Origin of the sequence: Yoonia maritima (assembly GCF_003003285.1) — a bacterium.
Lineage (GTDB): Bacteria > Pseudomonadota > Alphaproteobacteria > Rhodobacterales > Rhodobacteraceae > Yoonia > Yoonia maritima.
In genome coordinates this window covers 112,510-168,055 of record NZ_PVTP01000006.1, presented here as the reverse complement: position 1 = coordinate 168,055, position 55,546 = coordinate 112,510, and the positions used below count along the sequence as shown (strand labels likewise).

The window sequence follows — 55,546 nt, the reverse complement described above, 5'->3', positions numbered from 1 at the left end:
ATGACCACATGGAAATCTACGGTGAAAACGGTTCGATTTTCCTTCCTGATCCAAACTTCTTTGGCGGTGACGTCGAAATCAGTGGCGAAGACAAAGAAATCAGCACCGTTGAGCCGTGGGAACATCCATTCAGCGTGGCCAACCAAGACGAACGCGCAAACTATCGCTGTGCGGGGCTGGCGGATATGGCGACTGCGATTGCAGAAGGGCGTGAACATCGCTGCAATATTGACGTCGCTGTGCATGCGGTGGACGTGATGACCAGCATCCTTAAGGCAGGTGAAGAACGTAGGTTTGTCGAAATGACAACGACGTGTGAACGCCCGGCGGCACTATCGCCGGATGAAGCGCGCGCCTTGCTTGCATAAAGTTATGCCCGCCATTCGAAAACGAATGGCGGGCATATTGATTAGATAGCGTGTGTCATTGCCTGATGCGCAGGTTGTGCACGTATCGGCATCCGCAGCGACCTATTCGTTAGCGCGGATGCGCGTTGTTTCAGATCATTGCGCACAGCGTCCCGGACAAGGCTGGCAATCGCAACCTCATCACGGCCTGCCACATGTTCAAGCGCATCAAGAAGTTCGGGCGGTAAATCGAGCATAATATGTTTCATGCGTTATGCTTAATGAAACACGATGAATATCTCGTTAAAGCCCGGTCTCTTGTGCGATTTGTGCACGACTTTTTCGTTGGCGTTCGGTCGCTGACTTTAGCTGACCGCATGCTGCCATGATGTCTTCGCCGCGTGGTTTACGCACTGGCGATGAATATCCAGCGTTATAAACGATATCAGCAAACGCACGAATACGGTTGTTCGACGAACGTTTATAGGGTGCACCGGGCCATTCGTTGAATGGGATGAGGTTGATTTTTGCTGGGATGCCTTCGATCAGTTTAACCAAGCGCCGCGCGTCTTCGTCAGAATCGTTCACGCCATCCAGCATCACATATTCAAACGTGATCCGTTCGGAATTTGATGCCTTAGGGTAAACGCGTAGCGCATCGAGTAGATCGGCGATGGGCCAGCGTTTGTTAATTGGGACCAGCTTGTCGCGGACTTCGTCTGTTGTCGCGTGGAATGATACCGCCAACTGACAGCCGATTTCTTCGGCAGTGCGGGCGATTTCAGGAACGACACCAGATGTCGACAGCGTAATGCGACGACGGGACAGCGCGATGCCTTCGGGATCAAGCGCGATCTTCATCGCGTCACGCACGTTTTCAAAGTTATAAAGCGGTTCGCCCATGCCCATCAGAACGATGTTCGACAGCAGGCGGGGGGCAGCAGTGTTGCGCGCACCTTGCTCTGGCCATTCACCCAAATCATCGCGGGCCAACATGACTTGGCCGATGATTTCACCGGGGGTCAGGTTGCGCACCAGTTTTTGCGTGCCCGTGTGGCAGAATGAACAAGTGAGCGTACAGCCAACTTGGCTAGAGATGCAAAGCGTCCCGCGATCAGTTTCCGGGATATAAACGACCTCTACCTCGTGGCCACCTGCGATGCGGACCAGATATTTGCGGGTACCATCATCCGATATCTGGCGGGTCACGACCTCTGGTAGGGAAATCACGAATGTTTCAGCCAGCATCGCGCGATAGTCTTTTGACAGATTGGTCATCTGATCAAAATCGCGGACACCCCAATGGTAGAGCCATTGCCAAATCTGACCGGCACGCATCTTGGCTTGCTTCTCCTTTGTGCCCGCGGCGATCAACGCGTCGCGCAGGGCAGGGCGGGTCAGGCCAACAATGTTTTGTGGACCATCCGGCAGCTTGCGCGGGATCGTCAGGACGTCCTGGGTGATGGGGGCCTTGGGGTCCATTGGGTGCTCCAAATCGGGTTTAAGCGTTGCATATAAGAGCAACGGGCCGCTTTCACAAGAAAAGCAGCCCGTTTCTTAAGAACATATTTATCCCTGCCATAGGCACGGATTTTAATGCAATGGGTTTAGCCAGCGCACTGGGATGCTGCCTCTTCCACGGCGGCAGTGAAACCTAGCAGGCTAAAAGTATCTTGTGTCTGCGTGCCACGGCCAGAGCGGCCAGTCACAACAGCATCGGCACCGCGCTTCATTGCAGCAACAAATTTTGCGTCATCTTCGGCGCTTGCAGGCCATGCAAATTCACCTTCGGTGAACATCTCAAGTGTCGTATCGCCGACCTTCATTGAAACGGTTGACCCACTTGCGAAGGGATAACCACCTGCGAACATCACCTGGCCGCTGACTTCGCCAGATGGGCGATAAAACACGATAAGCTGAATTTCACCGCGGCGCACGGTGACGGGTTGACCGTCACGGGTGTTGGTGGTGTTCACCGGCGCAGAAACAGCCCAGCACTCTTTTGGGTCGCTTTCGACATAAACGGCCCAGTCTGTATTTGCAGCCACGCGGTTTTCGCTCGACTCCTGTGCCGTTGCCGTGTTCGCACAAACCAGTGCCGCTACAACGCCAAACGTGCGCGCAATATTCAAAATCATCTCGCAGCCTCCAAGCTGTCTTTGCCTCTTAATGGTCCAATCGCTACCTCGGTACACTCGCGGTACCTTTGGACTGGCAGGACCTTTATTAACCCGATAACCTAAGCTCTATCAAAAAAACGTGCCAAGGGGAAAGCCCCCAAAACTTTGATGGGCGCGCTATCGCAATGACACTTACAATCCAAAAAGGCAAAAGAATGGCAAATCCTGTTGATCTAGTAGAAGTTTGGCGTGGGGAGCTGCTTGAATGCGTGCATCAAGGGCACGCTGTTATTTGCGATGACACTGGCGAAATTGTGAACGCGTGGGGCGACCCGTCTGCAGTTATTTTTCCCCGTTCGTCATGCAAAATGATCCAAGCATTGCCATTGCTGGAAAGCGGCGCAGGGGCGCATCTATCGCAAGAGCAGTTGGCGTTGTCATGCGCATCGCACCAAGGTGCAGCCATTCACACCGATCGCGTTGGTGTATGGCTCAAAGATCTGGGGATGACGGATGCGGATTTTCGCTGCGGTCCACAGGTGCCCGGCGACAAACCCGCACGCGATGCGTTGATCCGCGCGAATGAACAGCCATGCCAAATTCACAATAACTGTTCGGGTAAACATGCTGGATTTCTGACCTTGAACAAGCATCTGGGCGGCGGTGCCGATTACGAAAAAATCGACCATCCCGTTCAGCAGGCAGGCAAAGCCGCATTCGAGGAAACAACACAAGAAACAAGCCCGACCTATGGTATTGATGGCTGTTCTGCACCGAACCATGCCAGCACGGTACATGGGCTTGCACGCGCAATGGCGTTTTTCGCAAGCGCCCATGATCGGTCTGATCTGCGCAGTACGTCAGCAGTAAAACTGCGCGACGCGATGATGGCCTATCCAGAGCTGGTCGCAGGCGAAACACGTGCCTGCACTGATCTGATGCGGGCGATGGATGGGCGTGTCGCGATCAAGACAGGCGCAGACGGTGTGTTTGTCGCGATCATCCCGGAAAAGCGTCTTGGCGTCGCGCTGAAAATCCGTGATGGGGCGACCCGTGCGAGCGAATGCGCGATTGCAACGATTTTGGTAAACTTGGGTGTGCTGGACGTGAAACACCCTGCTGCGATTGCGCGGATGTCTCCGGTACTTAAAAACTGGCGCGGCTTTGAAGTGGGGCAGGTCCGCCCCGCCGCTGCACTCGCGTAAGCGTGCAGGGGCGCTGGTCAACCCAACGCCCCGACGTTTAGTTTTACTGCGCGATTTCTGACAGCAGGTCAGTGTTCACAACAAGGTTACGCACGCCGTGTGCGTGATCTTCTTCAAAGACGTTGCCTTCGAACCATGTGCCAACTGTGTTGATGTCAACGCGAGCGACGTTCGGGCGAACGTTCCAAGTCACTTGGAAAGGTGAACCGTCTTCGTTGTAGCCCGGACCAGTTGTCGAACCGGCGTAGGTTACGGCTGTTCCAGTATCGCTCGGGATGTTTGGTGCCTGATACAGACCGTCGACGGTTTCGACCTTTGCAAGATCGTTAAAGTCCAATGCCTCTGCGTCGTTCACAAGCACAAACACCTGTGCCTCTACGCGCAGTTGTGGGTTGTTGATCGCGTCGGACAGGCAGGTGCCCAATGTTGGGCCAGGCTGCGCTTGGGCAGTCGAGAAAACATAGTGGACTTCGATTGTATCGCCGGGCTGCAGGTCGCCATGTTCAGTCGCGCCAATCGGGCTGTCGATTGGGGCCAGTTCGGCGTCTGACAGTTCACCAGTGTATTTGTAGCCTGTTCCATAACCGTGGCCGTCCCCATTGCCAGCATATTCGGTGAATTCGCCGCCGCGGTGTTCAGCGTTTTCATGAAAGTGAATGTCGCAAAGGTTCATCTCTGTGAAAGCAGGAGCGGCCTGAAACGCGCGTGTGTTGGCTCCAGAAACTTCGCTGATGTCGCGTGGGGACTGCGGACCAAACCCTGCACCCTCGGTGCTAGTAGCAAGCGCCGCACGTTGGTCAGCAATGACGTCGTCGCCAACGTTTGTTTCCGCAGCGAATGCTGCGTTATGAAATGCAATTAGAGACGTCACAGCGACGACCATGGCTGATTTGTTTCTCATGAGGGTGTTCCTTACTTTTGTCTTGGATCGGCTTATTATGGCTAGAGGTTATAAGGGCTTATGTAATCTTCGGGAACCCAACTCCGAAACCGTCCCAAAGTACAATCACGTAAGCGTGCCTTGATAATTGATCCGATTTTTCGGATTTTGTTAAGAAAACAAGCTAATGCTTGAACATAATTGCGCTGAGGTGCACACATAGCGGGCGAATGTGCGGCTGCACGCGGAACGTCAACGAAAGAGCGGAACCCTATGCCTTTTACCCTTGCTACGTGGAATATTAACTCGGTTCGACTGCGTGAAAATATCGTCGCAAAGCTCATGAGCGAAGAAGTGCCTGATGTGCTGTGTTTGCAAGAATGCAAAAGCCCAGTCGACAAAATTCCTCTCGAGCAGTTCCAGTCGTTGGGGTACACGCACATGGTTGCGCGTGGCCAAAAAGGTTACAATGGCGTTGCGATTTTTTCGAAAATTCCGATGGTCGAAGCCGCAGCCGAAGATTATGCCGCACTTGGCCATGCGCGTCATATCGCGGGGCGTCTGGAAAACGGCGTCACGATTCACAACCACTATGTTCCTGCTGGTGGCGATGTCGCTGATCGCGAAGTGAACGAAAAATTCGGTCAAAAGCTGGATTACCTGACCGACATGCGCGACGCATACCATGCCGCCAAGCCAGAGAAATCTATTCTTGTTGGCGACCTGAATATCGCGCCGCGTGAAGATGATGTTTGGGACCACAAAAAGCTGCTTAAGGTCGTTAGCCACACCCCGATCGAGGTCGAACATTTCGCTGATGTCATGGCCGCTGGCGATTGGGCCGATGTGACCCGCAATGATGTTCCAGAAGGTAAGCTGTACAGCTGGTGGTCCTATCGTGCCAAAGACTGGGACGCCGCCGACAAAGGCCGCCGTTTGGATCACATCTGGGCAACCTCGGATATCAAGAACGCAGGGCATTCAAGCCGGGTTCTGCGTGACGCACGCGGTTGGGAAAAGCCAAGCGACCACGCCCCCGTATTCGCAACCTTTGATTTGTAATGAACGACCTAGAAACTACACGAGGGCTATGTATTCGTGCGCTTATTTAATCTTGGCCTGCCTAAATCTGGAACGACCACGCTACATACTGCACTGGTTAAATCTGGTTTGAATTCCGCCCATTGGAAATTCCGTTCTGCCGATCAGGGAACGAAAAAAATTACGCGCCGTTTCGTGGGCGAGGCGATTTATTCTAGCTACTTGACTGGTGGCGATCCACTTGCTGAACTGACCCAGTTTGACGCAATTACTCAGCCAGATGTGATCATGCCTCCGTTAAGTTTATGGCCGCAAATGGATGTCTCGGTCCTATCACAGGTCAGAGAGCATCATCCGACTTGCCTCTTTTTGATGTTAACTCGGTCTCCAGAAAAAGTGGCGGACAGCATGCTGCGGTGGTCAGACCTTCATGAACGCCTTAAAAAGCGAAGAGCACCCGGTCTATCGAATTGGCATGTGTCGTCTCGAGAGGGTTTAGTGGCTTGGATATCTAGCCACTATGATAATATGAGGGATACGTTTGGAAGCGATAAAAGGTTTCTTGAGGTGGACATCGCTGATCACGATGCGTCCGAGAAGCTTAGTCACGCGCTTGGTGTTGAAATCAAGTGGTGGGGAAAAGCGAACGTTAACACGATCTAAAGTGACCTTTTCTCGTCGTTACATCAATAAAGGCCCTGCCTGACGGCAAGGCCTTTATTGTTCCTCGGGCTTAGCGTTTATGCGTGCGCTCGGCGTATTCTTTGTAGTCATCTAGTAGGTGGTCTAGCTCGGCAAGTTCGACTTCGAGATCATGAAAAACTTCGGTCTTTTGGTCGTTGGTCAGTTCACCACCATCGATCAGGATTTGTTCGTTCGCTTTGATGGTGTCCCAACGCGCCAGCAGATGATCCAAATCGTCACGGATTTTATCTGTCGGAGCTTCTTGAAGGCCCGCTTCGGGCATGCCAAAGCGGAGAGCTTTCAGTGAAGTTTCGAAAACAGTGACTGTCGCAGCTAAATCTTCGCGCGCTTCTTCGGCGTGATAACCTGCCCAAACTTCGCATGCGTCCTTTGCCATTTTTTGTGTCAACATGCGTTGGCGACCTGCGATTTCGATCATCATCGCATCGGCGGCTGTGATTTCATAGGGGTGCGCATATTGGCCGGTAATGTCGGCCGCCAATGCCGTGGTGAGCTCAAGTAGCGGCATGTTTTGGTCATCAATGGCAAGTGCGCTTTGCGTGTCATGCGCATCGGCTAGGATCGCATCAACTGCGTCATGCATATTGAGCCATTCGTCATAAACATGCGATATATCTTCAAGCGTACGTCGGCGGGTTTCAGGGTTCAGAATGTGAAGCGCATCATCGCCGTCACGTAGGGCATAGATATAACGATCAAACTGTTCAGTCGCATGGGTTAAAACTTCGTGCGCTTCGTCGGTATCTATATCGGACGACAACGCGCAAGACGCGGCGGCTACCTGCTGTGTTAATGTGCGCAGCTGTCCAGCGACACGAATGCGGTCTGCACCATCAGATTCGATATCGTATTGGGCTTCGATCAGCGCGGTTTCGGCCGGTATTTCGTCCGCATGTATCGCCGTTGCGGCAGTGTAAAGAAGAAGAGCGAGCGCCGTGCCGTTGTGAATATGGCGTAGCATGTCGGTTTCCTTTCGGGGAAATATCATGGATTTTTGGAACAAACAGAACGCTTAATGGGCGCGCTCTGCGTACTCTTTGTAATCAAGAAGTAGTTGATCAAGCTCGGCCAGCTCGACTTCTAGATCGTGAAAGACTTCAGTCTTTTGATCATCGGTCAGTGTGCCGCCATCTACCAGTATCTGTTCGTTCACTTTGATGATTTCCCAGCGCTCCAACAGATGATCCAAATCGGCGCGGATCGTGTCGTTTGGTGCTTCTTGCAGCCCCGCTTCGGGCATACCGAACCGCAATGCACGGAGCGAGGTTTCAAAGATAGTCATTGTTTGCGCAAGATCTTCTTTGGCTTCTTCAGCGTGATAGCCCGTCCAAATTTCACAGGCATCCTTGGCCATCTTTTGCGTAAGCATGCGTTGGCGGCCCGCGATTTCGATCATCATTGCGTCGGCTGCGCTAATCTCAAAGGGGTGCGTGTATTGGCTGGTGATATCGGACGAAAGGATCGATGTGAGCTCAAGCAGTTTTAGGTTGTGATCGTCGATGATATGGGCGCTTTCGACATCGTGGCCATCCACCAAAATGGATTCGATTGCACCGTGGATTAGCTCCCACTCTTCGCGAACATGGTCGATATCGGCGATGGTCAGGCGACGGGTTTCTGGGTGCAAAATGTGCAGGCCTTCGTCGCCGTCTTTCAGTGCTACGATATAGCGATCAAACTGAGCAGTCGCATGCTCCAAAACATCATGCGCTTCTTCGACTGCAATATCAGAAGTGAGCGCGCAGGATGCGGCAGCGACCTGTTGGGTCAGTGTGCGAAGCTGTCCAGCAATACGAATGCGATCAGCACCATCAGATTCGATATCGTATTGCGCTTCGATAATTTCGGCTTGATCGGTGTTTTCTTGTGCGGCGCTTGTCGTTGCCGAAAGTACGGCCATAGAGATAAGCGTAAACAACGCGTGACGGGTACGAGACATGAAGATGGTCCAGTTATTTTGAGATGAATAATAAGGAATTTCGTGGCGTAACTTTGCGTGAAAAATAAGACCGAAACATGATATATTTTTCACAATTGCAGTGAGTTATGCGTCAAGCGCAAAGCGGCTTTTATTTGGGTGCAGGCCAAGATCCCCACTGGTTGTGGCTTGTTATTTGGTCGCCTAGGATTTCTGGCTTTGAAAAACGTGAAACTGACGTGATAAGCAGGGCGGTGGGTACTGTTTCCGCCATTTGCCGCATAAAAATAGGGTGTTCTTGCCTGTTTTGGCGCTTTCAGCCATTGCATGCCCCGCGCGAATCCGCGACATGGGCGTCTGTCTTTCGTAGTTTTGTTGAAAAATGCGTGGGGCGTTGCTAGTTTTATAGCATGCCCGGCGCCGGGGCCATGACGGCGTATATTAAGGAGGACAATGTTCTGTCTCTTTCTACATCGGCAGCCGATGCTGCCAACGCAGGGGCCAAAGCGATGAGCGCCCCAAAAACTGCGACCAGCGATGCGCTTTTGGCTGCTGTTCTCAAGTCACTTGACGACGACAAAGGTGAAGACATCGTGCAGATCAATCTGCGCGGTAAATCAGAGATGGGTGATTATATGGTTATCGCCTCTGGCCGTTCATCCCGTCAGGTGAACGCTATGGCCGAGAAATTGGCAGAGCGTCTAAAGCAGGAATTCGGTACCTTTTCAAAGATCGAAGGTAAAGAAACTGGCGATTGGGTTCTGATCGATACGGGCGATATCATCGTTCACATCTTCCGTCCCGAAGTGCGCGAATTCTATCAGCTTGAAAAGATGTGGCAGCCCGGGTCCGCAACGGCAAGCTGATGCGTGTTCAAATTTGTGCAGTGGGCCGGCTTCGGCAGGGCCCAGAGCGCGACCTTTATGACGACTACCTGACCCGGTTTGACCGGACGGGCCGGGCGCTTGCACTTGGCCCTGCACAACTGATCGAGGTCGAAGATAAAAAGGGCGGCGGTATGCCCGCCGAGGCCCAGTTGCTGCAAAAAGCCATCCCCACCGGATCGTTAATCTGCACGATGGATGAACGCGGCAAGGTGATGTCATCCCCTGATTTTGCGAAAATGCTGGCTGGTTGGCGTGACCAGGGTCGCCAAGACGTGTCCTTTGTGATTGGTGGCGCCGACGGCATCGACCCCAGCCTGCGCGCCCAAGCGGATGCATCGCTTAGTTTTGGCAAAATGGTTTGGCCGCACATGCTCGTCCGCGTGATGTTGGCCGAGCAGCTGTATCGTGCCGTATCCATACTATCCGGCGGCCCTTACCACCGGGCGTAGTTCCGCCTTCGGCGAGAGTATTTTGATCAAAGCGAGGATGTGGCGTTTTGTTTGTCATCGACCTGCGCTAGACCTGCCCTAAAGCTTTTACGGAGATTGTCTGATGTCTGCACCGAAACCTGTTGTCTTGTGTATTCTTGATGGTTGGGGCCTGCGTGAAGACGCCACGGGCAACGCGCCGAAACTTGCGAATACCCCGAATTTTGATGCGGTCATGCAAGGACCGCACGCGCAGCTTTTGACCCATGGCCGCGATGCGGGGTTGCCGGGCGGCCAGATGGGCAACTCTGAGGTCGGGCATACCAATATCGGTGCAGGCCGCGTTGTCGCGATGGATCTGGGACAGATCGAACTGGCAATCGAAGACGGCACTTTTGCAACCGCAGAACCTTTGCAGGCATTTATTGCCACGATGAAAACCAGCGGCGGGCGTGCACACCTGATGGGCGTTGTGTCTGATGGTGGCGTGCATGGTCACGTCCACCACATCATTGCCGCAGCACATGGGTTGGCGGATGCGGGCGTTCCTGTTGTGATCCACGCCATTACCGATGGCCGTGATGTCGCACCATCGTCTGCAAAAGAATTCATGCAAGAGCTAGAGGACGGCCTGCCAGCAACTGCGCAGATCGTGACCGTGATTGGCCGCTATTACGCCATGGACCGTGATAACCGCTGGGAACGGGTTCAGACTGCCTATGATGCGATGGCAACCGGGCAGGGTGGCAAAGCCGCGACCCCGCAAGACGCCATTGCCGCTGCTTATGCTGACGGCAAGACGGATGAATTCATTCCTGCGACTGTAATCGGTGATTATACCGGGTTTGCCAAAGGCGACGGCTATTTCTGCCTGAACTTTCGGTCTGACCGCGCGCGTGAAATCCTCGCGGCGATTGCTGACCCTGATTTTGACGGCTTTGAACGCCAGCAGCCACATATGGCTGCCCTTCTGGGTATGGTCAGCTATTCGGACCGCCATGATGTCTGGTTTGAAACGGTGTTCCCCAAACGCGATATCCAAAACACTTTGGGTGCGTGGGTTGCAAAACATGGTCTTCGCCAGTTCCGCCTGGCCGAAACCGAGAAATATCCGCATGTGACGTTCTTTTTGAACGGGGGCATCGAAGAACCCGCGCCGGGCGAAGACCGCTTTATGCCAAAATCGCCAAAGGTCGCGACCTATGATCTTCAGCCAGAAATGTCGGCGGGCGAAGTAACCGAAGCTTTCGTAAAGGCGATTGGTGATGGATATGATCTGATCGTTACGAACTACGCGAACCCCGACATGGTTGGGCACACTGGCGATCTGAACGCTGGGATCAAAGCCTGCGAAGCCGTGGACCAAGGTTTGGGGCAGGTGCTGTCGGCGCTTAAGGCTGCAGGTGGCGCGATGATCGTGACTGCAGACCACGGCAATTGTGAAACTATGATTGATCCAGAAACAGGCGGACCGCACACAGCACATACGCTGAACCCCGTGCCTGTTGCGCTTGTCGGTGGGCCAGAGGGCGTGACGCTGCGCGACGGCCGTCTTGCTGATCTGGCGCCGACTGTGCTTGATCTGATGGGGCTAGAGCTGCCACCCGAAATGACCGGTCGCAGCCTGATCGAGAAATGAGACTCGCGGCGTTTTTGATCTGTCTGGCTCTGCCAGCTTTTGGTCAAACTGCTGGCGAAGCTGCGCGTGACGCGATGGCACAGCTACAAGGTGCACAGGACAGGCTTCAATCAGCGGGCGGTGCGCGTGATCAAATCAAGGCGTTGACCGAAACAGTTCAATCTTATGAGGCTGGATTGGCCGCAGTACGATCTGGGCTGCGGCAGGTTGCGGCGCAAGAGGCCGAATTGTCTGCTGATCTATCTGCGCGTAGGTCTGAGTTGGGGCATCTGATCGGTGCGTTATCAACAATCTCGAACACGCCAGAGCCGGTTGCCCGTAGTAACGCGCAGCGCCCGATAGATGCGGTGCGTGCCGGTATGTTGGTTGCAGACGTAACTGAAGGCCTGCAAACCAAGGCAGAAGCGCTACGCAGTCAGCTTTCGCAAATTCAGGGTTTGCGTGACGTGCAGGCGGCTGCAACCGAAAATTTGGAAGACGGGTTAACCGGCGCGCAGGATGCACGTGCAGCATTGGCGCATGCAATATCTGAACGCAGCGATTTACCGACGCGGTTTGAAGAGGACACGGTCCAGATTGCTTTGTTGATGGCGAGTTCTGACTCTTTGGGTGCCTTCGCAGATGCGCTTGCGAATGATTTGCCTGATCCGGATGCGGTTCTTGCGCGGCAGGGGAACCTTCCGCTTCCGGTGAGGGGTATCGTTCAGTCGTCGGGCCGCGCGGCAGAGGGGGTGTATATTGCTGCTGTACCGCAGGCGTTAGTAACATCGCCGGTCGCAGCTACTTTACTGTATCGTGGGCCGCTGCTTGGCGATGTGAATGTAGTCATCCTTGAACCTGCACCTGACGTGTTGTTCATCTTTGCCGGGTTGGAAACGCTGTATGGTGACGTGGGGCAAATCATCCCTGCTGGCACTCCGCTTGGGTTGATGGGGGGCGATGCGACAAAAGTTAACGGTATTTTGACCGAAAACGAGACATCTGGCACAGATGAAGCAGCGCAACCCCTTTATCTTGAGGTCAGGGAAGGGCAAGGTCCGGTAAACCCGGATGCTTGGTTTGCGCTGGAATAGACATAGGACGTGGAATGAAAAAGCTGATTTTTGCCGCTGTTGGTGGTGCCGCACTTGGCCTTGTTACAACAATTCAAGTTGCTGGGCCCTTGGTTGCCCAAGATGTCCAAGACTCAGGTAGCGTGTATGAACAGCTCGATTTGTTTGGTGACATCTTTGAACGCATCCGCACCGACTATGTGCAAGATGTGAATGATAAAGAACTGATCGAAGCTGCGATCAACGGAATGCTAACATCACTTGATCCGCACTCCAGCTATATGTCCGCCGAAGATGCCGCCGCAATGCGAGTCAGCACGCGCGGTGAATTTGGCGGTCTTGGCATCGAAGTCACCCAAGAAGAGGGTTGGGTAAAAGTCGTGTCACCTATGGATGGCACGCCCGCTGATGCCGCCGGTATCTTGGCCGGTGATTATATCACTGCCGTCGATGGCGAAAGCGTCATGGGGCTAACTCTCGACGAGGCAGTTACCCTGATGCGAGGGCCCGTTGGTGCCGAAATCATTATAACTGTTGTGCGCGAAGGCGAAGTGGAACCGTTTGATGTGTCGATTATTCGCGACACTATCAAATTGACTGCGGTGCGCAGCCGGACAGAAGGGAACGCCGTTGTCTTGCGTGTGACAACCTTTAACGAACAGACCTTCCCGAACCTAAGCGAAGGCATCGATGAACAGGTCGAAGCGGCGGGCGGCATTGATAACGTAGATGGTTTTATCCTTGACCTGCGCAACAACCCGGGCGGTTTGTTGAACCAGGCTGTGTTTGTTTCTGACGCATTCCTTGATGCAGGTGAAATCGTGTCCACCCGTGGTCGTGACGCGGCCGACGGTGACCGCTTTAACGCCACAGTCGGCGATTTGGCGCAGGGAAAACCGATTGTTGTGCTTATCAACGGTGGTTCTGCTTCTGCGTCTGAAATCGTTGCGGGTGCATTGCAAGATCACCGCCGCGCGATTGTGGTTGGGACGAATTCATTCGGGAAAGGCTCCGTGCAAACGGTTATTCCGCTCAGCAGCGATGGCGCGATGCGCCTGACCACAGCCCGTTATTACACGCCTTCGGGTCGCTCTATTCAGGCGCTTGGTATTTCACCTGACATTATCGTTGAACAGCCGCGCCGCCAGCCAGCGGATGAAGACGAAGAAGAAAGCGTCGGCAACCCGCGGACAGAAGCGTCGCTGCGTGGTGCGCTGGACAATGATAGTCTGACCGAAGATGAAATTCGTCAAATCGAAGAAGACCGTGCGCGTGCTGTCGCCGCCGCGGAACTTCGCGAGGATGATTACCAGCTGGCTTACGCGATTGATATCCTAAAGGGTCTGAATGCTCTTGGGCCAGTCACGCATAGCAACGAATAAAGCATTAGGCGTCCGTTCATTTACTTGAGCGGGCGTATCTAATTTTAGGTCAGCATTGTTGACTTAGTATTTGGTTCTGCCATGATGATGCTCTACGTAGCCTCATGGAGATTCGGCAGATGTGGGATCAGATATTTTCGTCACGCATGTCACGTATGACCGCTTCGGAAATCCGAGAGCTTTTGAAACTGCTCGACCAGCCCGATATCATTTCATTCGCTGGCGGCATTCCTGACCCCAAATTGTTTCCGATTGCCGCGTTCCAAGACGCATTTGCTGAGACGCTTGGCCCCGATACCCAAAACGAAGCGCTCCAATACTCCGCAAGCGAAGGCTATCCGCCGCTGCGTGATTGGATTGCGGCCCAGATGGAAAAGCTGGGAATACCCTGCACGCGCGACAATATCCTGATCACGTCAGGGTCGCAGCAGGCACTGGATTATCTGGGCAAGCTTTTCCTTTCGCCAAATGACACAGCGTTGGTTTCATGGCCGACCTATCTGGGCGCGCTTGGTGCATTCAACGCCTATGAACCGCATTACGACCGCCTGATGCCCCACGCAAACCGGACGCCTGCGGATTATGCTGCACGCGCTGCTGACAAGGGCGGCAAGGTTAAATTTGCCTACGCGTCAGTTGATTTTGCGAACCCAACTGGCGAAACCATCGACCGGGCTGGACGCGAGTCCTTGCTGGACTTGGCTGACGATCTGAACATCGCAGTAATCGAAGACGCGGCATATCAGTCACTGCGGTATGACGGCGACGCGATCCCGCCCGTGCTAGCGTTGGAAATCGCCCGCAAAGGCAGCATCGAAGACTGCCGTACGATCTATTGCGGAAGTTTTTCGAAAACACTGTCGCCGGGCCTGCGGGTCGGGTGGGTTTGCGCCGCAAAGCCTGTGATCTCTCGATTGGTATTGATGAAGCAAGCCGCCGATCTGCATTCAGCGACGATCAACCAGATTGCGATCACAAAGGTAGCAAAAGCCTGCTTTGATGATCATGTCTCAAACTTACGGGACGCCTATAAAAAGCGCCGAGATTACATGCTAGACGCGCTTTTAAAGCATATGCCTGACGGCGTGACCTGGACCCAGCCCGAAGGAGGTATGTTCATCTGGCTTACGCTTCCTGAATATATGGACGGGGCGACAATGCTGGCCAAGTCGCTTGAAACGCAGCGTGTGGCGTTTGTACCGGGCCGTGCGTTCCACGCTGACGGATCATGTGGCAACACAATCCGGCTGAATTTCTCATTACCCGATGAAGCAACGATTGAAGAGGGCATCAAACGTTTGGGCGCGTTGCTGCGCGGTTAAACTTTTGTACGCTCACCTTTGGGATCGTAGAATGGGCGCAGCTGGGCCTCTGCCTTGACCCGCGTGCCCATCACGTCGATCTCATAGGTGCTACCTAGCATGTCGGCGACGGTTTCGTCCTTGCAAGGAACATATCCCATCCCAACAGCCGCGCCTAAGTGATGGCCATATCCACCCGACGACAAGTATCCGACGGTGTTACCATCCCTGATGATCGGCTCATTGTGATAAAGCAGGGGGTCGGGATCAGTGAGTTTGAACTGCACCAAACGTTTTTCCAGCCCAGCCTCGCGTTTGCGCAGAACCGCATCGCGGCCGATGAAAGCGGGCTTGTCGCTTTTGACGGCAAAGCCCAACCCGGCTTCTAGCACATGGTCTTCGCAGGTGATGTCGTGCCCGAAGTGGCGGAAACCTTTTTCCAGACGGGCCGCGTCCATCATGTGCATGCCACACAGCTTTAGCCCAATGTCCTGTCCTGCTGTGTGCAGCGTTTCAAACACATGGGCGGCCATGTCGGTCGATACGTAGACCTCCCACCCCAGTTCGCCAACGTAGGTGACGCGGTGCGCTCGGGCGAGGCCCATGCCGATCTCGATCTCTTGCGCAGTGCCGAACGGATTTATCCCGTTCGTAAAGTCATTGGGCGACACCGCTTGCAGCAGCTTGCGACTGTTCGGTCCCATCACGGCTAGAACGGCTTCGGAGGCGGTCATGTCAGTGATCACCACATTGAATTCGCCAACGTTTCGCTGCATCCAGGTTTGATCTGCCAGACGCGTCGCAGCCGGCGTCACAACCAGATAGGCCGTTTCAGATAAACGTGTGACGGTAATGTCGGCTTCGATCCCGCCATGTTGGTTAAGGAATTGTGAATAAACGATCTTCCCTGCGGGGACGTCCATTTCACCGCCGCAGATATTGTTCATAAATGCGGTTGCATCGCGGCCTTCGACCCGAATTTTGCCAAAGGATGACATGTCGTACATGCCTACATTGTTGCGGATTGCGTTGAGTTCATCCGCGACATTGCCAAAGAAGTTTTGGCGTTTCCATGAATATTCATAAGCAGGCGTCTGCCCCGGCTGCGCGAACCAATTCGCACGCTCCCATCCTGCCAGTTCCCCCATCACGGCGCCTTGATCTAACAGGTGTTGGTGCAAAGGGCTGCGCCGAATGCCACGCGCGGTCGCCTTTTGGCGGAACGGAAAATGGTCAGCATACAGCAGGCCAAGCGTTTCCTTAGACCGTTCAAATAGGTAGGTTTTGTTGCCCTGAAACGGCTGCATCCGCGATATATCGACATCACCCAGATCGAACGGTTTTTCGCCCGTATCCATCCATTGCGATAGGGCCATACCAGCGCCGCCAGCCGATTGGATCCCAATAGAGTTAAACCCAGCCGCAACCCAAACATTGTCCATCTCAGGTGCTTGCCCAAGGTGATACGCGTCGTCGGGGGTAAAGCTTTCGGGACCGTTAAAGAACGTATGGATGCCTGCCTCGGCCAACATTGGCACGCGGTTCACAGCGGCCTCTAGGATTGGTTCAAAGTGATCAAAATCTTCGGGCAGTTGGTCGAATTCGAAATCATCCGGGATGCCATTCATAGCCCAAGGTTTGGCGTTTGGTTCAAACGCACCCAGCAGGATTTTACCTGCGTCTTCTTTATAATAGGCGCATTCGTCTGGCACACGAAGAACAGGCAATTGCGCGAGATCAGGAATGTTTTCGGTGACGATATAGAAATGCTCGCAGGCATGAAGCGGAACATTCGTTCCCATCATCTTGCCCACCTCATGGCCCCACATGCCCGCGCAGTTGACGACCATATCGCAAGCGATCGTGCCGTTCTCGTCAGCGGTCTGCCAATCGACAGAGGTAACACGTCGCCCGGTGCGGTTGATGTTCGTGACCTTGGTACGTTCTGCAATCACCGCGCCATTCATACGGGCGCCCTTGGCCAATGCGAGCGCAATGTTCGCAGGATCACCCTGACCGTCGCGGGGCAGGTAGACACCGGCCTTGACCCCATCGATGTTTAAGTGATCGTAGCGTGATTTGACCTCGGCCGGGGAAATCTCCTCGACATCGACGCCAAAGGCGCGGGCCATGGCGGCTTGGCGAAAAATCTCTTCTTTGCGTTCATCGGTGAGGGCAACAGTGATGGACCCGTTGCGTTTAAAGCCAGTTGCGACACCGGTTTCCGTCTCTAGGTTTCCGTATAATTCTTGGGAATAGCGCGCGAGCTTGGTCATGTTCGCCGTTGCGCGTAGTTGCGCGATGAGCCCGGCGGCATGCCAAGTGGTTCCAGAGGTCAGTTGTTTGCGTTCCAGTAAGACAACATCTTTCCAGCCAAGTTTGCTAAGGTGATAGGCAACGGAACAGCCTATAACCCCGCCACCGATAATGACCACGCGCGCAGATGTAGGAAGCTTTGCCATGATGACGTGCCGATTCTTGTTCGTGAAATTTTAGTCAATGTTTTCACGGCTTGGGCGGTTCGTCACCATTTTTTATTATGCTTTAAGAATAACGGGATACGTAAAGCGCGACGTTTGAGTTGTAAGTGTTAAACGATTTCGTGGCCTGCGGCGCGCAGTGCAGCGGCAAGTTCAGCTATGTGTGCTGGGCCAACTTCGCAACAGCCGCCAACAATTGTTGCCCCTTGTTCAAGCCAGCCCATAGCGTGATCAGCGTATTCTTTGGGGCCTAAATCGTGTCTAGCCGAAAGGCTGCTGACTGTGGGTTTGTCCTTTAGGAAATCGCTCGTGATTTGCTGGAAGCCGTTCGCATAACCACCAAAAGGCAAATCACCATCCGCGAGGATATCGATTGCGGTGCTGATTGCCTCTGGCGCAGCGCAATTTGCCAACAGCGCTGCGGCTCCTTTGGTGTGGGGGATGACATCGGACAGACGTTCCCCCGAGCGAAGTCGCGTACCGTCGTTATCGTCGACAGTCATGGCAAGCCAAACTGGTTTCCCCGCAGTCATAGCCCCCGCCAGAACAGAGCGGGCGTGATCAATCGAGGCAATTGTTTCGCAAATGATAAGATCGACGCGCGAACCTAAGAGTTGCGCGACTTCTGCGTATAGCGGGACTGCTTCGGCAGGTTCAGGATGAATGTCGGGGCGATATGATGCCCTTAGTGGTCCTATTGCGCCTGCGATGCGTCCATGGCCTGCGCAAGCGGCTTCAGCTTCGGTAAGTGCGGTGCTGTAAAGGGCTGCAAAGCGATCTTCATAAGCGGTACCAAGTAAACGGTCTCGGTGCAGCGCATAGGTGTTTGTCATCGCGACCGTCGCGCCGGCGTCTCGGTAGGACCGGTGTACCGCTGACACCATGCAAGGATGATCTATCATGACCTGCGTTGCCCAAAGCGGGGTCGCCGTATCGCCGGAACGACGGATGAGCTCCTGGCCCATACCGCCATCAAGTAGCGTAATATCTGTCATTTTACGGTTCGCCTAGTAAATGGGAGGAGAAATAACCCAAATGATTTCGCAAGGCTTACTTCCGGTATTCGCCCAGCGAAAAGATTCACCACGCAATCGAAAGCTGTCGCCCGTTTTAAGATGAAAGTGCTTGCCGTTAATCCAAATTTCAAATGTGCCAGTGACGATGTAACCGATTTCTTGTGTCTTGCGCACAAGGGGGGCTGTAATTTCGGACCCCGGTTCGAATTTTGAATGGATAACTTCAAAGCTGTCGGTCAGATCAGGTGACAGCAGTCCTTCGGTCAAACCGGGAGTCCGGCTTCCTATCGGGCGGCGCGCGTTGGCACGTACGATAAGACCGTCTTCGTCAGGGGCTACGCTGGTTTGCAGAAGGCTTGAAACAGCGACATCTAAAACCGCTGCCATCTCGGCAAGATCTGAAATCGCCGGGACTGAAATGTCGCGCTCGACTTGACTCAGCCAGCCAACAGATCGGTTCAGGCTTTCGGCAAGGTCGACTAGCGTCATCCCGCGTGTCTTACGCAACGCGCGAATGTCAGCGCCCAAAGTTTGACCTGGTTTTTCTAAATGTGCCATGGCGTCCTAATGCGTAAGTGAATTGTAAAAATTAGCGCATAGGTTGCTAAGCGCAATACTATATTGGCTAATTTTAACCCCTAATCAACCATAGGTTTTAAGTTGCGAAGGCTTGGGCCAGTATTTCCGTCAGCATATTTGCGTCGTTTTGATCAAATGCGTCAGGTTGGTTACTGTCGATATCGAACACAGCGATTACTGTGCCATCGCGATCAAAAACAGGTAAAACCAGTTCAGAACGCGTACTGCTTGCGCAGGCAATATGGCCTTCAAACGCCTCGACGTCTGGGACGAGCTGTACTTGCCCTGTGCGTGCTGCGGCACCACAAACGCCGCGCGAAAATGGGATTGTGAGGCAGCCGTGCCCGCCTTGGTAAGGGCCGATTTTTAATAGTTCCGGCGCGGTAACCCGATAAAACCCAGTCCAGTCAAACCGATCATCGCTGTGATGTATTTCGCATGTCATAGTCGCCATCAATGCCACGGTGTCCGTCTCGCCTTCGGTTAGCGAAGCAATTGTTTTTGCAAGTGTGGCGTAGTCTGCGCGCATTTTATGTGTTCCCGTGAGCTTAACTTATAAAGGTCTAACGACGTGTAAGAAAACCAACAAGCCCCGTTGCACTTGTTCCACAATTCCGTACCGTAGTTTAGCAATAATCCAGAGGGCACCATGCGCGACTTTCACAAACCGGGCCGTTCGGCTGTTTATGCAACTAACGGGATGGCCGCGACATCGCACCCTTTAGCTGCAAAGGTCGCCGTTCAGATGCTAGAGGCGGGTGGCAACGCGGTGGATGCGGCGATTGCGGGCGCTGTGCTGCTTGGTATTTGTGAACCGCAGATGACAGGTATTGGTGGTGACTGCTTTGTATTGCTAACACCGCCGGGCGAAGACCGTGTTGTTGCGTTGAACGGCTCTGGCCGTGCGCCCGGTGCGATTGATGCCGACGCTTTGCGCACCAAAGGGCCAGTTGTTGCGCCCTATAACGTTGATGCTGTGACAATTCCTGGTGCAATTGATGCTTTTTGTCGGTTGTCCAAAGACTGGGGTAAGCTGGGCCTTAAGGCTGCGTTGGCCCCTGCCATTCACTACGCCGAAGCTGGCGTGCCCGTTGCGCCACGCGTGGCATTTGACTGGGCGTTGGGTGAAAAAAATCTATCGGGACATGCGCGCGATCTGTTCTTGCTCGATGGTAAGGTGCCGACCACGGGTCAGATGTTCCGTGCGCCGGGGCAGGCCAAAGTGCTGCGCGAAATCGCGTTGGAGGGTCGCGCCGGGTTCTACGAAGGCGAAGTCGCAGAGGACATGGTCGCCAGCCTGAACGCATTGGGCGGCACACACACCTTGGATGATTTCGCCGCGACGGCCTGTGAATACACCGACCCGATCTCGGGCGGTTATGGCGGGCTTGAGCTATGCGAGCATCCCCCGAACGGGCAGGGCGCAACGGCGATCTTACTGCTGAATATCCTAAAGCATTTTGACATTGCCGGAATGGACCCGTGGGGCGCAGAACGCGCGCATATCGAGGCCGAAGCGACGAAACTGGCTTATGACGCCCGGAATCGTTTCATCGCGGACCCGGATCACACCACGCGGGTGGATCATATGATGGCGCCCGAAACAGCCGCCAAATTGGCTGCGTTGATCGACCCCGCCAAAGCGATGCCCGCCGCCGCACCTCTGGCGGAATCTGTACATAAAGACACGATCTATATCACGGTTGTCGATAAGGACCGCATGTGCGTGTCGCTGATCTATTCGGTGTTCCATTCTTTCGGGTCTGGAATTGCATCGGACAAATACGGTGTGCTGTTCCAGAACCGTGGGGCTGGGTTCACGCTCGAAAAAGGTCATCCAAACGAGGCCGGCGGCGGCAAGCGCCCAATGCACACGATCATTCCGGGGCTGCTGAAAAAAGACGGAAAGCCGTTCATGCCCTTCGGGGTCATGGGCGGTGCCTATCAATCAACCGGACACGCGAGGTTCGTCAGCAACGTGACAGACTTTGGGCTGTCTCCCCAAGAAGCAATGGACGCGCCACGCTGCTTTGCTGATGGGGATGTGTTGAATGTGGAGAACGGTTATTCAGATGCGGTGAGAGCGACACTGCGCGACAAGGGGCATAACGTGCAAACACCAGACACTGCGATTGGTGGTTCACAGGCCATCATGCTGCATGAAGGCGGTGTTCTTGAGGGCGGAAGCGACCCGCGCAAAGACGGCTGCGCGTTGGGATACTGATGTTGGCGGGGTTTACCCGGCCCGTAGGGACCGTAAAAACAATCCGATCCCGCCGACCAGCAGCACCAAAATAACGATGAGGTCAAAGGCGCTCATGCGTTCGAGTTGGAGTGTCATATTGGCGATGACCCCAAAGATAAGCGCGACCATTGAGCCGCCTGCGAGCAGCCAGCCGATCCAGTTTTTCGAATTGTAGAACACCATACCGATCCCAAACATAAAAGGGATAAGCACCATACCTGATGTGATCGGCACGCCGCCGATACCAAACACCCGTGATCCAAATCCAAAGTTGGGCCGGACCACGATACCGTCCAGCAAAAGATACCCGCCGCCGATCATCATGATCACGCCGATCAGGAAACTGCCTGTTCCGCCGTCTGTGCCGCCTGCGCCACGTGTTGACATGTGTCTCTCACTTTCGCTGTGTTCGTTAGCATGGTTTTAGTGAAGCGTCCCATGCTTGGCTAGGGTTCGGTCCGCGCTAAACCTGTTCCCACCGTGTGGCGGTGTTTTCTTGCCATTTCTTTTCGTGAAGTAGGGGGGTGTCATTGTCGAATGCGGCTTTACCTAAGCACAGATATCCAGTCAGCTGCCAATGATCCGGGACACCTAAGGTTTGCGCAACAGACACAGGGTCAAGGATAGAGACCCACCCAAGCCCCAAGTTTTCGGCACGCGCCGCCAACCACAGTGTATAGATTGCTGTGACACTCGAATAGCACAGCATTTCGGGCATCGTTTGTCGCCCAAGACCGCGTCCTTCGGCGGGGTGGTTTTCTGTGAAAACGGCAAGGTGAACAGGGGCTTCGCGCAACCCTGCGAGCTTCAGACTTGCATATGTTTCACGTGTTTCATCATCGTATATTTCACCGGCGGCTTCGTTGGACGCTTCGAAGTTTTGGATAATCTTGCTACGTAGCGCGGCTGTGGTCACGTGTAAAACGCGCCAAGGCCGCGCATTTCCCACGGATGGGGCCATATCCATGGCTGAACGCAATCGCGCAAGGGTATCGTCAGGTACCGCATCTGGTAAAAAATGCCGAACATCACGCCGCCAACGTAGCACGTCATGGAGCGCGTCTCTGTGGGCTTGGGTCAGTTCCATCTACCTGTGTTTCCAATTGCCGGCTTGGGAGGGCAAGAATGCCTCAATCGCGGCTGTGGCCACAATTGCGGTGTCGCCAGTTTCTGGGTTTGGCACGTTCATCCCCCCTTTGACTGCGGTCACAGTGGCGCGTCCACGCGGTAGCTTTTGGGCAAGCGCCATTGGGTCGATTTTATCTGGATCTTGCACGCCCACCGTCACCTGTACCCGCATTGCGCTGTGGTCTAATCCTATGCTTTGGAAAATTGGCAGCGTCGAATGGCGGATCGCATCTTCGATCGCGCGCGCGGCGGCTTTTTGGTAATCCATCCCGTGCAGGTCGTTACCCATGCCCATTTCAATAATGATGCGCTGATCGGTCATGCTGGCTCCATGTCGAAACTGACGTTGATCGCGACGTTTGCGATGACCGTCGGATTGCCGTCAGGGCGAGGGACATCCAGCCCACCATGTGTGACGTTGATTGTGGGTTGGCCGTAAGGAAAGATATCCAGCAATGCGTCAACGTCCACCTGGGCTGGCTGTTGTACTGCGATCTGTACGTCGATCAGCATTACTTCTTTGGGGAAACCAAACAGCTCTGCCATGTTGATAGAGTTATGCCAAAGCGCGTCCTGTAACCCGCGACGTGCGGCTTGTGTATAGTCTTGGCGGCGCAGGCTGGTGCCCATGCCGAATTCAGTAAGGACGCGGTGTTTGGACATGCGACAGACCCTTGATGAAGCGGTTGCAACAACTTACCCCAACTAAACGGTCAGCGCGAGAACTGTTGCGTGTCTTTATGCCACGTCAGTTTGGTATTTCGACCCAGCCGTTCACAGCTGTCAATCAGGCCAAGTCGGTTCGACCATTTGGCCATCGACCGGACTGGAATGGCGTGAATGTCGCCGAAACCGTCAACAAGAACACATTCTTCTGGGCCTGGGCCGCTCCCGTTGTCGCGGTGGCCAAAGACGAAATTGTTCGGGTTCATGTCGCTTGCGCGAATGTCATTCGAAAACAGCCGGGATATTGTGTCGTTCAATAGGTCAATATGATGATCCGTCAGGGTGCCTTCCTTTGCCTTTGATCCAAGCGTTTCGCCCAATGTGCCGTCTGGCATCATCACGCTTTCGGTCAGACAGCCAAGGCCGACATTTGTGCTCACGAACCCAAACATATGCGACATTGGTGCGCGAAAGGTTGGTTCAGGATGGTTTAACATAATCCGCAGGTATTCAGTGTATTCTTTGCGGATTTGACGCAGTCGCGTGCTTGGAAACCAACGATCCACGACACCGTTAAAATTATTGCGTCGTGGCATTATAGTGCTGGGCTTAAGAACCTTGATCAGCTTGGTGTGATCCGTTGGATGCAGATAGACAGCGCGCTGCACGCCGCTAGCGACGAGACCGGATGGAAGAAGGTTCAACACGTTTGTCATAATTCAGTTACATAGAAACTGAACCGTATAGTGCAAGGCACGATAGCGTGTGATCCGCGAATTTTGGCGACAATACGTAAGGAAATGCGAATTTATTCTAAAATTCGACTCCGATTTGCGCTTTGATCCCCGAACGGAAGGGATGTTTGACCAGTTCCATTTCAGTGACAAGGTCTGCAAGTTCGATCAGATCTTCGTGCGCGTTGCGCCCCGTCAAAACGACATGGGTCATCGGTGGCTTATGGTCACGCAAGAAGGATACGACCTCTGATATGCTCACATAGTCATAGCGAATTGCGATGTTGATTTCGTCAAGCAGGACCATGTGATTGGTTTCATCAAGGATCAGTTCTTTGGCCTTGGCCCAAGCTGCTTGCGCCATTTCTGTGTCGCGCGATTTATCTTGGGTTTCCCAAGTAAACCCTTCGCCCATAGTGTGGAATGCGCAAGTGTCAGTGAATTTAGCAAGGATCAGATCACGTTCACCCGTGGACATGCCGCCTTTGATGAACTGAACAACGGCACATTTCATATCATGCGCGATACAGCGAAAGATCATCCCGAACGCGGCCGAAGACTTACCCTTTCCTTTGCCCGTATGGACAATGACCAGCCCCTTTTGGTCGGTCTTTGTCGCCATGATCTTATCACGGGCAGCCTTTTTCTTGGCCATCTTCATTGCGTGTCGGTCAGTATCTTCGGTCATGGCAGGCTCCTTTTTAAAAGATCGTATCTGGCTTGGGCTATGTGATCAATTCAGCAATACGTGCACGGGCAGAGTTGGACTTGGGTTGCCAAAGATTGCGATCGATCGCTTCTTGCAGTCGTTGGGCGATCTCGCGCAGGGCTGGGGCATTCGCGTCCGCGATGAAGTCTCGGGTGTCATCGTCCTTGATGAACGCTTCCTCGACCAGATCAAAATGATGGTTCTGTACCGCCCCGGTTGTGGCCGCGAAGGCGAATAGATAATCAACTGTCGCTGCGATCTCAAACGCGCCTTTGTATCCGTGACGTTTGACCCCATCGACCCATTTCGGGTTTACTACCCTGCTACGCACTACCCGCCCAATTTCGTCATCAAGCGTTCGAATGACGGGTCGTTCAGGGCGTGAATGATCGTTGTGATAGATGGGCCGGTCTTGGCCTTGTAGTGTGCTGACAGCTGCGGCAGCACCACCTTCGAATTGGTAATAGTCATCGCTGTCCAAAATATCGTGTTCACGGTTGTCTTGGTTTTGAACGATGGCGTCGGTTTGCGATAGGCGCGTTTCAAATGCCTTGCGGTCTTTGCGGCCTTCGGCCCCAGCACCATAGGCGTAGCTGCCCCATTCAAGATAGGCATCGGCAAAGTCTGACTTATCCGCCCAAATACGTTCGTCGATCAGGGCCTGCAGCCCCGCGCCGTAAGCACCGGGCTTTGAACCAAATACCCGTGTTTGGTTTTCACCTGCTTTTGCACGTGCTGCAGCAGGGTTCACATCGGCTGCTTCATCAAGCTCTTGTACGGCACGAGCAGCGCTATCAACCAGCGCTATCAACTGCGGAAAGGCGTCACGAAAGAAACCTGAGATACGTAATGTGACATCAACGCGGGGTCGCCCTAGGATGGACTGCGGAAGAATTTCAAATCCGGTGACGCGGCGGTTTGCACTATCCCATTTTGGCTTAACACCCATCAAGGCAAGGGCCTGAGCGATATCATCGCCACCCGTACGCATGTTCGCGGTACCCCATGCCGTGACCAGCATGCTACGCGGCCAGTCGCCGTGGTCTTGCAGGTGTTTTTCGATTAGCAGACTCGCAGATTTCCACCCAAGCGCCCAAGCTGTCGGTGTGGGTACGGCCCGGCTATCGACGCTATAGAAATTTCGACCAGTGGGCAGCACATCAAGCCGCCCGCGGGTTGGCGCGCCGGACGGGCCCGGGTTGACGAAGTGCCCAGATAGGGCGCTGAGGAGACCCGTCCCTTCGTCAGGTCCGCAGGCCTGAATTGTCGGAAGTATAGTCTCTAAGATTTCATCTAGAACGGCTTGTGCCGCTCGCGGGGTGAACCCCGCATCGCCCCACCCGCCGTCCCGCAGGCCGCGTTGGCACAGTGCTTCGAGACGTTCGACCGTATCGCCATTGGTACGCCATGTGGTATTATCTTCTAGTGCGGCGGGTTTTTCAGGTGGGGGAGCTGCCATGTCGCAATCAAGCGGATCGATACTCAGGTTCAGGTCCTCTGCCAGCGCACGCAGGAGCGACGCATTTCTACCCTTACCATCACCACGTGGGACGCGTGCCAAGGCAATCGCCAAGTCCCGTTCCTGTTGCCCTTGGGGCGATTGCCCAAAGATATGCAGCCCGTCGCGTATTTGTGCTTCTTTTAACTCACATAGGTATGCGTCTAGCTTACCTAGATCGCTGTCGTTATCGCCGGTGAAGCCCGCGTCTTTTGACAGGCCAGTGACTTCGGACAAGGACAGGATTTCTTTGCGTAAGTGGTCTATACGGCGGGGGTCAACGCCGGCGGCTTCATAATATTCATCGACGAGCGCCTCTAGATCGCGCATTGGGCCATAGCTTTCTGCGCGGGTCAGCGGCGGTGTTAGGTGATCAATGATGACCGCAGATGTGCGCCGTTTTGCTTGCGTACCTTCGCCTGGATCGTTGACGATGAACGGGTAAACGTGTGGGGTCGGCCCAAAGACGGCCTCGGGCCAGCAGGTTTCGGATAGGGCGACTGCTTTGCCGGGGAGCCATTCGAGGTTCCCGTGTTTACCCATGTGTACGATCGTGTCAGCGCCCCAGTGGTGCCGCAGCCAAAAATAGAATGCGAGGTAGTTGTGTGGTGGAACGAGATCAGGCGAATGATATGTATCGGTTGGGTCTATGTTGTAACCACGTGCCGGTTGCAGCCCAACCACGGCGTTGCCGTAGCTGTGGATCGAAAGGGCAAAGCCCTTGTTTGCCTCCGGCGGGAGTAATTCTGACAAGGTGAGGAAGGGATCATCCTCGGGTTGGCCCCAGCGCGCCGTGATTTGTTCTTTTACCTCCCAAGGGAGGGCATCAAAATACTGTTGATAGATGTCGAGCGGTAGGAATTCGCCGCCTTCTTTGTCGGCGCGATCTGTCAGCCAATTAGTTGGGCCGTCCATAACGGTTTGCATCAGTGTTGCGCTGTCTGTGGGCGGAGTAACCGTGTGGCCTGTCGATTTCAGCAGGTTGAGCACATGTACCGTCGCGGCGGGCGTATCCAGCCCGACTCCGTTAGCAAGCCGCCCGTCTTTGTTTGGATAGTTAGCAAGGATCAGCGCGACCTTTTTGTCGCTGGCTTGTGTCCGCCGCAGGTGCGCCCAGTTGCGGGCGAGTTGGCTGGTAAAGTCGATCCGGTCGCCTAATGCCTGATAGGTTGCGATAGGGCATTCGGTTGCCTCGTCAAAGAATGCTTCGCCTTTAAAGCTGACCGCGCGGGATAGGATGCGCCCGTCCACCTCTGGCAGGGCGACGTTCATCGCGATGTCGCGGGCGGTTAGCCCGTGCAGGCCTTCGCGCCATGTGGCCTCGGACGCGCCAGATAGGATGACCTGAAAGATTGGCGCGTTGTTGGCAAGCAATGGGTTTGTTGGGCTGTCGTCGCCATCATGCGGGCTGCCGACTGCGAAGGCGGTACAGTTTAAGATTACTTCGGGTGGGGCTGCGGTGAACAAAGTGTCGAGTGTTGCGCGGCTGACCGGGTCTTTGAGTGATGCGACAAAGACAGGCAGCGGGTTAAGACCCGCGCGTGACAGGCTGCGCACCAGACGGTTGATCGGGTTTAACCCGCCGCCTTGGACAAGTGCGCGGTAGAATATGATCGGGACGATTGGCGCGTCGTCCGTCCATGCTGCCTTTGCGGCATCAAGGTCGGCGATACCTGAACCGGGCCAATATACACCCGCGCGCAGCAGGGGGCTGGCTGCGGCTGGTTTGTCGCTGCCGTCCAGCATGGCGCGTGCGTAACCGAGTAGATTGGTGCTGTTTTGCGGTCCGCCTTCGACGAAATAGGACCACAGCGCGTCGTAGTCCTCGCCTGAAACGGTAGACAGCTCGCGCAATTCTTGATCTGGTTTGTCGTCGCCGGGCAGGGCGACAAAGGGGATGCCAGCCTCGTGCAGGCGTGCGGCGTATTGCGTAAGTCCGTATTTCCAATATCCGGCACCGCCTAAGATGCGCGCAATCACTAGCCGTGATTTCGTGGCACAATCATCAAGGTGAAGATCGACCGACATCGGGTGTTGCAGGTGCATCATATTGGCAAGACGCAGTCCGGGCGGGTTATCCATTTGTGACCTGGCGTCGGACAGCGCGGCCAATTCCGTGTCTGCGGCGGAAATAATCACCACGTCGGCAGGTGTTTGGCCTAGGTCGACAGGCTCTGATCCGTCAGAGATTGCGCCGGGTGTCGCTGCGAGCAGGTGCATTAGGTATATTCCCGTGGTAGTGGATGCCCAAACATGAGGTCAAAACGATGGATTACAAAGCTGCAGGCGCACCCAAATTGGGTAAGAATGCCCCGAAACATGCCGAACATAACGCGCATGGGTCGAAGAAAAAGCCATTTGGCACACGCGAAGATAAGGCCGCTTTGTTGGCCCGGATGAAGAAGGCGGCTGAGAAGAAGTAGCTTCAAAGCGCCTTTTCCATAAAGATCGAACTGTTCGCTTCGGCGTAATCGCCAAAGGGGCCGCAAAGGGTGAAGCCATGTCGCGCATATAGTTTGTGCGCGGCGTGCAGCAGATTGCCTGTTTCAAGCTTTATTATCGGAAGTTTGTCTTCGCGTGCTTGGTCTTCGAGTTGACGCATAAGCGCATCTGCGATGCCCTTGCCCCGTGCATCAGGATCGACAAACATGGATTTTATTTCGCCGTAGCCGTCTTTGATAGCCAGCGCGCCAGTGCCCAAAATTTGGGTGCCGATGCGGGACGTAAAGAAATGGGTATTCGGCGAAACCAGATCGTCGATTTCAAGGTAATAATTGTCTTCGGGCGGAAATAGTGACGCCATCAGGGCGTGGCTTTGTTTGAGCAAAGCCGTCGCCTGAGGATGGTGTGGGTCTGTCCGCTCGACGATAATCATGCTTGTAGGGCGGCTGTGATGGCTGCTTGATCAAGACCCGCTTCGCCAATGACCACAAGCCGCGTTTCGCGTGGCGCGTCGCCAAAGGGTTGGTCAAAGTAGGTATCAACGCGAGGGCCGACGGCCTGTAGAGTCTGGCGCATAGGCTTGCCTGTTACCGCAACAAACCCTTTCAGACGTAGGATGTCGTTGGCGCGGATGACATTGGCGACTTGCGCTGCGAATGCGGTTGGGTCCTCGATTTCACCACGGGTGACGATGAAGGATTCGAATTCATCGTGGCCATGTTCGTGTTCATGATCGTGGTGGTGATCGTCGTCGTCGTCATGGTGATGATGATGGTGGTGGATTTCGTGACGAGAAGACAGATCAGATTCAGCGCCGACACCTTGGCCAAGCAGAACATCGACGGGTAGGGCGCCCATGGATGCTTTGATGACCTGAACGCCGTCGCGGCTTTCGGATTTTAGCTTTGTTGTTAGTGCGTCTGCTTCTTCGGCCGACAACAGGTCCGCTTTGTTCACAACGATCATATCGGCGCAGGCGACTTGGTCTTCGAACAATTCAGACAGTGGCGTTTCGTGATCAAGGTTTTCATCTTGGGCACGCAGCGCATCGACCGCAGCGACGTTATGGGCGAACTGACCGTCATGAACAGCGCGGCCATCAACCACGGTCACAACGCCATCAACGGTCACCTTGGTTGAAATACCCGGCCAGTTGAACGCGCGGATAAGAGGCTGCGGCAGTGCAAGACCCGACGTTTCGATCACGATGTGATCAGGTTTGTCTTCGCGCGCGAGCAGGGCTTCCATCGTGGGGATGAAATCATCGGCGACGGTGCAGCAGATGCAGCCGTTTGACAGTTCAACAATATCGTCTTCGGTGCAGGTTTCGATCCCGCAACCTTTTAGGATGTCGCCGTCAACGCCAAGGTCACCAAATTCATTGATGATCAGCGCGATGCGCTTGCCTTGGGCGTTTTGGAGCATGTGGCGGATGAGGGTGGTTTTCCCGGCACCAAGAAAGCCGGTGACAACGGTCGCGGGGATTTTTGCGGGCATGGGTATGTTCCTGCTGCAGATGTTTCCAAACGGAATGACGGCCCCAAGGGACCGTCATACAACATGTTTTGTTTGGCGCGCTTAAGCGGCGTAGAGGCGTGGTGTGACCAGACCGCTGTTTTCAAGGCCGCGCATTGCTTTTGCGCCAGCAAGAACTGCCAGATCAACAAGTGGCTCTAGCAGTAGAACTGTCATGTAAGCCGCACCGAATGTACCAACAGAAGCGATGTTTTCTGCGCCGAAACCTTGGCCGTAGAATGCCCAGAATGCGACCCAAGCAACGATACCACCTTGGTAAGTCGCGGACATTGCAAGCGCTTGTTTGTAGCTAAGGTCAACGTAAGCTGTGCCCTTGGCGATGACGTTTTTGGTCAGCGCGTGTAGGCCAAACAGTGGGACCAGCAGTGTTGTCAGGTTCATACCGTACTGCGGCAGGTCGAAAGGCGAAAGCAATGTACCTTGGATCAGCAGGCCAGCGGCAAGGCCGATAGCAGCGGGCGCAGTGCCCAGCATCAATAGCAGGGTTGACCCCATGATCAGGTGTACTTCGGATACGCCGACGGACATGTGTGGCAGAAGCTCAAAGAAAACCAACACGGCAAGTGTCGCCATCGTGGCACGTGCGATCAATGAGACTGCGCCGCGATCACGCAGGCTTTCCCAGATCAGTTTCGCGGAATAAGCAGTTGCGCCAGCAGCAGTGGCGTATGAAAGCGCGATTTTTGCGCCTGTGACGATTCCTGGTTCGATATGCATTTTTCTATCCTTGTTTCACCGTCATCCCCGACGGCCGTTACGACATTTTGCATGGCTGGTCTCCTGGCTTGCGGGTCGCGGTACCTTGTTTACCTTCCCAGGTTTCCCCAGTGGCGTCGTTAACAAGGCACTCACCGCATACAGTCGCGGGGGCGGCTGTGGCATCGGGCCTCCTGTTAGGATCGGCCTTTCCACATTCCCATTTCATCCCCAGATGCTTGGCATCAGCGGGGAACCGTGCGCTGTTGTTGTGCGCTGTCGGGTATGGCCACGTCAAGGAAGAATACGACATTTGCGGGCCAAAGCGCGGCGTCAGTTGGTTAAGTTGGTACGGATGCCGCAATATCTTGTGGATAACTGGGCGGAACACAGCACATGCTGCGTCTGCGACGTTGACAGGTTGCCGCATCGGGGGACATGGTTTTGGTTACGAAGGAATCATGAGGTCCGAAACCCTTGCGTTTTAGCAAACTGCGTCTGAATGGCTTTAAAAGCTTTGTTGACCCTACAGATCTGATCATCGCTGATGGTTTGACAGGTGTTGTGGGGCCAAACGGCTGTGGTAAATCCAATTTGCTAGAAGCCCTGCGCTGGGTGATGGGCGAGAATCGTGCGAAATCCATGCGCGGTAGCGGCATGGAAGACGTGATCTTTGCTGGGGCGTCGACACGTCCTGCCCGTAACTTTGCCGAAGTGTCATTGATTATCGACAATGGTGAACGTCTGGCGCCCGCGTCATTTAACGACAACGACCAGCTAGAGGTGATCCGCCGCATTACGCGTGACGCGGGGTCTGCCTATAAGGTTGGTGCAAAAGACGTCCGTGCGCGTGACGTGCAAATGCTGTTTGCTGATGCTTCGACCGGGGCGCATTCGCCTGCGTTGGTCCGGCAGGGCATGATTTCTGAACTGATTAACGCGAAGCCAAAGGCTCGTCGCCGCATCCTAGAAGAAGCTGCTGGTATTTCTGGTCTGTATCAGCGCCGTCACGAGGCGGAATTGAAGCTGAGAGGTGCGGAGACCAATCTGACGCGCGTCGATGATGTGATTGAACAGCTAGCCGCGCAATTGGGGCAGTTGGCCCGGCAAGCACGGCAAGCTGCCCGCTATCGCGAAATTGGTGATAATCTGCGCCGTGCCGAAGGCATGTTGTTGTTTCGTCGTTGGAAAGAAGCGGACGAGGCGATGCTTGCCGCGTCAGAACAACTACGCGAACGGACAACTGCTGCCGCCCAAGCCGAGAAGACAGCGCGCGAGGCTGCAAAGTCACGCGCGGAATATGAAGATGCCCTGCCGCCACTGCGCGAGGAAGAGGCGATTGCGTCAGCTGTGTTGCAGCGTTTGCAGGTCCAGCGGGATACGTTGAAAGACCAAGAAGATCGTGCACTTGAAATGATCGAGACCTTGCGGTCACGCATCGATCAACTTGGCCGGGATATGGAGCGCGAAGGTGGTTTAAACAAAGACGCTGGCGAGACAATTGAGCGGCTCGAATGGGAAGCCCGTGAGATTGCCAAGGCCGGTGAAGGGCATGATGATCGACTAGAAGAAGCACAAGACGCGGCTCGCGAAGCTGCAAGTGTGCTGGAAGAACGGGAGGCCGATCTTGCGCAGCTGACCGAAGATGTTGCCCGGCTTGCCGCTCGTCACCAATCGGCGCAGCGTTTGGTGGCTGACAACCGTACCACCATGGAAAAGAACGAGGCCGAAGCGGAGCGGGCCAAGTCCGCTATGCAAGAGGCTGCGACCGCGCTGGCCAAGGCTGAAGAAGATTTCGCCAGCGCAGGTGAGGCAGAAGCGGCTGCCGTGGCTGCGGCAGAGGCTGCAGATATTGCGCTGTCAGAGGCCGAAGAGGCGCGTGCGGAAACCCAGACTCGAGAAAGCGACGCACGGGCGTTGCGATCAGAGGCCGAAGGCGAGGCAAACGCCTTACGTGCAGAGGTGGCCGCGCTAGCCAAACTCGTCGAGCGTGACACCGCCGAAGGTGGGCAGGTTCTTGACCTGCTACGCGTGCAAGGTGGCTATGAAAAGGCGCTAGGTGCTGCGCTGGCTGATGATCTGCGTGCGCCAGAGATTGGGGCAGATGCGAAGTCCGGCTGGGCGTTGCTGCCGGGATATAATACGCCGCAAACGCTACCCGAGGGAGTAAAGGCACTTACGAACTATGTCGGTGTGCCAGAGGTGTTGGCCCGTCGTATGAGCCAAGTCGGTTTTATCGACGCCGTCGATGGCCCACGACTGCAAGCAGAGCTGAAGCCGGGTCAGCGCCTCGTTTCCGTTGAGGGCGATTTATGGCGTTGGGACGGGTTCCGTGCCGGTGCGGAGGATGCGCCGTCGGCCGCAGCTTTGCGTCTGCAACAGCTGAACCGCCTCACAGAGCTAAAGCGTGATCTGGAAGAGGCGTCTGCCACAGCAGTTGGCGCGGCGCAGGCCCACGACACCCTGACGATGCTGTTGAAGCAGCAGACCGAAGCGGACCATGCTGCGCGTAATGCACGCCGTGATGCTGATCGGATGGTTGCAGAAGCAAACCGTGCGGCTAGCCGCGCAGAGGCCGACCGGAACCTGAGCCAAGGCAAGCAAGAAAGCCTTGGGCTTGCGCTCAAGCGCCACGAAGAAGAAGCGATGAGCGCGCGCAATGCGTTGGCAGAGGCAGAAGCAGCGGCGAACGCGCTGGGCAATCTGGATGACGCACGTGCCGCTGTTGAAGACGTGAAAATGACTGTCGAAGCGGCCCGTATCACGATGATGTCGCATCGTTCGGCCCATGACGAAGTGCGGCGCGAAGGCGAAAGCCGTCTGAAACGCTCGCAGCAAATTACCAAAGAAGTCAGCGGCTGGAAACACCGCCTTGAGACAGCGAATAAGCGTACCGCTGAATTGGCAGAGCGCAAGGCGATGTCAGAAGCTGAGCTGGAAGAAGCAACCGCCGCACCCGAAGAAATTGCCGCCAAACGGTCAGAATTGGCAGACGCCATTGATGAGGCCGAAGAGCGTCGGAAAGAAGCGTCCGATAAGCTGGCAGAGGCTGATGCCGCGCTGCGCGAGGCGGGCCATCAAGAACGCGATGCCGAGCGTTTAGCATCAGAAGCGCGCGAGGCGCGTGCGCGCTCAGAAGCCCGTTCGGATGCGGCCCGTGAAACGGTGTCCTATACTGCAGAACGCATCATGGAAGCGCAAGAAGTCACGCCCGATAAGTTGCTTGAGACGCTTGAAATGGCGGTCGAAGATATGCCTGCATCCGATGTGGTCGAGACGCAGGTCAACGCGCTGAAACGCCAGCGTGACAGCCTTGGTGCTGTAAACTTGCGCGCCGAAGAAGACGCAAAAGAGGTGCAAGTCGAACACGACGGATTGGTCACGGAAAAGGCTGATCTTGAGGAGGCGATTGCAGCACTACGTTCCGGGATTGCCAGCCTGAACAAAGAGGGTCGTGAACGCCTGCTGACGGCGTTTGAACAGGTAAACGAGAACTTTGGTTTGCTGTTCACCCACTTGTTTGGCGGTGGTGAAGCCAAGCTGGTGTTGGTCGAGTCCGATGACCCGCTTGAGGCTGGTTTGGAGATCATGTGTCAGCCTCCGGGCAAAAAGCTGAGCACTTTGTCATTGTTGTCGGGTGGCGAGCAAACCCTGACGGCGCTGGCGCTGATCTTTGCGGTGTTCCTTGCAAACCCGGCCCCAATCTGTGTGTTGGACGAGGTCGACGCGCCGCTAGACGACGCCAACGTCACGCGTTTCTGTGACCTGCTGGACGAGATGTGCCGCCGGACCGACACGCGATTCCTGATCATCACGCACCATGCCGTCACGATGAGCCGGATGGACCGATTGTTTGGTGTCACAATGGGCGAACAAGGCGTATCGCAGCTTGTGTCAGTTGACCTGAAAAAGGCGGCTGCAATGGTGGCGTGATGCTTGGCATCGCTGTTGCTGCGCAATGCGCCCGGCCCGCCATCCCACAAGTTTAAGGCAGCCGTTCGCGTAGTACCCTGACCATGTTGCCGCCCATGACCTTGCCGATTGTCTCGTCGCTTAACCCCGTGTCCAGTAGGGCTTGGGTCAGTGCGGCGAGTTCGGAGGCGTCGAAGCTGGTTGCGACCGATCCGTCGAAGTCAGAGCCTAACGATACATGGTCATCGCCGAGCAATTCCACAGCCGCTTTGATCGTCGCGGCGATCCCGGCTGGGCTGTCGTCACAGGTCACGTCTGCCCAATAGCCGATAGCGATGACACCTCCGGTGGCCGCTATGTCTTGCATCAGGTCATCGGTGAAGTTCCGTTTGACGGGGCAGACAGAATGGATACCGGTGTGGCTGACGACCAAGGGGATGTCAGTCATGGCTAGGACATCGCGAGCGACTTGGGGCGATGAATGGGCAAGGTCGAGGATTAAGTTGCGTGCGGCGACTTCGCTGACTACCTGCCGACCGAAGTCGGTTAGCCCATGATCACCAGTGCCGTGGAGTGATCCACCCAGTTCATTATCGAAAAAGTGTTGGAGGGCGATCATACGGTGACCAGCGGCTTCGATCTTATCGAGGTTGGCGATATCACCTTCTAGAGGATGTGAACCTTCGATCCCGAGTAATCCGCCGACTACCTGTTGTCCGTTGGCACGGTCTGCAAGCAGCTGTTCTAGATCGGCGCGTGTTTTGATAACACGGAGACGACCGTCTGAGGCATCGGCATAGGAATGTAGCCGTTTCGCCTGATAAAGTGCGCGTTCAAGCAGGCTGTTCCATGTGCGTGGTGGCCAGAGTTGACCAACCGCAAGCGGGGTGATGTTGTCGAACGCGTCTGCCGAATTTTCGTGATAGTTCTGTCCCGCTGGGCTTTTCGTGACGGCGGTGAACATTTGCAGGGTGGCGTTGCCTTCGATCAGGCGGGGGAGGTCGACTTGGCCGCGGTTGGCACGGTTGAGCAGGCTGCGTTGCCAGAGCAAAGTATCAGCGTGCCAATCACCGATGATGAGACGATTGTGCAGTGCTTGGGCCTGAGGGGTGACGGGATAGGGCTCGTGATCCGCGACAGCGTTGCGTCCCTTTTCGACATAGCCGGGCCCTAAAGTTAGAAAGGCCACAACTCCGATGAGGAGCAAGACAAACACGGCTTTTAGAAAACGGCGCATCCGCTGCCCCCTAGAGCTGATTGAGAAGATCAAGCGTTGGCCATGCGTCCGCAGGCATTCCTAAACGCTGCTGTTCTGCCTGAACTGCGGCACGGGTCATTGCGCCTAAAATTCCGTCGATTCCGCCGACATCGTATCCACGCGTTGTTAGCTTTTGTTGAAGCTGTTGCATTTGCGGGCCGGTAAGAGGGGCAGATGGATTGCCTGCATCATAAGGTGATGCTCCGGAGAGGCGGCTCGCGAAATAGGCGGCTGTCGTTACATAGACAAAGCTTTTGTTCCACTCGAAATAGACGTCAAAGTTTGGGTAAGCGAGGAATGCTGGCCCGTTGCGGCCCATAGGAAGAAGAACAGAGGCTTGCAAGTTCGACGGCCCAAGCGACCCTTGGCGTGCGGTGATGCCAGCATTCGCCCAATCGCGAACCCGGTTTTTGTGATTTAACCCAGTTTGTGACCAATCAAGGTTGGCGGGTACATTGATTTCTTGCAGCCACGGTTCGTTGGGCCGCCAGCCAAGCGAGGACAGAACATTCGCACCTGACATCAGTGCATCGGGTGCAGATGTTTTTAGCGTAACATGCCCATCACCGTCGCCGTCCATGCCGCGTTCGATGATATCAAGCGGCAGCATTTGAACCTGCCCAATTTCGCCAGCCCAAGCGCCTGTCGTATTGTTGGGGTCCATGTCACCCCGCTGAAACATCTCCATCGCGGCAATAAGTTGTGGGCGGAACAGTTCTGGGCGGCGGCAATCATGCGCAAGGGTTAACAGCGCATTTCGCGTGTTAAAGTTGCCTTGCACTTGGCCATAGTCGGTTTCAAACGCCCAAAATGCCAAAAGCACGCCGCGTGGAATGCCGAAGCGGGATTCGATCGTGTCAAAAGTGCTGTCATATCGCTGCCCATAGACCCGCCCGTTGTCGATCCGGTTTTGTGAGATGAGCGCACGTGAAAAGCTGATAAAGTCTTTCTGAAAGACACCTTGTGAGCGGTCCGCATTTAAGACGCTTTGTTCGATTCGCGCGCCTTGGAAAAAGCGATCAGCGTTGGCTGCGGAAATGCCTTCTGCGCGTGCCTCTGCTTTGACCCCTTCGATAAAGCTATTTACAGGACCTCCGCAGGTTTCTGCGGTTGCTGTGCTGGCGATAAGGCAAAGGGCAAGGGCGAGGCGCATGGTGGGTCTCCTATTGGTTGTGGGCACGTTATCAGGCGGTCGTTAAGGTGCAAGCCTTGTCACTGTTTGGAGCGCAATAGGAAAAAGCTTGCCGCGATAGCGAGGCTGATCGCGGTCAATAGCCATGCCCAATCGGCGACGAGGGTCGTCAAGGCGTCAAGGTTGGCCGCAAAGTAATAGCCGAGCATGACATAGCCGACGACCCAGATCGCTTCGCCTAATGCATCCCAGATGATAAAACGCCAGGGATTAAGCCGCGCCGCGCCAGCTGCAAAGTTGACCCACGGCCCCAATGGCGCTGCCGCCCATGTGCTAAAGAAAACGCCAGTACTGCCCCAGCGATCAACGACCTGTTGCGCGCGTGCGAATAGCGCAGCCCTATTGGGGCGCGTGGCAAGGAATTTATCCAACCATTTACCGCCCAGCCTCCCCAGCTGAAACCCAGTTTGATCACCGGCCAACGCGGTAACATAGGCGACCGTCAGGACTTGCCATAGAACCAGATCCCCCGCAGCGGCAAAAGCACCGCCTGATAACATGACGGCAAATGTGGGCACCGGAACCGCAAGGCAAGAAAAGTAAGCCGAGGCTGCGATGATGACGAGCCCCCAAGTGGCGACAAGCCCAAAGAAGAAATCAATCACGCTTGCGTTCCTTAAAATCGGCAATTGATGCTTCTAAGGCGATGATAAGTGTTTCCACATCGGTGTCGTGCGCGTCCGCAAGGTCATAAAGTGTGGTTTTTTGATGCATTAGGTCTTCGCCAGGTGCAATTGTATCTTCTATTACGCGAGGTGGTACGTGTTGGGACATGGCGATGTAACGTGGAGACATCCAACCTTCGATTTGTTCAGGCGGCGCATTATACCAAGCACGTGAAGAGCTCGCAGCGCGAATGCCGAAAATGATGGTAGCGACAACGGCCACCACAATAAGCACCAAGGCAAGCCGTCGTAGCAGGCGGAGGTGCCGATCAGATATTTTGTGTTTACGATCTGGCATCTGCTTGGACTCCGGTTTGAGTGCTGTATACGGGGTGGTGGATTAAAATCCACCCTACGCCATCAGATTATAAAGATCACCGAAGCGAGGCATAGACCCAATGCCCATGTTTTCCAAAGTGCATAGACGGCTTGATCAACATGGATGGGCGTTAGATCACGTTCGCCGTCTCCGTTTACATAAGGGAAGTCATGCATTTGCCCATCATAGCTGCGCGGTCCGCTTAATGCGATGTCTAGCCCATGAGCCATGGCTGCTTCGGGCCAACCTGCGTTGGGTGATCTGTGGCGCGGGGCCTCTTGTAGGATTGGCTGAATGTGAGGGCGCTTCGTCACAGCCCAAATGAGCAACGCAGTCAGGCGTGCGGGGATCAAATTCAGCAAATCGTCCAATCTGGCTGCTGCCCAACCAAATTGTTCGTGTCGTTCAGTGCGATAGCCAATCATACTGTCGGCCGTGTTTATGATTTTATAGATGAGTAAGCCCGGAAGTCCGCCGATGGCGAACCAAAACGCGGGGGCGATGACGCCGTCTGACAGGTTCTCGGCGGCGCTTTCGATTGCGGATCGTGCGACTGCAGCTTGGCCCATGTTTCTTGTATCGCGTCCTACAATCATTGCCACTGCCATGCGACCATCCCCAACCGATAGGCGCAACGCGTCGCCCACCGCCCGGACATGCTGGACGAGTGATCTTTGTGCCAAGAGCACTGCGATGATTACGACGTCGACAACGGCGGTGGGGATGGATTTCAGCGCCCAGCCCAAAAGACCAGCCAACAGGCACAAGCCCATGACAACGGCTGCACCTTTTACGCGTTTGTTATCGCCTGTGTTGAATGCTTTGTCACACCAACCGATCAACCGTCCCATCAGTATTGCGGGATGTGGAACCCGTGACCAAAGCAATCGCGGTTCGCCGATCGCAGCATCAAGCAACATACCAAAGACAAGTATCAAAACGCGGATTCCAATTGTGCCCAGCGGTGAGTGGCGGGCAAACCTAGCCTAAGCCAATCGGGTGCGTACGGAAAACTGCGCGACCAAACGTGGTTTTGGGCAAGCTGATGTTGGGTCGCTGTTGCACCTTGTACTTTGTACAATCTGAACAACGTTGTTCCCCCGATCAATTCAGCACCCTGTCCCGTGATGAGCGCATCAAGCCGTGCGGAATCTGCCGTTAATCGTGCGCGTGTTTGGTTCGCCCACGCCGGATCAGAGAGCGCGGCCGCCCCAATCGTGAGCGCGGGCCCCGAAATCTGCCATGGTCCAAGTAAATCGGTTAGTTTTGCGATAATGGTAGGGTCGCCAATCGCAAACCCAAGCCGCACCCCGGCAAGCCCCCAGAATTTGCCAAAGCTTTTCAGAACTACGGTGCCGGGACGGCTGGCTAAATGGATAAGCGATTGATCTGGGGCAACGTCGCCAAAGCTTTCGTCGATGATCGTGAAGGGCGTGTCTAAGTCAGAGGCTTTCCAGATGCGTCCGTCGGGGTTGTTGGGATGTACGACAACCATTGCATCTTGGGGGGTGTCGCTGAAGTTCCACCCAGCCGCCTGAAACGCGGCACCATGTTCGTTGTAGGTTGGGCCAGGAATATGCACGCAGGCAGAGGCAACCGTATGTGGTAACGCGGCAATTATCGCAGAGGCGCCGGTTGCACCAATGATCGCAACGTCCTTTGGGATATTCCAAAAGCTACGTGCGAAATCGTATAGTCGCGCAAATGCGGCTTGGTCCGGGAGAGCGGTCCAAGTGTCGTTTGAAAACGCTGGAAGCGGATAAGGCATTGGGTTGATGCCCGTCGATAGGTCCAGCCAGTCGGACCGGGTGCCGCCGTAAGTCGTAATTGCAGCATCAAGCCCGCCGCCGTGGTCGCGTTTTTGGGTCATTCTGTATCAGGGAGCGGCGGGTGACGGGTTATGAAATGACCTTTCACCGCTTGCGGCCAGTCGCGGTAGGGCACCTGTCCTGTTTCGCTTTTGCTGTGGGATATTGCGTAAGCTACGATGCCTGACGCAGCTTCTGTTGTGGCTTCGAAATCACCCAATGTATAGTTCAGTTTGTCGTTGCCTTGGATCACGATGTTACAGCCGCGTTTGCACCCCATCAGGCAGGATACGCGACGCGTTTTAACCCCTGAAAGCCCAGTCGCAGCGGCTTCGATCAGGTAGGCAAGCGATTCACCATCGGTTTGGGACATATCGCCAGCATCCCAGCCTTCGCGTTTGCAGGTGTCGCAGATCGTGATCCAAGTTGTCATAAGTCGTGCCTGTTGTTAGTATTGCGGCATTTCAAGCGGATTTTTGCCAGAACCACAAGGATTACAAATCTTACCTGTCTTTTGGTACAGGGTGAATTGAATCATTAACTATTCATTAGGGGTTTAGACAGACTTGTGATTAAGCGAGGTTCAATTTTCGAACACTTTTCGCGCTGAAGCGATATTATAGCCAATAATCGGAGCAAAAATGCACGTCTTGATCGTCCAGAGTAACGTAAACCTAGGCCAGCTGTGGAGGCGGCATCTAGAGCGTTTACGGGCGAGGGTGACCTTAGTGCAGACTGGTAAAGAGGCGCTTGACGCGCTGGAAACAGATCATTTTGCAGTTATTGTGCTTGATTTGGTCCTGAGCGAGGGAAGTGCGCTCGCGGTTGCAGATGTTGCCCAGTACCGACAGCCAGATGCGAACGTTGTGTTCGTCACAGACACAACGTTCTTTTCTGATGGATCAATTTTCAACCACAGTGCCAACGCCCGCGCATTTATCGAAAGCGCGACACCGCCCAAAGACTTAGCCGCGATCGTCGAACACTATGGACAGCCTAACCCCGCTCGTGCGGAGCGTTAAAATCAATCTGCGGATTGATTGGAATGATCCGATTTAGGTTAATCGTATCGTGGCTATAATGGTAGTGCCTTACGATATGATCCATGTTGACGGTGTCAGCGACACCGGGCCACTGGTATAGTTCCCGCGTAAAGCCCATCAGATTTGGATAATCGGCGATCCGCTTGCGGTTACATTTAAAGTGCAGGTGATAGACATTGTCGAACCGGATAAGCGTTGTCCAAAGACGCCAGTCGGCTTCGGTGATGGTGTCCCCCATCAGATACCGGTTTTCGCCAAGCCGTTGCTCCAGCCAATCCAGACTATCAAATAGTGGATATACGCTGTCTTCATAGGCTGACTGGGTTGTCGCGAACCCTGCTTTGTAAACGCCATTGTTGACTGTGTCATAGATACGTTCGTTTACGGTTTCGATATCGTTGCGCATGTGTATTGGCCAATAGTCATCTGTATTGCCCGTCAGGTCATTAAAGGCGCTGTTGAACATCCGAATAATTTCAGCTGATTCATTGGACACGATCGTTTGCCGTTTTTTGTCCCACAAGATCGGAACGGTGACCCGTCCCGATATGTTTGGGTCAGCTTTGATATAGATATCGCGGGCGAAGGATGATCCGAACAGGTTATCCCCTGTGGCACCTTCGAAGTCGGTCGCAAAAGTCCAACCATCCGAAAGCATGTCAGGATGTACGACCGATACGTCGATATGATCCGTCAAATCTTTCAGCGCTCGGAAGATAAGTGTGCGGTGTGCCCAAGGGCAAGCATAGGACACATACAGATGGTATCTGCCGCTTTCTGCTTCGAAGCCACCCATCCCAGATGGACCCGCGCTGCCATCTGCAGTGATCCAATTGCGAAATCCAGTGGTGGAACGAACGAACTTTCCGCCAGATTTTTTGGTATCGTACCATGCGTCATCCCAGACACCGTCGATCAACTGACCCATTTTGGTCTCCTTTAATTTGCTTGGTGCTTAGTTAGCCTATGTTCAAATTATGACAAATACCGTTGCGGGCGCAGTTGTCGTGCGTGCGTGCACAGAGTGGAAATGCTGCGCCTGCGAAAAGAATTTCGTGCAAAGGGTTGCATCCCGCCGTCCGACATATGAACCTGCGATTATGAATGCATGTAATTCTCTTGTCGTTTTCTCTGATCTCGATGGGACGCTATTAGATCATCACACTTATTCTTGGTCCGCTGCGTGGCCTGCGCTGGATTTATTGCGCCGGATCAATGCACCCCTAGTTCTTTCAAGTAGTAAAACAGCTGTTGAGATCGCTGAAATTCAAGCTGATCTTGGGATTGTGGGAACACCCGCCATTGTCGAAAACGGTGCCGGACTGTTGACGGATCAACCTGATGACGCCGGCACATACGCGCAGCTTTTGGATGTTCTGAATGGCCTACCTGATGATTTGCGTCAGGGGTTCGAAGGTTTTGGCGATATGGATGTTGAGCGAGTATCCGAAATAACTGGGCTTGATGCAGCGGGTGCAAAGGCTGCCAAGGCACGTGCGTTTTCTGAACCGGGTCTTTGGTCCGGGACGGATGACGGCCGGGTGAAATTCATCGCGGGGCTTGCCGCGCGCGGTGTGTCTGCACGTGAAGGCGGTCGTTTTTTGACGCTGTCCTTTGGTGCAACAAAGGCCGACGGCATGGCGCAGATCGTTGCCCGCCTCAAACCGCATCATACCATTGCGCTGGGCGATGCGCCTAATGATGTTGAAATGCTAAATGCCGCTGATTTTGGCGTGATCGTCGCCAATCCAACCCGCCAGCCGCTACCCCAATTGCCCGGCGAATCCACGGGGCGCATATTTCGCACCACACTGCCGGGGCCGGCCGGATGGAACGAAGCGGTCCTTAGATTGGTTGAACAACTAGGTCTACATTAAGAAAGAGAACAAGCTTATGGTCGATTTTCATCAGAACGGTAACATCGCAACGCTGCATAACTTGCGGACGCGGTCACACGAAGAAATGACTTATGAGCTAGAGACATTCGCGCAGTCGCGCAAAATGTCTCTGATCCTGCCTTGTCTCTATTCAGAGCTTGAGACCGACGCGATGCCAAACATCTTGGCCGAGCTGTCCAAAGTCACCTACTTACACCGGATCATTATTGGCCTTGATCGCGCAACCGAAGATCAGTTTCGCCACGCGAAAAAGTTCTTTGAGGGGCTAAACCAAAATCACGTGGTGATATGGAATGATAGTCCACGGATGAAGGCGCTAGAGGCGCGGTTAGACACGCTTGGCCTTGCCCCAACGGAACAGGGTAAAGGCAAAAATGTATGGTCGTCGCTTGGCTATCTGATCGGCTGTCAGGATAGCGCTGTGATGGCAATTCATGATTGCGATATTTTGACCTATACGAACGACATGCTGGCGCGGTTGGTCTATCCGGTCGCGAACCCGACTTTTCCGTATCAGGTCGCCAAGGGATATTATGCGCGGATTGGTAATGAGAAACTAAACGGCCGCGTGACGCGTCTACTGGTTAGCCCTTTGTTGATCGCGCTTAAGAGGGTGATTGGGGATCGCGATTACATCGACTACCTACGCAGCTTTCGCTATCCACTGTCAGGCGAATTCGCGATGCGTACCAACATCTTGCCAGACCTACGCATTCCATCAGACTGGGGGCTAGAGATCGGCGTGCTATCCGAAGCATGGCGTAACCTTGCGCCCAAAGCGGTCTGTCAGGTCGAGATTGCAGATGCATACGACCACAAGCATCAGGAACTAAGCCCCGAAGATGCAGCTGCAGGGTTGAACCGTATGTCCACTGACATCTGTAAGGCAATTTTACGAAAGCTTGCGGCAGATGGCACGATCTTTACGGGCAACGTATTCCGTACGCTCAAGGCGACCTATTACCGCAGCGCGCTGGATTTGTTGGATGCCTATTACAATGATGCACAGATGAACGGGCTGACAATTGACCGTCATTCCGAGGAACGATCGATCGAGCTGTTCGCTGAAAATATCATGCGAGCCGGGCAGTTTTTCTTGGAAAACCCGCATGAAACGCCTTTTATCCCGACCTGGAACCGGGTGCATTCGGCTGATCCCGATTTCCTACGCGACATGCAGGATGCGGTCGCTGCGGACACAGCAGATTATAAATGACGCCGCGGACTGATCATTAATCGCCGCTTATCTGTTTGCTCCGAAGCGGCTGGCGCTTTATACGAATCCTCAGACGAAGCCCCTTTCAGGGCCAGAACGGTTGGAGGCGCGGCGGTTGACCCAAAACGGGGACCAAAGCACCACGTCGTCGAATCCCGCGCAGCGCGTGGGACTTCTGGTCGTGAACCGAAACGGAGAGACCAGATGCGCGTATTACTCACACTGACCATGGTTATGACCGGTTCCGCCGCAGCCGCACATCCCGGCCATTGGGCCGAAGCTGCAGGCCACGATCACTGGATCGCTGGTGTTGCAATTGGTCTGGCTGGGTTGGCTGCAATTTGGGGCGCGCTAAAAGGTAAGAAAGCCGACGACGACTCTGAAGAAGCCGAAGATGAAGAAGAGATCGAAGGCGAAGCAGCATGAAAACGGGCGTTATGATCTGCGGTCACGGTTCGCGTAGCCAGTCCGCTGTCGATGAATTTGCGACTTTGGCGGAAAAGCTGCCTGCGTATCTGCCCGACGACTGGCTAACAGATTACGGCTATCTTGAATTTGCAAACCCGGTGATCCGCGACGGGCTGGACCGTTTGCGTGAAGCTGGGTGCGAACAGATTTTGGCCGTGCCGGGCATGCTGTTCGCCGCGATGCACGCCAAGAACGACATTCCCACTGTGTTGAATACATACGCGACCAAGCACGGCGTCAACGTGAGCTACGGTCGCGAATTGGGCGTTGATCCCAAGATGATCGCCGCTGCAGCTGGGCGTATCCAAGAGGCCGTCGATAAGGCGAATGCTGAACACGGTGCAATGCCACTTGCTGAGACATGTTTGGTTGTCATCGGTCGCGGTGCATCTGACCCTGATGCGAACGGTAACGTGTCCAAAGTGGCGCGTATGCTTCAAGAGGGCATGGGCTTTGGCTGGTGCGAGGTCGGGTATTCGGGCGTTACTTTCCCGCTGGTCGAACCTTGCCTACAGCACGTTGCGATGCTGCCCTACAAGCGTGTGATCGTGTTCCCATACTTCCTGTTCTCGGGCATCCTGATCGACCGTATCTACGGGTTCACCGATCAAGTCGCCGAAGAACACACTGGTATCCAGTTCATCAAAGCAGGCTACTTGGGGGATCACCCCAAAGTGCTGGAAACCTTTGCCGAACGGATCATGGAACAAAACAGTGATACCCCGCCGCCTAACTGCGGTATCTGCGGTTATCGTAGCCAAGTTCTGGCACTGGAAGACGGCCACACACACAGCATTAGTGTCGAAGAACGCAGCCATCCGGCCTTTGGCGCGGTGCCGCCGCCGACCTGCGTGCTATGTAAATACAGGACACAAGTCCTTGGGTTCGAAGCTGAGGTCGGTGCCGTTCAAGAAAGCCACCACCACCACGTCGAAGGGCAGGGTGCCAATGCGCCCGGTTCCAATGTCGAAGACTGTCAAATGTGCGATAAGTTCTGCACGGGTATGTGCCGTTTGGACATGGGCCACCACCACCATCACCACCATGATGATCACCATCATCACGATCATGACCATGGTCATGGGCACCACCATCATCATGACCACGACCATGATCACCACCACGCGCCTTATCCACATGCTGACCACCCGCATGGGCCAGAAAGTGCGCGAAAAATGCGGAAAAACTGACCGCGCTCTGGTCAAAATACTCCGGCCAGAGGCTCTGGCCTATCCACGATAATGAAAGCCTGATTTTGCGTCCCTACGAAAAAGACCCAAGCGCCATCTACGCGCAAAGCTTTGCGACTGTCCGTGCCGAGGCACGGCTAGAACGCTTTGCCCCTGACATGCGCCCGCTGATTACGCGCGTTATTCACGCGTGCGGTATGGTCGAAGTTGCCGATCGGCTGGCGTTTTCGCCCAACGCCTATGCCGCTGGACACGCGGCATTGCAGGCGGGTGCGCCAATCCTTTGCGATTGTGAAATGGTTGGGGCAGGTATTATCCGGCGGTATCTGCCTGCCGACAACAAAGTCATCGTGACGTTGAATGATGCAACCGTTCCTGCACGCGCCGCTGAAATCGGGAACACCCGGTCAGCCGCCGCAATTGAACTGTGGAAGGATCACTTGGAGGGGGCGGTTGTTGCCGTTGGGAATGCACCGACAGCGTTGTTTCACTTGCTTGAACTGATTGATGCGGGCGGGCCGAAACCTGCCGTTATCCTTGGCTTTCCAGTCGGGTTCGTCGGCGCGGCCGAGAGCAAAGCAGAGCTGGCCGCCAATCCACGCGGCTGTGAGTTCGTCGCATTACGTGGGCGGCGCGGCGGGTCGGCGATTGCGTCAGCCGCAGTAAATGCATTGGCAGCGGGGTTGCCAGAAGATGTCTGATCCTTGGCTACACATTGTTGGTATTGGCGAAGATGGGCTTGATGGGCTTGTCCCGGCGACCCGCGCCGTAATCGAGGCCGCGGAGGTTATCATCGGCGGTGAGCGTCACCATTCGCTTGCGGGGAACGTAAATGCTGAACGGCTTGCGTGGCCGTCGCCATTCGACGCTATGGTTGAAACGATAAAAACGCTGCGTGGTCGCCGCGCGGTGATTTTGGTTACAGGCGACCCGCTTTGGTTTTCGGTAGGTGCGCGTATTGGCCGTGCTATTGATCCGTCCGAAATCATTTATCACCCGCAGCTTTCAGCATTTCAGTTGGCAGCCGCGCGGATGGGATGGTCTTTGCCGGATGTCGAAACACTGACTGTGCATGGCCGCCCTGTTGAGCAGATGATTGCTTTTATCCAGCCCGACGCACGGCTTTTGGTGCTGACAACAGGTGCCGAAACGCCGGGACAAATTGCACGGTTTTTGGCTGACCGGGGTTTTGGTAAATCACGTATGACAGTGCTTGCCGCGATGGGCGGCAAGGACGAGGCGCGCTTTGATGGCGTTGCAGAAGACTGGGATCACGTTGTTCCCGCTTTCAACACACTCGCAGTGGAATGTGTCGCCGCACCCGATGCCGCGCTTTTGCCGCGTGTTCCGGGCCTTGCGGACAACCTGTTTCAATCTGACGGCACCATGACCAAGCAAGAGGTCCGCGCAGCGACTGTCGCTAAGTTAATGCCGATGCGTGGTGCGCTGTTGTGGGACATCGGCTGTGGTTGTGGATCAGTCGCGATCGAATGGATGCGTGCCGCACGTTACGCCCGGGCTATCGGGATTGAACCTCGCGCAGATCGCCGGGCGATGGCAGCCGCAAACGCGCTGGCCTTGGGTGCGCCAAAGCTATCTATCGTTGAAGGCACCGTACCAGAAGCACTGGATGGTCTAGAAGCCCCCGACGCGATCTTTATCGGTGGCGGATTAAGCCGCCCAACGTTCGAGGCAGCGTGGGCTGCCTTGCGTCCGCTGGGTCGTTTGGTCGCGAATGCTGTTACGTTAGAAAGCGAAGCCGAATTGATCGCGTTGCATAAAGAGTACGGTGGTGATCTCGTGAAAATCTCGACCCACCGGGCTGAACCTGTTGGTCGTTTGACAGGATGGCGCCCCGCGATGCCAGTCACGCAGTGGAGCCTTGTGAAGCGATGACCGGTGTTTTGTACGGTGTGGGGCTTGGCCCCGGTGCGCCTGATTTGATCACGCTACGCGCTGCGCGTTTGATCGAAGACGCAAAGGTCGTTGCCTATCCATCTTTGGCTGGCGGTGACAGTTTCGCCCGTGCAATTGCCGCTGATCTGATAGCGTCAGACGCGCAGGAAATTGTCATGGATGTTCCGATGACAGTTGAACGTGCACCGGCGCAGGCGGCCTATGATACAGGTGCCGCGCAAATAGCGGCGGCGCTGGATGCGGGACGTGATGTCGTTTGCCTATGCGAAGGTGATCCGTTCTTTTACGGGTCTTTCATGTATCTCTATGCCCGCCTATCCGACAAGTATCAGGTCGAGATCGTGCCAGGTGTGACCTCTATCACCGCTTGTGCAGCGCGTGCCGGAATGCCGCTGGCTGCACGTAATGAACGGCTGACTGTACTGCCGGGGCCATTGCCCGAGGGTGAATTGCGCACGCGTATCGAAGGTGCGGAAAGCGTGGTGATCATGAAGGTTGGTCGCCATCTTGCTAAAATTCGTGCTGTGATCGATGACCTTGGTCTGACTGACTCGGCGATGTATGTCGAACGCGCGACACTTCCCCAAGAGGTCGTGTTGCCGTTAGCGGAGGCCCCAGAAAAGGCTCCGTATTTTTCAATGATTTTGCTGACAAAGGGGGCCGATCCATGGCTTTGAAACCTGTAGTTTTGGCGTTGTCCCGGTCAGGAGAGGCAACTGCCCATCGCGTTGCCGCTGCAATTGGCGCACAAGTGCATGGCCGCGACGGCCGTGTTGAAAAGGCTGATGCCTTTTTCCCGAATGCACTGGATCACGCGCGCGATTTATTCGCGGCGGGTGTACCCATTGTGGGGGTCTGTGCATCAGGTATTCTGATCCGCGCCGTTGCGCCGTTGCTGGCAGATAAAACAACAGAGCCACCTGTTGTGTCGGTGTCCGATGATGGTGGCGTTGTTGTTCCCCTATTAGGGGGGCATCGCGGTGCGAACCGTCTGGCGCGTCAGATTGCGGATGCTTTGGGCGGAGATGCGGCAGTCACCACTGCCGGTGATGTCGCAATCGGTGTGGCCTTGGATGAACCGCCTGCAGGGTATCGTTTGCACAATCCCGAAGATGCCAAAGGGGTTATGGCCGCTTTGCTGGCTGGCGGCGGCGTGACGTTCACAGATGAGGAACTGTTTGATGTCACATTGCCCGAAGGTGGGGATGTTGAAATCCTTGTGACCGAGGCCGCGAGCGAAGGAAACGCAAGCAAGCTTGTTTACCATCCGCAGCGTTTTACGCTTGGTCTTGGCTGTGCGCGCAATGCAGATACCGAAGAAATGTGGGAACATGTCCAAGGTGCGCTGCATGCTGCTGATGTGGCACCCGGTGCTGTGGCCTGTGTGGCGTCAATTGACCTTAAGGCTGATGAGCCTGCGATTATCGCTGTTGCGGCACGTTTGGGTGTGCCTTTGCGGGTGTTCACAGCGGCTGAACTTGAGGCAGAGGCTGGCCGTTTGGCGAACCCATCTGAAGTGGTCTTTGCCGAGGTTGGCTGCCACGGCGTCTCTGAAGGGGCGGCACTTGCTGCGGCAGGTTCTGATGCGGAGCTGTCTGTTGCGAAAAGCAAAACCGCAAATACGACCTGCGCTTTGGCACGGTCGGATGACCCCGTCGTAAACATGCGGGGCCGCGCACGTGGAACGCTTTCGATTGTGGGGATTGGACCGGGGCAGGCGACTTGGCGCACGCCAGAGGTTTCGAAGCTTGTGTCCGAGGCGGAAGAACTGGTCGGTTACGGTCTTTATATTGATCTGCTTGGACCACTCGCAATTGGCAAAGAACGGTCTGATTTTCCGCTGGGCGGCGAAGAAGACCGTTGCCGTTATGCGTTAGAGCAAGCGGGCAAAGGTAAGAACGTCGCCTTGGTTTGTTCGGGCGATGCCGGGATTTATGCGATGGGTGCTCTGGTGTTCGAATTGCTAGATCGCGGCCCAGATCAGATGGGTGTTTCGGACGCAGCCCGCCGGGTAGAAGTGATTTGTTCCCCCGGTGTCAGCGCATTGCAAGGTGCCGCCGCACGTGCAGGCGCGCCTCTTGGGCATGACTTCTGCGCGATTTCGCTGTCAGATCTGCTGACCCCGCGCGAAGACATCGTTAAGCGTTTGAATGCTGCGGCTGAGGGTGATTTTGTGATTGCCTTCTATAATCCGGTGTCGATGCGCCGCCGGACGTTATTGGCCGAGGCGCGTGATATTTTGTTGCAGCACCGCCCTGCTGATACGCCCGTGATGCTCGCGTCATCACTTGGCCGACCAGAGGAACATGTGCGTTATCGTCGTTTGGATGAATTGCAGGTGGATGAGGTCGATATGCTGACCGTTGTGTTGGTGGGATCGTCACATTCACGTCTGGCGCAGTTGGGAACGGGCCCTCGTATGTACACACCGCGTGGCTATGCCCGTAAAATTGATGGGGATCTGGCTGGGTGACGCGCTTTCGCTAATACGAAAGACGCCCCACCCGCCATCCCAAGGAGACAAGATGACAGTATTTTTTATCGGCGCCGGTCCCGGTGATCCGGAGTTGTTGACGCTTAAGGCAGCACGACTGATCGGTGAATGCCCGGTCTGTCTATATGCGGGGTCTTTGGTGCCCGAGGCCGTTGTGGCCTGTGCACCTGACGATGCGCATGTGATGGACACCGCCCCAATGACGCTGGATGAAACCCATGCTGAAATTCTGGCGGCCCATGCAAAGGGGTTAAACGTTGCGCGTGTGCATTCGGGCGATCCATCGCTATACGGTGCGATTGCAGAGCAAATACGCCGGCTAAAGGCTGATGGAATTGACTATCAGATTGTTCCCGGTGTGCCTGCCTATGCCGCCGCTGCCGCGGCGCTGGGGACAGAGCTAACCGTGCCAGAGGTAGCGCAGTCTATCATCCTGACGCGCATGTCGATGAAATCGACAGGCATGCCCGAAGGCGAGACTCTTGAAAACTTTGCCCGGACCGGTGCCACCTTGGCGATCCACCTTGGTATTCGTGCGTTACGTGAGATCGAGCGCCAGCTTGCGCCATACTATGGCGAGGACTGCCCTGTTGCGGTGGTATACCGTGTTGGCTGGCCGGATCAGTTGATTATTCGCGGCACGCTGATGAATGTCCGCGAAAAAGTGCGCGCTGCAAAAATCACGCGTACAGCACTGATTATGGTCGGTCCTGCGCTGTCGGATTCCAATGGTTTTCCGGATTCCGCGCTTTATGACGCGGCTAAACCGCATGTGCTGAGGCCCGTTCGAAAGGCGTAACTAATACCAATTTCCTACCTCTTGGGGAAATTCGTTACTTGATGTTTACAGTTCTGTGGGCATGCTAGTGCGTATTAGGAGGGGGAAGTATGTATGAGTTCTTGCCAGAGGCGGTGCGCCTAGGCTTGGAAGAAGCCCGTAAAGCTGCACTAAAACGAAAGGATCGTTTGTCGGTTCACGACGGCGATGACACGTATCGGATACGTCGGTTCTGGGATGGGGGATTCGCCCTAGACCTTGACGCGTCTGATCGTCTGCGCGGCCACGTCGATATTTATGATGGGCCAAAGCACCTTTATCAGTGTCTTGTCGTATCGTCAGTCGCTGAAGATAATGAACGCGTCTTTGAATTCAAATGGCTGCGCCCTGTGACGGACCGACCTGCTGCCGATTATGTCATGCCAGAGTTCGCCCCAGCAGGTCTGCTGGAGCGCTAAGGTATTCTTACTGAAGGTCGCTGAACGCCTTTTGCATCCGTGCGACGGCGTCTTCGATCTGTGCTTTGGGTGCACCTAGGTTGAACCGTAGGAAGTTCTCGCCGCCTGTCCCGAACGTCGGGCCATGATTGGCCGCGATCTTGGCGGTTTGTTCAACGCGGTTGGTGAATTCTTCGCGTGTCATACCTGTGCCCGAAAAATCGACCCACGCAAGATAGGTCGCCTCAAGCGGCATTGAGGAAAGGCCGGGGATCGCGTTAATCCCGGCGTCGAAAATCTTGCGGTTCTCGTTCAAATACTCGCGTAATTCATCGACCCAAGCAGCACCTTCGGGGGAATACGCAGCCGTCGCCATATGCAGGCCAAAGCTGTTTGCCGAAATTCCAAGTGCGGCCATCCGCCCACTGAATTTTGCGCGAAGATCTGGGTCTTCGATGATGACGTTGCCGGAATGGCTGCCCGCGATGTTGAACGTCTTGGTGGTAGCCGTCATCATCACGAGCCGATCAGTGATGCCGTCGATGTGGCGCATCGGGATGTGCGTCTGGCCGGGCATGGTTAGATCGTGGTGGATTTCGTCAGACACAAGGATCAGGTCGTGCCGTTTAGCAAATGCCGCGACGCTTTCTAATTCGGCCTTTGTCCAGACGCGCCCGCCGGGGTTATGTGGCGAACACAGGATAAGCATCCGTTCGTTGCCCAACATCTGCGCATCATAGGCGTCGAAGTCCATTTCATAGCGGCCATCGTTGTTGACCAATTCGCATTCAACAACTTGGCGGTTGGCAGCATGAATGACTCGTGCAAAGGCATGATAGACGGGCGTGAACAGCACGACGCCGTCGCCGGGTTGTGTAAACGCATCGATGCAAAGCGCGGTGCCATTCACCAGACCATGGGTGGTGAAAATCCACGACGGATCAATGGTCCAGCCGTGCCGTTCCTGCATCCACCACTGAATGGCCGCGCGGTATTTGCTTTCGTCACCAAAATATCCGTAGACGCCGTGATCGACCATGTCTTGGACGGCTTTTTTAATTGGGTCAGGCGCACGGAACTCCATATCTGCGACCCACATTGCAATACCTTCATCGGGGGAAACGCCATAGATGCCTTCCATCCCGTCCCATTTGACACAATGGGTGTTTCGGCGATCAACAGGGGTATCGAATGTCATGGGGCTCTCCTTGGCTGATTTGCGCAGGGTTGCGCAGATGAAGGGCCATGTGCAAGCGCGATATTGTACCCCCTTCTTGCGGTACACCGGGTTAGCGATTAGATCACCCGCATGGCTTTACGAAATATCCTTATTCACCCTGATCCTCGGCTCAAGAAGGTGACAGCACCCGTCGCATCGGTGTCGGACGACATCCGTCGTTTGGCTGATGACATGTTGGAAACGATGTATGATGCCCCCGGTATCGGGCTCGCGGCACCACAGGTTGCGCAGATGCTGCGCATGATTGTTATGGATTGCGAAAAAGACGAAGGCGCGACACCTGCGCCCATGGTCCTGATCAATCCGCAGGTCGTGTGGTCGTCGGATGAACGCAGCGTCTACGACGAAGGCTGTCTTTCGATCCCTGATCAATACGCCGAGGTCGAGCGCCCAGCAGAGGTCGAGGTCGAATGGCTGAACCTCGATGGTAAAACCCAGCGCGAAAAGTTCGACGGGTTGTGGGCGACATGCGTGCAGCATGAGATTGATCACTTGGATGGGAAGCTGTTCATTGATTACCTGAAGCCGCTTAAGCGCCAGATGATCACTCGCAAGATGCAAAAGCTGAAACGCGAAATGGCGCGGGGCTAGGGCGTTGGCCGTTCTGGACCTGCGTTTTGACGGTGACCCGGTGTTGCGCGAAGTTGCGACAGCGATCAACACCTTTGATGCAGCGTTGGCGCAATTGGCCGATGATATGTTGGAAACGATGTATGCCGCGCCCGGTCGCGGCTTGGCTGCGCCGCAGGTTGGGATTAGCCAGCGGATTTTCGTGACAGACGTCACGTGGAAAGACGCCGAGCCGGCACCGCTTGTCTTCGTGAACCCACAGATCATCGCACAGTCGGACGAAACGCAAACTGGGACCGAAGGGTGCCTGTCGATCCCTGACCGTAGCTTTGATGTGCCGCGCCCCGTCTGGGTCGAAATGCGCTGGCAGTCAGTAGATGGCGCCGAGCAATCTGCGCGGTTTGACGGCATGCAGGCGATTTGTGCCTGTCACGAACTGGATCACCTGAACGGCATTTTAATCACCGATACTGGGATAGAACTATGATGCACCGCCCTTATGTGATGTGGCCGCACGAGGCATTGCGCACGAAGGCCGCGCCAGTGACTGAGATCACAGACGAAACCCGCGCCATCTGGGATGAGATGATCGTTGCGATGGATACGATGCCCGGCGTCGGGTTGGCGGCACCTCAGCTTGGTATCGGGTTGGCATTGGCGGTTGTTGATGCGTCCGAGGGGCGTGGGCAGGCCGTGCGGATGGCGAACCCAGAAGTTCTTCACGCCAGTGTAGAGCCGCGCGTCCACGAAGAAGGCTCGCCAAATTTGCCGGGTGTTTGGGCTAAGGTCTCGCGTCCGCGTGCTGTGACCGTTCGGTTTTTGAACGAACAAGGCGTTCAGGAAGATCGCGATTTTGTTGGCCTTTGGGCAACCTCCGTCCAGCACCAGATTGACCATCTTGCGGGTAAGTTGTTCTTTGATCATCTGACAAAGATGAAGCGCGATATGCTGATTAAAAAGGCGCGCAAGCTGAACCGAGGTTAGGGGGCGATCAAATTTAGCTAAATTTGATCTGCGCGGTTGCGCGAAATTGAAAGTAAGGAAGAGGTTCAAGATGCGTGTCGTCTTTATGGGAACGCCCGATTTTTCGGTGCCAGTCTTGGATGCTTTGGTTGTTGCTGGGCACGACGTCGTGGCCGTTTATTGCCAGCCCCCTCGTCCAGCGGGGCGCGGCAAAAAAGACCGCCCAAGCCCTGTCCAGCAACGTGCAGAGGCATTGGGTCTGACTGTCCGATACCCGGTTTCGTTAAAGACACCCGATGCCCAACAAGAATTCGCAGCGCTAAATGCAGATATCGCGGTGGTCGTCGCTTACGGTCTGATCTTGCCTCAGGTCGTACTAGATGCACCTCGACACGGTTGCCTGAACATTCACGCGTCTTTGCTGCCTCGTTGGCGCGGTGCTGCGCCAATCCACCGTGCGATCATGGCAGGTGATGCAGAGACAGGTGTCTGCATCATGCAGATGGAGGCCGGGTTGGATACAGGCCCCGTATTGTTGCGTGAGGCCTTTGACATCGGTGCCGAAGAAACGACCGGAGAGTTACATGATCGCTTGTCTGCGTTGGGTGCCGATCTGATCGTGCAAGCGCTGGACCGATTGGATCAGCTTTCACCGCAGGTTCAGCCCGAGGACGGTGTGACCTATGCCGCCAAGATCGACAAAGCCGAAGCACGGGTGGATTGGACGCAGCCGGCTGAAGACGTCGACCGCCTAATCCGCGGCCTTTCGCCGTTTCCCGGCGCGTGGTGTGATGTTGCTGGCGAACGCGTTAAACTTCTTGCCAGCCGTACTGTCCCCGGCAATGCAGAACCGGGCACTGTTTTAGACGGCTTCATCATCGCTTGTGGGGTGGGCGCTGTTGAGATCACACGTGCGCAGCGACAGGGCAAAAAGGCAATGTCAGCCGAGGACGTGCTACGCGGTTTGGATTTAGGGACACGTTTGTACTGACCTGATTTTCGGGACTTGGTTTACCTAACGTAATCGTTATAGTCCCCTTTGATTAGGGGAGGATATTGCATGAAAACCATACCGCTTTTGGGTTACGGCACGTGGAACAGGCCCGGTGATGCTGCCTGTGATGGTACGCTGTCTGCCTTGCAGGCCGGGTATCGCCATATTGATGGCGCAGAGGGTTACCAGAACGAAGAACATGTTGGTCGCGCAATTGCCGATTTTGGCCTGCCACGTGATGAGCTGTGGGTGACCACCAAGGTCGCCCCCGAGAGCTTTGGCCCCGGTCAAATCCGTCCGCATGTTGAGGCATCGCTAGAAAAGCTGGGCGTTGGTCCGGTTGATTTACTTTTGTTGCACTACCCTTCGATCAACGACGAATATGAAATCGAAGACTACATGGCGCAATTCGCGGCGGTCTATGATGCAGGTTTGTGCCGTAACATCGGCGTTTCGAACTTTACGAAGCGATACATGGATCGTGCGTTGGAATTACTGGGTGATCGTCCGATCCTTACCAACCAAGTCGAACTGCATGTATTCATGCAAA

Annotated in this window: 58 protein-coding genes and 1 riboswitch (2 of these 59 running past the window's edge); of the genes, 29 read left to right on the top strand and 29 right to left on the bottom strand. The window is 55.0% G+C overall.

The genetic code is table 11. The annotated features are described in order from the left end of the window. Nucleotides 1-368, top strand: partial view of a Gfo/Idh/MocA family protein gene (locus CLV80_RS10845; protein ID WP_106357947.1) — the 3' end only. Its footprint begins 751 nt before the window's first position; the window shows 368 of its 1,119 coding nt (coding positions 752-1,119); its start codon lies off the left edge, out of view; its stop codon occupies nt 366-368. A 41-nt stretch (nt 369-409) separates the two neighbouring features. Here CLV80_RS10845 and CLV80_RS10840 read toward each other — a convergent pair whose 3' ends face one another. From CLV80_RS10840 to CLV80_RS10830, 3 genes are all read right to left on the bottom strand, one after another. After that, nucleotides 410-616: a hypothetical protein gene (locus CLV80_RS10840; protein WP_106357946.1), complete on the bottom strand. Its 207-nt coding sequence runs from the start codon at nt 614-616 to the stop codon at nt 410-412. Between the two features lie 34 nt (nt 617-650). After that, entirely contained in the window at nt 651-1,829 is a 1,179-nt protein-coding gene (rlmN, locus tag CLV80_RS10835) for a dual-specificity RNA methyltransferase RlmN (RefSeq protein ID WP_106357945.1), read from the bottom strand. A 125-nt stretch (nt 1,830-1,954) separates the two neighbouring features. After that, nucleotides 1,955-2,485, bottom strand: coding sequence for an invasion associated locus B family protein (locus CLV80_RS10830; protein ID WP_207766560.1), 531 nt, complete (start codon nt 2,483-2,485; stop codon nt 1,955-1,957). A 197-nt stretch (nt 2,486-2,682) separates the two neighbouring features. Here CLV80_RS10830 and CLV80_RS10825 point away from each other — a divergent pair, with 197 nt between their 5' ends. After that, nucleotides 2,683-3,672, top strand: coding sequence for an asparaginase (locus CLV80_RS10825; RefSeq protein WP_106357944.1), 990 nt, complete (start codon nt 2,683-2,685; stop codon nt 3,670-3,672). Between the two features lie 43 nt (nt 3,673-3,715). Here CLV80_RS10825 and CLV80_RS10820 read toward each other — a convergent pair whose 3' ends face one another. After that, the gene (locus CLV80_RS10820; protein WP_106357943.1) at nt 3,716-4,573 is read right to left on the bottom strand and encodes a delta-class carbonic anhydrase; all 858 of its coding nucleotides are present in this window, start codon (nt 4,571-4,573) and stop codon (nt 3,716-3,718) included. A 252-nt stretch (nt 4,574-4,825) separates the two neighbouring features. Here CLV80_RS10820 and CLV80_RS10815 point away from each other — a divergent pair, with 252 nt between their 5' ends. Together CLV80_RS10815 and CLV80_RS10810 are read left to right on the top strand one after the other, a co-directional pair. Further along, complete coding sequence (locus CLV80_RS10815) at nt 4,826-5,614, top strand: exodeoxyribonuclease III (protein ID WP_106357942.1); 789 nt, start codon at nt 4,826-4,828, stop codon at nt 5,612-5,614. Between the two features lie 36 nt (nt 5,615-5,650). Next, nucleotides 5,651-6,256 (top strand): sulfotransferase family protein, encoded by a 606-nt coding sequence (locus tag CLV80_RS10810; RefSeq protein ID WP_106357941.1) that lies wholly within the window; start codon nt 5,651-5,653, stop codon nt 6,254-6,256. 70 nt (nt 6,257-6,326) lie between these two features. Here the strand turns inward: CLV80_RS10810 and CLV80_RS10805 are convergent, their stop codons facing one another. Then, the gene (locus tag CLV80_RS10805) at nt 6,327-7,259 is read right to left on the bottom strand and encodes a type IV pili methyl-accepting chemotaxis transducer N-terminal domain-containing protein (RefSeq protein ID WP_165793369.1); all 933 of its coding nucleotides are present in this window, start codon (nt 7,257-7,259) and stop codon (nt 6,327-6,329) included. 51 nt (nt 7,260-7,310) lie between these two features. Further along, the gene (locus CLV80_RS10800; protein ID WP_106357939.1) at nt 7,311-8,237 is read right to left on the bottom strand and encodes a type IV pili methyl-accepting chemotaxis transducer N-terminal domain-containing protein; all 927 of its coding nucleotides are present in this window, start codon (nt 8,235-8,237) and stop codon (nt 7,311-7,313) included. 389 nt (nt 8,238-8,626) lie between these two features. On the opposite strand from CLV80_RS10800, the gene rsfS reads away from it, so the two are divergent. The 6 genes from rsfS to CLV80_RS10765 all read left to right on the top strand — a co-directional run bounded on the left by rsfS (nt 8,627) and on the right by CLV80_RS10765 (nt 14,926). Further along, a complete protein-coding gene (gene rsfS / locus CLV80_RS10790; protein ID WP_106357937.1) occupies nt 8,627-9,082 on the top strand; it encodes a ribosome silencing factor in 456 nt (151 codons plus the stop codon). Next, nucleotides 9,082-9,552, top strand: a complete 471-nt coding sequence (gene rlmH / locus CLV80_RS10785) for a 23S rRNA (pseudouridine(1915)-N(3))-methyltransferase RlmH (protein ID WP_106357936.1) — start codon at nt 9,082-9,084, stop codon at nt 9,550-9,552. Before rsfS ends, rlmH begins: the two co-directional genes overlap by 1 nt. A 103-nt stretch (nt 9,553-9,655) precedes the next feature. Further along, nucleotides 9,656-11,170 (top strand): 2,3-bisphosphoglycerate-independent phosphoglycerate mutase, encoded by a 1,515-nt coding sequence (gene gpmI, locus CLV80_RS10780; protein WP_106357935.1) that lies wholly within the window; start codon nt 9,656-9,658, stop codon nt 11,168-11,170. Beyond that, a complete protein-coding gene (locus tag CLV80_RS10775; protein ID WP_106357934.1) occupies nt 11,167-12,243 on the top strand; it encodes a murein hydrolase activator EnvC family protein in 1,077 nt (358 codons plus the stop codon). The genes gpmI and CLV80_RS10775 overlap by 4 nt, the downstream gene beginning before the upstream one ends. 14 nt (nt 12,244-12,257) lie before the next feature. After that, nucleotides 12,258-13,604, top strand: coding sequence for a S41 family peptidase (locus CLV80_RS10770; protein WP_106357933.1), 1,347 nt, complete (start codon nt 12,258-12,260; stop codon nt 13,602-13,604). Between the two features lie 119 nt (nt 13,605-13,723). Continuing rightward, nucleotides 13,724-14,926, top strand: a complete 1,203-nt coding sequence (locus CLV80_RS10765; RefSeq protein ID WP_106357932.1) for an aminotransferase-like domain-containing protein — start codon at nt 13,724-13,726, stop codon at nt 14,924-14,926. On the opposite strand, the gene CLV80_RS10760 is transcribed toward CLV80_RS10765, so the two are convergent. From CLV80_RS10760 to msrC, 4 genes are all read right to left on the bottom strand, one after another. Continuing rightward, entirely contained in the window at nt 14,923-17,367 is a 2,445-nt protein-coding gene (locus tag CLV80_RS10760; protein WP_106357931.1) for a GcvT family protein, read from the bottom strand. The two genes, CLV80_RS10765 and CLV80_RS10760, sit on opposite strands and share 4 nt — an antisense overlap. A gap of 128 nt (nt 17,368-17,495) precedes the next feature. Continuing rightward, a complete protein-coding gene (locus CLV80_RS10755) occupies nt 17,496-18,380 on the bottom strand; it encodes a homocysteine S-methyltransferase family protein (RefSeq protein ID WP_106357930.1) in 885 nt (294 codons plus the stop codon). 12 nt (nt 18,381-18,392) lie between these two features. Continuing rightward, nucleotides 18,393-18,959, bottom strand: a complete 567-nt coding sequence (locus CLV80_RS10750) for a helix-turn-helix domain-containing protein (RefSeq protein ID WP_106357929.1) — start codon at nt 18,957-18,959, stop codon at nt 18,393-18,395. Nucleotides 18,960-19,056: 97 nt separating this feature from the next. After that, nucleotides 19,057-19,509, bottom strand: coding sequence for a free L-methionine (R)-S-oxide reductase MsrC (msrC, locus tag CLV80_RS10745; RefSeq protein ID WP_106357928.1), 453 nt, complete (start codon nt 19,507-19,509; stop codon nt 19,057-19,059). Nucleotides 19,510-19,629: 120 nt separating this feature from the next. On the opposite strand from msrC, the gene CLV80_RS10740 reads away from it, so the two are divergent. After that, nucleotides 19,630-21,204, top strand: coding sequence for a gamma-glutamyltransferase family protein (locus CLV80_RS10740; protein WP_106357927.1), 1,575 nt, complete (start codon nt 19,630-19,632; stop codon nt 21,202-21,204). Between the two features lie 12 nt (nt 21,205-21,216). On the opposite strand, the gene CLV80_RS10735 is transcribed toward CLV80_RS10740, so the two are convergent. The 7 genes from CLV80_RS10735 to cobN all read right to left on the bottom strand — a co-directional run bounded on the left by CLV80_RS10735 (nt 21,217) and on the right by cobN (nt 28,180). Continuing rightward, nucleotides 21,217-21,612, bottom strand: coding sequence for a hypothetical protein (locus CLV80_RS10735; protein ID WP_106357926.1), 396 nt, complete (start codon nt 21,610-21,612; stop codon nt 21,217-21,219). Between the two features lie 76 nt (nt 21,613-21,688). After that, complete coding sequence (gene bluB / locus CLV80_RS10730) at nt 21,689-22,312, bottom strand: 5,6-dimethylbenzimidazole synthase (protein ID WP_106357925.1); 624 nt, start codon at nt 22,310-22,312, stop codon at nt 21,689-21,691. Beyond that, nucleotides 22,313-22,675, bottom strand: coding sequence for a Lin0512 family protein (locus CLV80_RS10725; protein ID WP_106357924.1), 363 nt, complete (start codon nt 22,673-22,675; stop codon nt 22,313-22,315). It lies immediately after the preceding gene. Next, a complete protein-coding gene (locus CLV80_RS10720) occupies nt 22,672-23,016 on the bottom strand; it encodes a Lin0512 family protein (protein ID WP_106357923.1) in 345 nt (114 codons plus the stop codon). Before CLV80_RS10720 ends, CLV80_RS10725 begins: the two co-directional genes overlap by 4 nt. A gap of 50 nt (nt 23,017-23,066) precedes the next feature. Continuing rightward, entirely contained in the window at nt 23,067-23,735 is a 669-nt protein-coding gene (locus CLV80_RS10715; RefSeq protein ID WP_106357922.1) for a YrbL family protein, read from the bottom strand. Nucleotides 23,736-23,832: 97 nt separating this feature from the next. Next, nucleotides 23,833-24,441, bottom strand: a complete 609-nt coding sequence (gene cobO, locus CLV80_RS10710; RefSeq protein WP_106357921.1) for a cob(I)yrinic acid a,c-diamide adenosyltransferase — start codon at nt 24,439-24,441, stop codon at nt 23,833-23,835. Nucleotides 24,442-24,478: 37 nt separating this feature from the next. Next, nucleotides 24,479-28,180 carry a cobaltochelatase subunit CobN gene (gene cobN / locus CLV80_RS10705; protein ID WP_106357920.1) on the bottom strand — a complete coding sequence of 1,234 codons (3,702 nt, stop codon included), beginning with the start codon at nt 28,178-28,180 and terminating at the stop codon, nt 24,479-24,481. Between the two features lie 47 nt (nt 28,181-28,227). On the opposite strand from cobN, the gene CLV80_RS18465 reads away from it, so the two are divergent. Further along, a complete protein-coding gene (locus CLV80_RS18465) occupies nt 28,228-28,383 on the top strand; it encodes a hypothetical protein (RefSeq protein WP_165793368.1) in 156 nt (51 codons plus the stop codon). Nucleotides 28,384-28,385: 2 nt separating this feature from the next. Here CLV80_RS18465 and CLV80_RS10695 read toward each other — a convergent pair whose 3' ends face one another. From CLV80_RS10695 to CLV80_RS10685, 3 genes are all read right to left on the bottom strand, one after another. Next, on the bottom strand, nt 28,386-28,835 hold the full coding sequence (locus tag CLV80_RS10695; RefSeq protein ID WP_106357918.1) for a GNAT family N-acetyltransferase: 450 nt from the start codon (nt 28,833-28,835) through the stop codon (nt 28,386-28,388). Continuing rightward, nucleotides 28,832-29,899, bottom strand: a complete 1,068-nt coding sequence (gene cobW, locus CLV80_RS10690) for a cobalamin biosynthesis protein CobW (protein ID WP_106357917.1) — start codon at nt 29,897-29,899, stop codon at nt 28,832-28,834. Before cobW ends, CLV80_RS10695 begins: the two co-directional genes overlap by 4 nt. Before the next feature lie 81 nt (nt 29,900-29,980). Next, nucleotides 29,981-30,655 carry an energy-coupling factor ABC transporter permease gene (locus tag CLV80_RS10685; RefSeq protein WP_106357916.1) on the bottom strand — a complete coding sequence of 225 codons (675 nt, stop codon included), beginning with the start codon at nt 30,653-30,655 and terminating at the stop codon, nt 29,981-29,983. Between the two features lie 36 nt (nt 30,656-30,691). Further along, nucleotides 30,692-30,910, bottom strand: a riboswitch (cobalamin riboswitch). 201 nt (nt 30,911-31,111) lie between these two features. Between CLV80_RS10685 and smc the strand changes: the two genes are divergently transcribed. Next, nucleotides 31,112-34,567, top strand: a complete 3,456-nt coding sequence (gene smc, locus CLV80_RS10680; RefSeq protein ID WP_106357915.1) for a chromosome segregation protein SMC — start codon at nt 31,112-31,114, stop codon at nt 34,565-34,567. A gap of 52 nt (nt 34,568-34,619) precedes the next feature. Here smc and CLV80_RS10675 read toward each other — a convergent pair whose 3' ends face one another. The 7 genes from CLV80_RS10675 to CLV80_RS10645 form a co-directional block, all read right to left on the bottom strand. After that, nucleotides 34,620-35,783 (bottom strand): dipeptidase, encoded by a 1,164-nt coding sequence (locus CLV80_RS10675; protein ID WP_106357914.1) that lies wholly within the window; start codon nt 35,781-35,783, stop codon nt 34,620-34,622. Between the two features lie 10 nt (nt 35,784-35,793). Continuing rightward, the gene (locus tag CLV80_RS10670; protein WP_106357913.1) at nt 35,794-36,957 is read right to left on the bottom strand and encodes a lytic murein transglycosylase; all 1,164 of its coding nucleotides are present in this window, start codon (nt 36,955-36,957) and stop codon (nt 35,794-35,796) included. Nucleotides 36,958-37,016: 59 nt separating this feature from the next. After that, entirely contained in the window at nt 37,017-37,601 is a 585-nt protein-coding gene (locus CLV80_RS10665; RefSeq protein ID WP_106357912.1) for a DedA family protein, read from the bottom strand. Next, nucleotides 37,594-37,959: a hypothetical protein gene (locus tag CLV80_RS10660; RefSeq protein WP_106357911.1), complete on the bottom strand. Its 366-nt coding sequence runs from the start codon at nt 37,957-37,959 to the stop codon at nt 37,594-37,596. The genes CLV80_RS10665 and CLV80_RS10660 overlap by 8 nt, the downstream gene beginning before the upstream one ends. Before the next feature lie 62 nt (nt 37,960-38,021). After that, entirely contained in the window at nt 38,022-38,918 is an 897-nt protein-coding gene (cbiB, locus tag CLV80_RS10655; protein ID WP_106357910.1) for an adenosylcobinamide-phosphate synthase CbiB, read from the bottom strand. Further along, entirely contained in the window at nt 38,915-39,850 is a 936-nt protein-coding gene (locus CLV80_RS10650; protein WP_106357909.1) for a threonine-phosphate decarboxylase, read from the bottom strand. The genes cbiB and CLV80_RS10650 overlap by 4 nt, the downstream gene beginning before the upstream one ends. Further along, entirely contained in the window at nt 39,847-40,221 is a 375-nt protein-coding gene (locus tag CLV80_RS10645; RefSeq protein WP_106357908.1) for a DUF1636 family protein, read from the bottom strand. Before CLV80_RS10645 ends, CLV80_RS10650 begins: the two co-directional genes overlap by 4 nt. Nucleotides 40,222-40,429: 208 nt before the next feature. On the opposite strand from CLV80_RS10645, the gene CLV80_RS10640 reads away from it, so the two are divergent. After that, nucleotides 40,430-40,810, top strand: coding sequence for a response regulator (locus tag CLV80_RS10640; RefSeq protein WP_106357907.1), 381 nt, complete (start codon nt 40,430-40,432; stop codon nt 40,808-40,810). Here CLV80_RS10640 and CLV80_RS10635 read toward each other — a convergent pair. Beyond that, nucleotides 40,785-41,759, bottom strand: coding sequence for a glutathione S-transferase family protein (locus CLV80_RS10635; protein WP_106357906.1), 975 nt, complete (start codon nt 41,757-41,759; stop codon nt 40,785-40,787). The two genes, CLV80_RS10640 and CLV80_RS10635, sit on opposite strands and share 26 nt — an antisense overlap. Nucleotides 41,760-41,808: 49 nt before the next feature. On the opposite strand from CLV80_RS10635, the gene CLV80_RS10630 reads away from it, so the two are divergent. From CLV80_RS10630 to CLV80_RS10585, 10 genes are all read left to right on the top strand, one after another. Next, a complete protein-coding gene (locus tag CLV80_RS10630; protein ID WP_311135526.1) occupies nt 41,809-42,708 on the top strand; it encodes an HAD-IIB family hydrolase in 900 nt (299 codons plus the stop codon). A 16-nt stretch (nt 42,709-42,724) separates the two neighbouring features. Continuing rightward, nucleotides 42,725-43,945: a glycosyltransferase family protein gene (locus CLV80_RS10625; protein WP_106357905.1), complete on the top strand. Its 1,221-nt coding sequence runs from the start codon at nt 42,725-42,727 to the stop codon at nt 43,943-43,945. A gap of 204 nt (nt 43,946-44,149) precedes the next feature. After that, nucleotides 44,150-44,371: a DUF6732 family protein gene (locus CLV80_RS10620; protein WP_106357904.1), complete on the top strand. Its 222-nt coding sequence runs from the start codon at nt 44,150-44,152 to the stop codon at nt 44,369-44,371. Further along, complete coding sequence (locus CLV80_RS10615) at nt 44,368-45,603, top strand: sirohydrochlorin chelatase (RefSeq protein ID WP_106357903.1); 1,236 nt, start codon at nt 44,368-44,370, stop codon at nt 45,601-45,603. The genes CLV80_RS10620 and CLV80_RS10615 overlap by 4 nt, the downstream gene beginning before the upstream one ends. Before the next feature lie 65 nt (nt 45,604-45,668). Next, complete coding sequence (locus CLV80_RS10610; RefSeq protein WP_207766559.1) at nt 45,669-46,304, top strand: precorrin-8X methylmutase; 636 nt, start codon at nt 45,669-45,671, stop codon at nt 46,302-46,304. Beyond that, nucleotides 46,297-47,499, top strand: a complete 1,203-nt coding sequence (gene cbiE, locus CLV80_RS10605) for a precorrin-6y C5,15-methyltransferase (decarboxylating) subunit CbiE (RefSeq protein ID WP_106357901.1) — start codon at nt 46,297-46,299, stop codon at nt 47,497-47,499. Before CLV80_RS10610 ends, cbiE begins: the two co-directional genes overlap by 8 nt. After that, nucleotides 47,496-48,197, top strand: a complete 702-nt coding sequence (gene cobI, locus CLV80_RS10600; RefSeq protein ID WP_106357900.1) for a precorrin-2 C(20)-methyltransferase — start codon at nt 47,496-47,498, stop codon at nt 48,195-48,197. The genes cbiE and cobI overlap by 4 nt, the downstream gene beginning before the upstream one ends. After that, nucleotides 48,188-49,993, top strand: coding sequence for a precorrin-3B C(17)-methyltransferase (gene cobJ / locus CLV80_RS10595; protein WP_106357899.1), 1,806 nt, complete (start codon nt 48,188-48,190; stop codon nt 49,991-49,993). Before cobI ends, cobJ begins: the two co-directional genes overlap by 10 nt. A gap of 52 nt (nt 49,994-50,045) precedes the next feature. Then, nucleotides 50,046-50,813, top strand: coding sequence for a precorrin-4 C(11)-methyltransferase (cobM, locus tag CLV80_RS10590; RefSeq protein WP_106357898.1), 768 nt, complete (start codon nt 50,046-50,048; stop codon nt 50,811-50,813). Between the two features lie 89 nt (nt 50,814-50,902). Continuing rightward, nucleotides 50,903-51,250 carry a hypothetical protein gene (locus CLV80_RS10585; protein WP_106357897.1) on the top strand — a complete coding sequence of 116 codons (348 nt, stop codon included), beginning with the start codon at nt 50,903-50,905 and terminating at the stop codon, nt 51,248-51,250. Between the two features lie 7 nt (nt 51,251-51,257). Here the strand turns inward: CLV80_RS10585 and CLV80_RS10580 are convergent, their stop codons facing one another. Next, nucleotides 51,258-52,427, bottom strand: a complete 1,170-nt coding sequence (locus tag CLV80_RS10580) for a MalY/PatB family protein (RefSeq protein ID WP_106357896.1) — start codon at nt 52,425-52,427, stop codon at nt 51,258-51,260. 111 nt (nt 52,428-52,538) lie between these two features. Between CLV80_RS10580 and def (CLV80_RS10575) the strand changes: the two genes are divergently transcribed. From def (CLV80_RS10575) to CLV80_RS10555, 5 genes are all read left to right on the top strand, one after another. Then, nucleotides 52,539-53,060, top strand: a complete 522-nt coding sequence (def, locus tag CLV80_RS10575) for a peptide deformylase (protein WP_106357895.1) — start codon at nt 52,539-52,541, stop codon at nt 53,058-53,060. A gap of 4 nt (nt 53,061-53,064) precedes the next feature. Continuing rightward, nucleotides 53,065-53,526, top strand: a complete 462-nt coding sequence (gene def / locus CLV80_RS10570) for a peptide deformylase (RefSeq protein ID WP_106357894.1) — start codon at nt 53,065-53,067, stop codon at nt 53,524-53,526. Further along, nucleotides 53,523-54,023, top strand: a complete 501-nt coding sequence (gene def, locus CLV80_RS10565) for a peptide deformylase (protein WP_106357893.1) — start codon at nt 53,523-53,525, stop codon at nt 54,021-54,023. The genes def (CLV80_RS10570) and def (CLV80_RS10565) overlap by 4 nt, the downstream gene beginning before the upstream one ends. 70 nt (nt 54,024-54,093) lie before the next feature. Further along, the gene (gene fmt / locus CLV80_RS10560; protein WP_106357892.1) at nt 54,094-54,993 is read left to right on the top strand and encodes a methionyl-tRNA formyltransferase; all 900 of its coding nucleotides are present in this window, start codon (nt 54,094-54,096) and stop codon (nt 54,991-54,993) included. 69 nt (nt 54,994-55,062) lie between these two features. Further along, nucleotides 55,063-55,546, top strand: partial view of an aldo/keto reductase gene (locus tag CLV80_RS10555; protein ID WP_106357891.1) — the 5' portion only. Its footprint extends 326 nt past the window's final position; the window shows 484 of its 810 coding nt (coding positions 1-484); its start codon is at nt 55,063-55,065; its stop codon lies off the right edge, out of view.

Excerpts from the sequence above, each read along its gene's own strand:
- CLV80_RS10580 (WP_106357896.1), bottom strand. The coding sequence starts at position 52,427 with ATGACATTCGATACCCCTGTTGATCGCCGAAACACCCATTGTGTCAAA.
- CLV80_RS10670 (WP_106357913.1), bottom strand. The coding sequence starts at position 36,957 with ATGCGCCTCGCCCTTGCCCTTTGCCTTATCGCCAGCACAGCAACCGCA.
- def (WP_106357895.1), top strand. The coding sequence starts at position 52,539 with ATGGCTTTACGAAATATCCTTATTCACCCTGATCCTCGGCTCAAGAAG.
- CLV80_RS10760 (WP_106357931.1), bottom strand. The coding sequence starts at position 17,367 with ATGGCAAAGCTTCCTACATCTGCGCGCGTGGTCATTATCGGTGGCGGG.
- CLV80_RS10770 (WP_106357933.1), top strand. The coding sequence starts at position 12,258 with ATGAAAAAGCTGATTTTTGCCGCTGTTGGTGGTGCCGCACTTGGCCTT.
- CLV80_RS18465 (WP_165793368.1), top strand. The coding sequence starts at position 28,228 with ATGGATTACAAAGCTGCAGGCGCACCCAAATTGGGTAAGAATGCCCCG.
- msrC (WP_106357928.1), bottom strand. The coding sequence starts at position 19,509 with ATGCGCGCAGACTACGCCACACTTGCAAAAACAATTGCTTCGCTAACC.
- CLV80_RS10650 (WP_106357909.1), bottom strand. The coding sequence starts at position 39,850 with ATGACCCAAAAACGCGACCACGGCGGCGGGCTTGATGCTGCAATTACG.
- CLV80_RS10815 (WP_106357942.1), top strand. The coding sequence starts at position 4,826 with ATGCCTTTTACCCTTGCTACGTGGAATATTAACTCGGTTCGACTGCGT.
- CLV80_RS10825 (WP_106357944.1), top strand. The coding sequence starts at position 2,683 with ATGGCAAATCCTGTTGATCTAGTAGAAGTTTGGCGTGGGGAGCTGCTT.
- cobM (WP_106357898.1), top strand. The coding sequence starts at position 50,046 with ATGACAGTATTTTTTATCGGCGCCGGTCCCGGTGATCCGGAGTTGTTG.
- CLV80_RS10800 (WP_106357939.1), bottom strand. The coding sequence starts at position 8,237 with ATGTCTCGTACCCGTCACGCGTTGTTTACGCTTATCTCTATGGCCGTA.
- CLV80_RS10820 (WP_106357943.1), bottom strand. The coding sequence starts at position 4,573 with ATGAGAAACAAATCAGCCATGGTCGTCGCTGTGACGTCTCTAATTGCA.
- CLV80_RS10630 (WP_311135526.1), top strand. The coding sequence starts at position 41,809 with ATGACAAATACCGTTGCGGGCGCAGTTGTCGTGCGTGCGTGCACAGAG.
- CLV80_RS10660 (WP_106357911.1), bottom strand. The coding sequence starts at position 37,959 with ATGCCAGATCGTAAACACAAAATATCTGATCGGCACCTCCGCCTGCTA.
- CLV80_RS10675 (WP_106357914.1), bottom strand. The coding sequence starts at position 35,783 with ATGCGCCGTTTTCTAAAAGCCGTGTTTGTCTTGCTCCTCATCGGAGTT.
- CLV80_RS10695 (WP_106357918.1), bottom strand. The coding sequence starts at position 28,835 with ATGATTATCGTCGAGCGGACAGACCCACACCATCCTCAGGCGACGGCT.
- rlmN (WP_106357945.1), bottom strand. The coding sequence starts at position 1,829 with ATGGACCCCAAGGCCCCCATCACCCAGGACGTCCTGACGATCCCGCGC.
- CLV80_RS10765 (WP_106357932.1), top strand. The coding sequence starts at position 13,724 with ATGTGGGATCAGATATTTTCGTCACGCATGTCACGTATGACCGCTTCG.
- CLV80_RS10775 (WP_106357934.1), top strand. The coding sequence starts at position 11,167 with ATGAGACTCGCGGCGTTTTTGATCTGTCTGGCTCTGCCAGCTTTTGGT.
- CLV80_RS10620 (WP_106357904.1), top strand. The coding sequence starts at position 44,150 with ATGCGCGTATTACTCACACTGACCATGGTTATGACCGGTTCCGCCGCA.
- CLV80_RS10740 (WP_106357927.1), top strand. The coding sequence starts at position 19,630 with ATGCGCGACTTTCACAAACCGGGCCGTTCGGCTGTTTATGCAACTAAC.
- CLV80_RS10840 (WP_106357946.1), bottom strand. The coding sequence starts at position 616 with ATGAAACATATTATGCTCGATTTACCGCCCGAACTTCTTGATGCGCTT.
- cobO (WP_106357921.1), bottom strand. The coding sequence starts at position 24,441 with ATGACCGAAGATACTGACCGACACGCAATGAAGATGGCCAAGAAAAAG.
- fmt (WP_106357892.1), top strand. The coding sequence starts at position 54,094 with ATGCGTGTCGTCTTTATGGGAACGCCCGATTTTTCGGTGCCAGTCTTG.
- cobW (WP_106357917.1), bottom strand. The coding sequence starts at position 29,899 with ATGCCCGCAAAAATCCCCGCGACCGTTGTCACCGGCTTTCTTGGTGCC.
- CLV80_RS10585 (WP_106357897.1), top strand. The coding sequence starts at position 50,903 with ATGTATGAGTTCTTGCCAGAGGCGGTGCGCCTAGGCTTGGAAGAAGCC.
- cbiE (WP_106357901.1), top strand. The coding sequence starts at position 46,297 with ATGTCTGATCCTTGGCTACACATTGTTGGTATTGGCGAAGATGGGCTT.
- CLV80_RS10735 (WP_106357926.1), bottom strand. The coding sequence starts at position 21,612 with ATGTCAACACGTGGCGCAGGCGGCACAGACGGCGGAACAGGCAGTTTC.
- rsfS (WP_106357937.1), top strand. The coding sequence starts at position 8,627 with ATGCCCGGCGCCGGGGCCATGACGGCGTATATTAAGGAGGACAATGTT.
- CLV80_RS10830 (WP_207766560.1), bottom strand. The coding sequence starts at position 2,485 with ATGATTTTGAATATTGCGCGCACGTTTGGCGTTGTAGCGGCACTGGTT.
- gpmI (WP_106357935.1), top strand. The coding sequence starts at position 9,656 with ATGTCTGCACCGAAACCTGTTGTCTTGTGTATTCTTGATGGTTGGGGC.
- CLV80_RS10615 (WP_106357903.1), top strand. The coding sequence starts at position 44,368 with ATGAAAACGGGCGTTATGATCTGCGGTCACGGTTCGCGTAGCCAGTCC.
- CLV80_RS10640 (WP_106357907.1), top strand. The coding sequence starts at position 40,430 with ATGCACGTCTTGATCGTCCAGAGTAACGTAAACCTAGGCCAGCTGTGG.
- cobJ (WP_106357899.1), top strand. The coding sequence starts at position 48,188 with ATGGCTTTGAAACCTGTAGTTTTGGCGTTGTCCCGGTCAGGAGAGGCA.
- bluB (WP_106357925.1), bottom strand. The coding sequence starts at position 22,312 with ATGGAACTGACCCAAGCCCACAGAGACGCGCTCCATGACGTGCTACGT.
- CLV80_RS10635 (WP_106357906.1), bottom strand. The coding sequence starts at position 41,759 with ATGGGTCAGTTGATCGACGGTGTCTGGGATGACGCATGGTACGATACC.
- rlmH (WP_106357936.1), top strand. The coding sequence starts at position 9,082 with ATGCGTGTTCAAATTTGTGCAGTGGGCCGGCTTCGGCAGGGCCCAGAG.
- CLV80_RS10685 (WP_106357916.1), bottom strand. The coding sequence starts at position 30,655 with ATGCATATCGAACCAGGAATCGTCACAGGCGCAAAAATCGCGCTTTCA.
- cobN (WP_106357920.1), bottom strand. The coding sequence starts at position 28,180 with ATGCACCTGCTCGCAGCGACACCCGGCGCAATCTCTGACGGATCAGAG.
- CLV80_RS10625 (WP_106357905.1), top strand. The coding sequence starts at position 42,725 with ATGGTCGATTTTCATCAGAACGGTAACATCGCAACGCTGCATAACTTG.
- CLV80_RS10755 (WP_106357930.1), bottom strand. The coding sequence starts at position 18,380 with ATGACAGATATTACGCTACTTGATGGCGGTATGGGCCAGGAGCTCATC.
- CLV80_RS10720 (WP_106357923.1), bottom strand. The coding sequence starts at position 23,016 with ATGTCCAAACACCGCGTCCTTACTGAATTCGGCATGGGCACCAGCCTG.
- CLV80_RS10715 (WP_106357922.1), bottom strand. The coding sequence starts at position 23,735 with ATGACAAACGTGTTGAACCTTCTTCCATCCGGTCTCGTCGCTAGCGGC.
- CLV80_RS10750 (WP_106357929.1), bottom strand. The coding sequence starts at position 18,959 with ATGGCACATTTAGAAAAACCAGGTCAAACTTTGGGCGCTGACATTCGC.
- cobI (WP_106357900.1), top strand. The coding sequence starts at position 47,496 with ATGACCGGTGTTTTGTACGGTGTGGGGCTTGGCCCCGGTGCGCCTGAT.
- def (WP_106357893.1), top strand. The coding sequence starts at position 53,523 with ATGATGCACCGCCCTTATGTGATGTGGCCGCACGAGGCATTGCGCACG.
- CLV80_RS10725 (WP_106357924.1), bottom strand. The coding sequence starts at position 22,675 with ATGACCGATCAGCGCATCATTATTGAAATGGGCATGGGTAACGACCTG.
- CLV80_RS10805 (WP_165793369.1), bottom strand. The coding sequence starts at position 7,259 with ATGCTACGCCATATTCACAACGGCACGGCGCTCGCTCTTCTTCTTTAC.
- CLV80_RS10645 (WP_106357908.1), bottom strand. The coding sequence starts at position 40,221 with ATGACAACTTGGATCACGATCTGCGACACCTGCAAACGCGAAGGCTGG.